This is a genomic window from Microbacterium sp. CFH 31415 (assembly GCF_022538185.1).
Taxonomy (GTDB): Bacteria; Actinomycetota; Actinomycetes; order Actinomycetales; family Microbacteriaceae; genus Microbacterium.
Genome location: NZ_JAKYXC010000006.1, coordinates 1 through 57,671 on the forward strand (window position 1 = coordinate 1; position 57,671 = coordinate 57,671).

General features: G+C 71.6%; 40 protein-coding genes and 2 pseudogenes (1 of these 42 running past the window's edge). 27 read left to right on the top strand and 15 right to left on the bottom strand.

Going from position 1 to position 57,671, the window contains the following annotated elements; translation table 11 throughout:
* Positions 1 to 244: 244 nt before the first annotated feature.
* Positions 245 to 1,108 (bottom strand): SDR family oxidoreductase, encoded by an 864-nt coding sequence (locus MK786_RS08105; RefSeq protein ID WP_241111726.1) that lies wholly within the window; start codon positions 1,106 to 1,108, stop codon positions 245 to 247.
* 225 nt (positions 1,109 to 1,333) lie between these two features.
* Between MK786_RS08105 and recQ the strand changes: the two genes are divergently transcribed.
* Together recQ and MK786_RS08115 are read left to right on the top strand one after the other, a co-directional pair.
* Positions 1,334 to 3,325 (top strand): DNA helicase RecQ, encoded by a 1,992-nt coding sequence (gene recQ, locus MK786_RS08110; protein WP_241111727.1) that lies wholly within the window; start codon positions 1,334 to 1,336, stop codon positions 3,323 to 3,325.
* 114 nt (positions 3,326 to 3,439) lie between these two features.
* Positions 3,440 to 5,110, top strand: a complete 1,671-nt coding sequence (locus MK786_RS08115) for a formate--tetrahydrofolate ligase (protein WP_241111728.1) — start codon at positions 3,440 to 3,442, stop codon at positions 5,108 to 5,110.
* A 21-nt stretch (positions 5,111 to 5,131) separates the two neighbouring features.
* Here MK786_RS08115 and MK786_RS08120 read toward each other — a convergent pair whose 3' ends face one another.
* From MK786_RS08120 to MK786_RS08130, 3 genes are all read right to left on the bottom strand, one after another.
* A complete protein-coding gene (locus MK786_RS08120) occupies positions 5,132 to 5,611 on the bottom strand; it encodes a GNAT family N-acetyltransferase (RefSeq protein ID WP_241111729.1) in 480 nt (159 codons plus the stop codon).
* Positions 5,612 to 5,655: 44 nt separating this feature from the next.
* Positions 5,656 to 6,921: a GNAT family N-acetyltransferase gene (locus MK786_RS08125; protein WP_241111730.1), complete on the bottom strand. Its 1,266-nt coding sequence runs from the start codon at positions 6,919 to 6,921 to the stop codon at positions 5,656 to 5,658.
* 129 nt (positions 6,922 to 7,050) lie between these two features.
* On the bottom strand, positions 7,051 to 7,527 hold the full coding sequence (locus MK786_RS08130; RefSeq protein ID WP_241111731.1) for a GNAT family N-acetyltransferase: 477 nt from the start codon (positions 7,525 to 7,527) through the stop codon (positions 7,051 to 7,053).
* 205 nt (positions 7,528 to 7,732) lie between these two features.
* On the opposite strand from MK786_RS08130, the gene MK786_RS08135 reads away from it, so the two are divergent.
* From MK786_RS08135 to MK786_RS08215, 17 genes are all read left to right on the top strand, one after another.
* Positions 7,733 to 9,838, top strand: coding sequence for an acyl-CoA dehydrogenase (locus MK786_RS08135; protein ID WP_241111732.1), 2,106 nt, complete (start codon positions 7,733 to 7,735; stop codon positions 9,836 to 9,838).
* A 106-nt stretch (positions 9,839 to 9,944) separates the two neighbouring features.
* Positions 9,945 to 10,517, top strand: a complete 573-nt coding sequence (locus MK786_RS08140) for a DNA-3-methyladenine glycosylase I (protein WP_308220032.1) — start codon at positions 9,945 to 9,947, stop codon at positions 10,515 to 10,517.
* A gap of 103 nt (positions 10,518 to 10,620) precedes the next feature.
* A complete protein-coding gene (locus MK786_RS08145) occupies positions 10,621 to 10,914 on the top strand; it encodes a hypothetical protein (RefSeq protein ID WP_241111733.1) in 294 nt (97 codons plus the stop codon).
* Entirely contained in the window at positions 10,911 to 12,530 is a 1,620-nt protein-coding gene (locus tag MK786_RS08150; protein ID WP_241111734.1) for a hypothetical protein, read from the top strand. The genes MK786_RS08145 and MK786_RS08150 overlap by 4 nt, the downstream gene beginning before the upstream one ends.
* A 6-nt stretch (positions 12,531 to 12,536) precedes the next feature.
* On the top strand, positions 12,537 to 12,995 hold the full coding sequence (locus tag MK786_RS08155) for a hypothetical protein (protein WP_241111957.1): 459 nt from the start codon (positions 12,537 to 12,539) through the stop codon (positions 12,993 to 12,995).
* Positions 12,992 to 13,630 (top strand): hypothetical protein, encoded by a 639-nt coding sequence (locus tag MK786_RS08160; protein ID WP_241111735.1) that lies wholly within the window; start codon positions 12,992 to 12,994, stop codon positions 13,628 to 13,630. Before MK786_RS08155 ends, MK786_RS08160 begins: the two co-directional genes overlap by 4 nt.
* Before the next feature lie 39 nt (positions 13,631 to 13,669).
* Entirely contained in the window at positions 13,670 to 15,910 is a 2,241-nt protein-coding gene (locus MK786_RS08165; protein WP_241111736.1) for an LLM class flavin-dependent oxidoreductase, read from the top strand.
* A gap of 107 nt (positions 15,911 to 16,017) precedes the next feature.
* On the top strand, positions 16,018 to 18,375 hold the full coding sequence (locus MK786_RS08170) for an excinuclease ABC subunit UvrA (RefSeq protein ID WP_241111737.1): 2,358 nt from the start codon (positions 16,018 to 16,020) through the stop codon (positions 18,373 to 18,375).
* A 176-nt stretch (positions 18,376 to 18,551) separates the two neighbouring features.
* Positions 18,552 to 24,626, top strand: coding sequence for an Ig-like domain-containing protein (locus MK786_RS08175; RefSeq protein ID WP_241111738.1), 6,075 nt, complete (start codon positions 18,552 to 18,554; stop codon positions 24,624 to 24,626).
* Positions 24,627 to 24,672: 46 nt separating this feature from the next.
* Positions 24,673 to 25,644: a MoxR family ATPase gene (locus tag MK786_RS08180; RefSeq protein WP_241111739.1), complete on the top strand. Its 972-nt coding sequence runs from the start codon at positions 24,673 to 24,675 to the stop codon at positions 25,642 to 25,644.
* The gene (locus tag MK786_RS08185; RefSeq protein WP_241111740.1) at positions 25,644 to 26,891 is read left to right on the top strand and encodes a DUF58 domain-containing protein; all 1,248 of its coding nucleotides are present in this window, start codon (positions 25,644 to 25,646) and stop codon (positions 26,889 to 26,891) included. The genes MK786_RS08180 and MK786_RS08185 overlap by 1 nt, the downstream gene beginning before the upstream one ends.
* The gene (locus tag MK786_RS08190) at positions 26,888 to 29,272 is read left to right on the top strand and encodes a transglutaminaseTgpA domain-containing protein (RefSeq protein WP_241111741.1); all 2,385 of its coding nucleotides are present in this window, start codon (positions 26,888 to 26,890) and stop codon (positions 29,270 to 29,272) included. The genes MK786_RS08185 and MK786_RS08190 overlap by 4 nt, the downstream gene beginning before the upstream one ends.
* Positions 29,269 to 30,435: an RDD family protein gene (locus tag MK786_RS08195; RefSeq protein ID WP_241111742.1), complete on the top strand. Its 1,167-nt coding sequence runs from the start codon at positions 29,269 to 29,271 to the stop codon at positions 30,433 to 30,435. The genes MK786_RS08190 and MK786_RS08195 overlap by 4 nt, the downstream gene beginning before the upstream one ends.
* On the top strand, positions 30,432 to 31,268 hold the full coding sequence (locus MK786_RS08200) for a PP2C family serine/threonine-protein phosphatase (RefSeq protein WP_241111743.1): 837 nt from the start codon (positions 30,432 to 30,434) through the stop codon (positions 31,266 to 31,268). Before MK786_RS08195 ends, MK786_RS08200 begins: the two co-directional genes overlap by 4 nt.
* Entirely contained in the window at positions 31,268 to 32,671 is a 1,404-nt protein-coding gene (locus tag MK786_RS08205) for an FHA domain-containing protein (RefSeq protein ID WP_241111744.1), read from the top strand. Before MK786_RS08200 ends, MK786_RS08205 begins: the two co-directional genes overlap by 1 nt.
* Entirely contained in the window at positions 32,668 to 34,389 is a 1,722-nt protein-coding gene (locus tag MK786_RS08210) for a serine/threonine-protein kinase (RefSeq protein ID WP_241111745.1), read from the top strand. Before MK786_RS08205 ends, MK786_RS08210 begins: the two co-directional genes overlap by 4 nt.
* The gene (locus tag MK786_RS08215) at positions 34,377 to 35,111 is read left to right on the top strand and encodes a hypothetical protein (RefSeq protein ID WP_241111746.1); all 735 of its coding nucleotides are present in this window, start codon (positions 34,377 to 34,379) and stop codon (positions 35,109 to 35,111) included. Before MK786_RS08210 ends, MK786_RS08215 begins: the two co-directional genes overlap by 13 nt.
* A gap of 11 nt (positions 35,112 to 35,122) precedes the next feature.
* On the opposite strand, the gene MK786_RS08220 is transcribed toward MK786_RS08215, so the two are convergent.
* The 3 genes and pseudogenes from MK786_RS08220 to MK786_RS08230 form a co-directional block, all read right to left on the bottom strand.
* The gene (locus tag MK786_RS08220; protein WP_241111958.1) at positions 35,123 to 35,599 is read right to left on the bottom strand and encodes a recombinase family protein; all 477 of its coding nucleotides are present in this window, start codon (positions 35,597 to 35,599) and stop codon (positions 35,123 to 35,125) included.
* Between the two features lie 86 nt (positions 35,600 to 35,685).
* Positions 35,686 to 37,557 carry a sodium:proton antiporter gene (locus tag MK786_RS08225; protein ID WP_308220036.1) on the bottom strand — a complete coding sequence of 624 codons (1,872 nt, stop codon included), beginning with the start codon at positions 37,555 to 37,557 and terminating at the stop codon, positions 35,686 to 35,688.
* Positions 37,472 to 38,484: pseudogene (locus MK786_RS08230) on the bottom strand (malate dehydrogenase). The gene MK786_RS08225 and the pseudogene MK786_RS08230 overlap by 86 nt, the downstream one beginning before the upstream one ends.
* Before the next feature lie 65 nt (positions 38,485 to 38,549).
* Here MK786_RS08230 and MK786_RS08235 point away from each other — a divergent pair.
* The 3 genes and pseudogenes from MK786_RS08235 to MK786_RS08245 all read left to right on the top strand — a co-directional run bounded on the left by MK786_RS08235 (position 38,550) and on the right by MK786_RS08245 (position 42,307).
* On the top strand, positions 38,550 to 39,422 hold the full coding sequence (locus MK786_RS08235) for a neutral zinc metallopeptidase (protein ID WP_241111748.1): 873 nt from the start codon (positions 38,550 to 38,552) through the stop codon (positions 39,420 to 39,422).
* Positions 39,419 to 40,384 (top strand): annotated as a pseudogene (gene pip, locus MK786_RS08240) (prolyl aminopeptidase); the annotation flags it as partial. The gene MK786_RS08235 and the pseudogene pip, both read left to right, overlap by 4 nt.
* 390 nt (positions 40,385 to 40,774) lie before the next feature.
* Entirely contained in the window at positions 40,775 to 42,307 is a 1,533-nt protein-coding gene (locus MK786_RS08245; protein WP_241111749.1) for a DEAD/DEAH box helicase, read from the top strand.
* 717 nt (positions 42,308 to 43,024) lie between these two features.
* On the opposite strand, the gene MK786_RS08250 is transcribed toward MK786_RS08245, so the two are convergent.
* The 7 genes from MK786_RS08250 to MK786_RS08280 all read right to left on the bottom strand — a co-directional run bounded on the left by MK786_RS08250 (position 43,025) and on the right by MK786_RS08280 (position 51,478).
* Positions 43,025 to 44,710: a GMC family oxidoreductase gene (locus MK786_RS08250; RefSeq protein WP_241111750.1), complete on the bottom strand. Its 1,686-nt coding sequence runs from the start codon at positions 44,708 to 44,710 to the stop codon at positions 43,025 to 43,027.
* Positions 44,707 to 46,503, bottom strand: a complete 1,797-nt coding sequence (locus MK786_RS08255) for an aldehyde dehydrogenase family protein (RefSeq protein WP_241111751.1) — start codon at positions 46,501 to 46,503, stop codon at positions 44,707 to 44,709. The genes MK786_RS08250 and MK786_RS08255 overlap by 4 nt, the downstream gene beginning before the upstream one ends.
* Before the next feature lie 58 nt (positions 46,504 to 46,561).
* Positions 46,562 to 47,986, bottom strand: a complete 1,425-nt coding sequence (locus MK786_RS08260; protein WP_241111752.1) for an MFS transporter — start codon at positions 47,984 to 47,986, stop codon at positions 46,562 to 46,564.
* A gap of 74 nt (positions 47,987 to 48,060) precedes the next feature.
* On the bottom strand, positions 48,061 to 49,326 hold the full coding sequence (locus MK786_RS08265) for a kynureninase (protein WP_241111753.1): 1,266 nt from the start codon (positions 49,324 to 49,326) through the stop codon (positions 48,061 to 48,063).
* Positions 49,313 to 50,290 (bottom strand): amidohydrolase family protein, encoded by a 978-nt coding sequence (locus tag MK786_RS08270; protein ID WP_241111754.1) that lies wholly within the window; start codon positions 50,288 to 50,290, stop codon positions 49,313 to 49,315. Before MK786_RS08270 ends, MK786_RS08265 begins: the two co-directional genes overlap by 14 nt.
* A gap of 1 nt (position 50,291) precedes the next feature.
* Entirely contained in the window at positions 50,292 to 51,152 is an 861-nt protein-coding gene (gene kynA, locus MK786_RS08275) for a tryptophan 2,3-dioxygenase (RefSeq protein ID WP_241111755.1), read from the bottom strand.
* A 65-nt stretch (positions 51,153 to 51,217) separates the two neighbouring features.
* Positions 51,218 to 51,478, bottom strand: a complete 261-nt coding sequence (locus MK786_RS08280) for a glutaredoxin family protein (protein ID WP_241111756.1) — start codon at positions 51,476 to 51,478, stop codon at positions 51,218 to 51,220.
* A 181-nt stretch (positions 51,479 to 51,659) separates the two neighbouring features.
* Between MK786_RS08280 and MK786_RS08285 the strand changes: the two genes are divergently transcribed.
* Both MK786_RS08285 and MK786_RS08290 read left to right on the top strand, forming a co-directional pair.
* On the top strand, positions 51,660 to 52,802 hold the full coding sequence (locus MK786_RS08285; RefSeq protein WP_241111959.1) for a glycosyltransferase family 2 protein: 1,143 nt from the start codon (positions 51,660 to 51,662) through the stop codon (positions 52,800 to 52,802).
* Positions 52,803 to 52,808: 6 nt separating this feature from the next.
* A complete protein-coding gene (locus MK786_RS08290; protein ID WP_241111757.1) occupies positions 52,809 to 54,026 on the top strand; it encodes an acyltransferase in 1,218 nt (405 codons plus the stop codon).
* 8 nt (positions 54,027 to 54,034) lie between these two features.
* Here the strand turns inward: MK786_RS08290 and MK786_RS08295 are convergent, their stop codons facing one another.
* A complete protein-coding gene (locus tag MK786_RS08295; protein ID WP_241111758.1) occupies positions 54,035 to 55,246 on the bottom strand; it encodes a glycosyltransferase family 87 protein in 1,212 nt (403 codons plus the stop codon).
* A 207-nt stretch (positions 55,247 to 55,453) separates the two neighbouring features.
* On the opposite strand from MK786_RS08295, the gene MK786_RS08300 reads away from it, so the two are divergent.
* The 3 genes in view from MK786_RS08300 to MK786_RS08310 are tightly spaced (at most 45 nt apart) and all read left to right on the top strand, a layout consistent with a single transcriptional unit that may run on beyond the window.
* Positions 55,454 to 56,566, top strand: a complete 1,113-nt coding sequence (locus MK786_RS08300) for a glycosyltransferase (RefSeq protein WP_241111759.1) — start codon at positions 55,454 to 55,456, stop codon at positions 56,564 to 56,566.
* Entirely contained in the window at positions 56,559 to 57,440 is an 882-nt protein-coding gene (locus MK786_RS16435) for a phosphatase PAP2 family protein (RefSeq protein ID WP_241111760.1), read from the top strand. The genes MK786_RS08300 and MK786_RS16435 overlap by 8 nt, the downstream gene beginning before the upstream one ends.
* Before the next feature lie 45 nt (positions 57,441 to 57,485).
* A protein-coding gene (locus MK786_RS08310; RefSeq protein ID WP_241111761.1) for a polysaccharide biosynthesis tyrosine autokinase crosses the window boundary here: on the top strand, positions 57,486 to 57,671 show its beginning. It continues 1,605 nt past the right edge of the window; 186 of the gene's 1,791 nt are visible here — the first part of the coding sequence; it begins with the start codon at positions 57,486 to 57,488; its stop codon lies off the right edge, out of view.

A 57,671-nucleotide genomic window follows, 5' to 3' on the forward strand; every position in this document is an offset into this window, starting at 1 on the left:
GGGGGGGCGGGGCCGGGGGCGCCCGTGCCGCAAGATCGGAGATCGTCCCCGACACGCCGGGGCGCGGCATCCCGCCCCCGGCGTGTCGGTCACGAACTCCGATGTTGCGACGGGGCGACGCCACCAGGTCGAGGTCAGGGGATCTGGCCGGCGCAGGGCATCTCGGGACACCGACCTGTACGCGCGAGCTGTCCTGTTCCGGGAGACGTCGAGCCAGCGGCGGGTCGCCGGGCGAGGCATCGGCTCAGCCGAGGGCGACGCCGCCGTCGGAGGTCAGCACCTGCCCGACCACCCACGCGCCCTCCGGGGTGGAGAGCCACGCGATCAGGCGCGCGGGGTCATCCGGGGTGCCGACGCGTCCGAACGGGGTGGTGCGGATCCACTCCTGGATCTCCTCGAGCGGGCGGTCCGTCGTCTCGGGGTCGAGGTAGCCGGTGTTGACCGGGCCGGGATCGATCGTGTTGAGGATGATGCCGAGGTCGAGCAGCTCCGCGGCGACCGTCTTCGTGATGCCCGCGAGCGCGGCCTTGCTGGTCGCGTAGGCGACCTCGCCGCGCATCGGGCCGTGGATCTGTCCCGAGGTCATCCAGAAGACGCGTCCGACGGGCTCGGCGAAGGGCTCGTCGCGTCCGGGACGCTCGCCCGGTCGCGTCTCGGGGGCGTCCGGCCGGTGGAGTCCCGCGAACGCCTGCGTCAGCAGCAGCGACGAACGTGCGTTGGCGGACCAGAACGCGTCGAGTCGCTCGGCCGTCATGTCGAGGATCGAACCGTCGCCGCCGCTCTGCGCGTGGTTGCACACCAGGATGTCGAGCGTGCCGGTGAGCGCGCGCGCCCGTTCGATGAGGGCGGGGATCGCGTCGGCGTCGCGCAGATCGGCCTCTGCATCGCCGAATGAAGCGCCGGGGGTGAGCGCCGCGCGCAGCTCGGCACGGACGGCGTCGAGGTCGTCGCCGCCCCAAGGGAGGGCGGTGTCGTGCGGCCGGAAGTGATGGATGAAGATGTTCGCGCCGAGGCCTGCGAGCCGTGACGCGACGGCGAAGCCGATCCCGCGGCGGCGAGAGACGCCGGTGACGAGGGCGGTCTTGCCGCGAAGAGGAAGAGAGAACATGCGATGCCTTTCGGATGCCTCGACCCGCGCGCCCGGCAGGGCGGCGTGCGATCGAGCCGGCGCGGTGGCGCCGGGGTGACGGGAGCGGAAGCGGGTCAACGGCATTGCATAGCGCCGAGGATATCGGGTGCCGGGGCTCCTCCCCGGTCAAGCGCGGCGCCGACGTCTCCCCAGCGGGTGGGAGCCCGGGCCGGGGCGTCGGCGCCCGCGGCTACCCTGGATCCGATGAGCATTCCGCAGGGCGACCCGTACGCCGACCTCGTGTGGGACCCCGACGAGCTCGCACCCCCGCCCGAGTTCGACGAGCCCCCCTACGTCGAGCCATCGCGCGGCTACGCCTCCGCGGCGCCGGCTACGGCCGGGCCCGCCCTCGAGCCCGCGTTCACCGCCGCCCCGCGCCGCGACTTCGTCGGCTCCGACCCGCGCGCGGTGCTGCACGAGGTCTACGGGTACGACGCCTTCCGCGGCGAGCAGGGCGCTATCGTCGAGCACGTCGTCTCCGGCGGCGACGCCGTCGTGCTCATGCCGACCGGCGGCGGCAAGAGCGTCTGCTACCAGGTGCCCGCCCTCGTGCGCCCGGGCACCGGGCTCGTCGTGAGCCCGCTCATCGCCCTCATGCACGACCAGGTCGACGCCCTCGTCGCGAACGGCGTGCGGGCCGCCTACCTCAACTCGACGCAGTCGCCGCCCGAGCGCGCGGCGGTCGAGCAGGCGTATCTCGCCGGCGACCTCGACCTGCTCTACGTCGCTCCCGAGCGGCTCAACACCGAAGCGACCCTGCGCTTCCTCGCGCGCGGTCGGCTCAGCGTCATCGCGATCGACGAAGCGCACTGCGTCTCGCAGTGGGGCCACGACTTCCGGCCCGACTACCTCGCGCTGGGCGACCTGGCCGAGCGGTTCCCCGGCGTTCCCCGCCTCGCGCTCACCGCCACCGCCACGCCTGCGACGCACCGCGAGCTCACCGAGCGACTGCGGCTGCCGAAGGCGCGGCACTTCGTCGCCAGCTTCGACCGCCCGAACATCCAGTACCGCATCGAGGCCAAGACCGATCCGCGCCGGCAGCTCGCCGCGTTCATCCGGGCTCAGCCCGAGGGGTCGGCGGGAATCGTCTACGCGCTCAGCCGCAAATCGGTCGAGCAGACGGCGGAGTTCCTGCGCACGCAGGGTGTCGACGCCCTGCCGTATCACGCGGGGCTCGACGCATCCGTCCGCGCCGCCAATCAGTCCCGCTTCCTGCGCGACGACGGCGTCGTCATGGTGGCGACGATCGCCTTCGGCATGGGCATCGACAAGCCCGATGTTCGGTTCGTCGCGCACATCGACCTGCCCAAGTCCGTCGAGGGCTACTACCAGGAGACCGGCCGCGCGGGCCGCGACGGCGACCCGTCCGTGGTGTGGATGGCGTACGGCCTCGGCGACGTCGTGCAGCAGCGCCGCATGATCGATCAGAGCCCCGGCGACCGCGCGTACAAGACCCGCCTGGGCCAGCATCTCGACGCGATGCTCGGGTTGTGCGAGACGATCGGATGCCGCCGCCAGAACCTCCTCGCCTACTTCGGGCAGGACTCTCAGCCGTGCGGCAACTGCGACACCTGCATCGAGGCGCCCGAGACGTGGGACGGTCTCGTGCCCGCCCAGAAGCTTCTGTCGACGATCGTCCGCCTGCAGCGGGAGCGTGGGCAGGCCTTCGGCGCGGGTCACCTCATCGACATCCTGCGCGGATCGTCGACCGAGCGCATCCGGCAGCAGGGCCACGACGCCCTGTCGACGTACGGCCTCGGCGCCGACCTCAGCGAGCAGGACTGGCGCAGCGTGATCCGGCAGCTGCTGGCCCGCGGCATCCTCGTATCCCGCGGCGAATACGGCACGCTGGCGCTCGGCGAACCTGCCGCCGGGGTGCTGCGCGCTGAGACGCCGGTGCCGCTCCGTCGTGACGTGCTCGGTCGCTCGACGACTCCGCGCGTGCGCAAGGTCGCGGCATCCGACACCCTCGCCGACGGCGATCGCGCGCTCTTCGAGGCCCTGCGCGAATGGCGAGCCGGCGTCGCGAAAGAACTGGGTGTGCCCGCGTACATCGTGTTCGGCGACGCGACCCTGCGTGCCCTTGCGGAGGTGCGCCCCGCGAGCCTCGCCGACCTCGACGGCGTGACGGGCATCGGCGCCAAGAAGCGCGAGGCGTACGGCGAGGCGGTGCTCGGAGTCATCGCGGCGGCCTGATCCCGGACCTCACCGCGGCGTCACGGGCCGTGAAACGGACTCGGGCTCCGCACCCTCGCACGGTCGCCCGCATAGGCTGACCTCGCGGACGACGGCGTCCGCCGAAGGGGCAGCATGAACCCGAGCAACATCGACATCGCCCAGGCCGCAGAGATGCTGCCGATCGATCGGATCGCAGCGGGGCTGGGCATTCCGGCGGACAGCCTCGAGCAGTACGGGCGCTACAAGGCGAAGGTCGCCCTGCCCTGGCTCGCGGGGCTGGCGGATCGCCCCGACGGCAAGCTCATCCTGATGACGGCGATGTCTCCCACGCCGGCGGGTGAGGGCAAGACGACGACCACCGTCGGCCTCGGCGACGCGCTCAGCCGGATCGGCCGACGCGCGATGATCTGCCTGCGCGAGCCCGCGCTCGGACCGGTCTTCGGCATGAAGGGCGGCGCCGCGGGCGGCGGCTACGCCCAGGTCGTTCCGATGGAAGACATCAACCTGCACTTCACGGGCGACTTCGCGGCGATCGCCTTCGCCACCAACCTGCTCGCCGCGCTCATCGACAACCACGTGCATCGGGGCAACGCGCTGGGAATCGACGTGCGGCGGATCACCTGGCGCCGGGTCCTCGACGTCAACGACCGCGCCCTGCGCGACATCGTCGTCGGTCTCGGTCCCGACAACGGCTACCCGCGGGAGTCGGGCTTCGACATCGTCGTGGCGAGCGAGGTGATGGCGATCTTCTGCCTCGCGCACGACCTCGCCGACCTGCGCGAGCGACTCGGTGACATCGTCGTCGCCTACACGCGCGATCACCGTCCGGTGCGCGCCCGCGATCTCGACGCCCACGGCGCGATGACGGCGATCCTGCGCGACGCGTTCGCGCCGAACCTCGTGCAGACCCTCGAGCACACCCCTGCGTTCGTGCACGGCGGGCCGTTCGCGAACATCGCGCACGGCTGCAACTCGCTCGTCGCGACGCGCGCCGCGCTCAAGCTGGCCGACTACGTCGTCACGGAAGCGGGCTTCGGCTCCGACCTCGGGGCCGAGAAGTTCGTCGACATCCTCTGCCGGTCCTCCGGACTGCGACCGTCCGCGGCCGTGATCGTGGCGACGGTCCGGGCGACCAAGTACCACGGCGGTGTGGAGGTCGCCGACCTGCCCGCCGAGAACCTCGCCGCGATCGAGAAGGGCTCGGCGAACCTGCTCCGGCACCTCGGCATCGTGCGCGACATCCTCGGGCTGCCGGCCGTCGTTGCGATCAACCATCGCGCGGAAGACACCGACGCCGAGATCGCGGCGCTCGTCGGCATCGTGGAGCGGGAGGGCGCGCGCGCCGTCGTCGCACGCCACTTCGCCGAGGGCAGCGCGGGCGCCGAGGCGCTCGCGCGCGAGGTCGTGCGGCTGTGCGACGAGCCGTCGGAGCTGCAGTTCGTCTACGCGGACGACGCCTCGCTCTGGACGAAGATGAAGACGATCGCCACCCGCGTGTACGGGGCGTCGGACATCACGGCCACCACCGCCGTCCGCGCGCGCATCCGGAGTCTGCAGGAGGAGGGGTACGGCGGCTACTCGATCTGCGTCGCGAAGACCCAGTACTCGTCCTCGACCGACTCCAAGCTGCGCGGCGCCCCCACCGGGCACGTGGTCGAGATCCGCGAGGTGCGGCTGGCTGCCGGCGCCCGGTTCGTCGTGATGGTCTGCGGCGCGGTCATGACCATGCCCGGGCTCCCGGTCGTGCCGGCCGCCGCATCGATCGACGTCGACGAGGACGGCAGGATCGTCGGCCTCTTCTGACCCGCGGGCCGTCGCTGGCGACTACAGCCCGTCGACCGACCGCGCGCCCAGCGTCCGCGACAGGTAGAAGGCACGTTCGCCGGTTTCGGGCTGCACCAGTTCGAAGTCGTGACGGCCGTAGAAGCGGAGCGCATCCACGTCGCCCTCGTCGACGTTCACCTCGAGCAGCTCGACGCCGCGCGCGGCGCACTCGCCCGCCACGAGGGCGATCATCTCGCTGCCGATTCCCCGCCCTCGCAGGGCGGCCGCGACATAGAGCTCGTCGAGGAGTGCGACGGGGCCGTCGAACCAGACGTTCGTGCGGAGCGTGACCAGCGCGACCCCGTCGGGACCATTGCCGCCGAGGACGGCGAAAGTCGCCGTCCCCGCGAGCAGCGTGCGCAGTCGCGGCGCGAGCGTTGCCGGTCCGGGACTCTCGGTGTCGAACTCGGTGTTGAAGTCATGCAGCAGCCGGGCGACGGTCTCGGCGTCGTCGACGGTCGCGAGTCGGGCGTCGGTCATTCCGCCACGGTACGGCGGGCGGAGCGTGAGGGCCAGGGTGCGCGTCAGGCAGGTGCGAACGACCGCACCCGCTCGACCCGCAGCACGTGGGGCAGCGCGGCGGTGTCGCGCGTGCCGTCGGCGCGCGGGAACTCGTAGACGTCGAGCATGAACTGCAGCGGGTAGTCGATCGACTGCGCGACGGTCTTCACCCAGGCGCCGTCGATGAAGAACCGCACACGCTCCGGGGTCCATTCGACGGCGTAGTCGTGCATCGCCGTGAGGTCGCCGTGGACGCGCACCTTCTCGAAGTCCTCGCGCAGCCGGCCGTCGTTCTGCGGCTTCACGCCGACGCCCACCCAGCCGCCGTCATCGTCGAGCTCGCCGCCGAAGATCTCGGCGATGCAGAGCTCTCCGCAGTCCTCGGGCTGTTCCTCGAACCCGATCGGCCAGAACGCCACCATCACGTCGGGGTGGCGGATCGCGGCGAGGCGCACCTCGATCACCCCGTGGCGCACGAGCCAGCCCCGGTGCTCGGGCTGCTCCTCGGTCACGATGAGCCCGGTCCGGAACCTGTGCTGCCCCGTGCCGCTGCCCACCGGCCCCGAGAACTGGCCGGTCTGCACGTGCGACACGCGCAGGTCGCCGTCGAGCGGGGGCGCCCACGGGACGGTGTCTTCGTCGATCCTCAGCTCGAGGCCGCCCCGTGCGATCGACCAGCGCGCGGCCGAGGCATTCCGAGACGACCACTGCGGCGTGTAGAAGGGCCACCATCGCCCGGTGTCGAGAGCGAGTCCGTCGAACCTCTCCTCGACGTCGGGCGCACGCCCGGCGAGATCGAGGGGAGACACGTCGAGCACCCACGTGTTGTACGTCAGCTCGCCGCCGCGCCACGGGATGGTGCCCGATCCGCGGGGCTCGAAGCCGGCACCGCGGCACAGCGCGTTCGAGGCGAGGTTGTCGGCGCCCGGGTAGGCGACCAGCAGTGTGCGCCTGCCGTCGGCGGCGACCAGGCGGGTGACCTGCCGCAGCGCCTCGCGTGCCACGCCGCGACCCTGCCACCGGGGCTCGACCGACCAGCCCGTCTCGAAGGCGGGCACCCCTTCGTGGTCGGTCTGCCAGTACCCGATGGCGCCCGCCGGGATGCCGTCGACGTCGATCCGCATCATGCGGGCCGCACCGGCGGCGTTGAGGCGCAGGTAGCGGGCGTGTCGCTCGCGCACCTGCTCGTCGGTCTCGGGCCCGCCGAGGTGCGCGGTCATCTCGGGCGTGTTCGCCCTCTCGAGCACGGCGAGGTCGCCCTCGCGCCACGGGCGCAGTTCGATGGTCATCACGCCCATTCTGCGGCCCGCCTCCGACGCCCTCCCCCGCCGAATCGCCCGGATGCCCGCCGAGTTGCCGATGGAGGCGCCCTTCCGTCTCGTGAACCCGCCGTCACTGGCAACTCGGCGCCGCCAGGACTACGGGCGGATGACCCAGACCGCGACCTCGACCGGAGCACCGCCGTCCTCGCCCGGGAACACACCCGTGCCCTCGAGCTCGAATCCGACCCGACGGCAGAGAGCGTGGGATGCCTTGTTCCCGACGTGCGCGTAGCCGACGATCGGACGCCCGTCCCCGGAAGCGACGGCCCGGCGCACCACCTCCGCGAGCACGGCGGATGCGACGCCCCGCCCCTGCCACGCCGGCTCGATGACGCAGCCCACCTCGTAGGCCGGCGCGCCCTCGTGCTCCTGCTCCCACCATCCCGCGTAGCCGAGGGTGACGCCGTCACCCTCGACGCGGAACATCGACTCCCCGTCGAGGTACTCCACGTGCCGCTGGGCGAGCGCCGCCTCCGACTCGGGCCCGCCGAGGAAGCGCGTGAGCTCGGCGGTGTTCGCCCGGCGCAGCACCTCGAGGTCGTCTGCGCGCCATGGCGCGAGCGTGATCTGCATGCCCACCTCCCCCGTCCGCGCGGCGTCCGCGCCGAGTCCGCGCGAGTCTGCGCCCATCCTGCCGCGCTGTGGGCTGGGCACAACGGGACCGCGCCTCGCCACGCGCCCCCGTTGTGGTACTCATCCAAGCCGTTTGGGTGCGCGTTGTGGGAGTCCTACCGTCGATGGTGACTTCCCCGTCCTCCGACACCGAGAGGTGACGCATATGGCCGACGCCGCCGTCCGCTCCCGCAAACCCGCCACCAACAAGCGCACGCCCGCCGGAGGTGCCCCCACCGCGCCGCACAGCGCGGCCGAGGCATCCGATCCCCGCATCGACATCGCCGCGGTCACCGACCTGCTCCTCGGCACGTGGGCCGAGACGCGTCGTGAAGCGCGCGAGATGATCAAGGACTCCGCCTTCTGGAAGATCGAGGGTCAGCCGATGGCTGAGCACCGCGAGCGCACCCTGACGCAGCTGCAGGCACTGGTCGAGCACGGCGGATCCCGCCGCGCCTTCCCGGCGGAGTACGGCGGGCTGGGCGACAACGGGGCCAACATCGCCGGGTTCATGGAGCTCGTCCTCGCCGACCCCAGCCTTCAGATCAAGTCGGGCGTGCAGTGGGGGCTCTTCGGCTCGGCCGTGTACCAGCTCGGCACCCAGAAGCACCACGACAAGTGGCTGCGCGACATCATCGACCTGTCGCTTCCGGGCGCCTTCGCGATGACCGAGACAGGACACGGATCGGATGTCGCCGCCATCGGCACCACGGCGACGTACGACCCCGAGACCGAGGAGTTCGTGATCCATACGCCGTTCCGCGGTGCGTGGAAGGACTACCTCGGCAACGCCGCGCTGCACGGCAAGGCCGCGACGGTCTTCGCCCAGCTCATCACGGGCGGCGTCAACTACGGCGTGCACTGCTTCTTCGTGCCGCTGCGCGACGACGCGGGAGACTTCCTGCCCGGAGTCGGCGGCGAGGACGACGGCGTCAAGGGCGGTCTCAACGGCATCGACAACGGCCGCCTCCACTTCGACCGGGTGCGCGTCCCGCGCGAGAACCTGCTGAACCGGTACGGCGACGTGGCGGCCGACGGCACCTACAGCTCCGATATCCCCTCGCCCGGCCGCCGCTTCTTCACGATGCTCGGCGCCCTCGTGCAGGGTCGCGTGTCGCTGGACGGCGCGGCCACGACCGGCTCTGCGCTGGCGCTGCACATCGCTCTCACGTACGCGAACCAGCGTCGCCAGTTCGACTCGGGCGCCGGCAGCAGCGAGGTCGTGCTGCTCGACTACGGCAAGCACCAGCGGCGCCTCCTGCCGCTGCTCGCCCAGAACTACGCGCAGTTCTTCGCCAACGACGAGCTGCTGCGCAAATTCGACGCGGTCTTCAGCGGACGCGAGGACACCCCTGACAACCGCGAGGACCTCGAGACCCTCGCCGCCGCGCTCAAGCCCCTCTCGACCTGGAACGCGCTCAGCACGATCCAGGAAGCGCGAGAGGCGTGCGGCGGCGCGGGCTTCCTCGCCGAGAACCGCATGGTCGGGCTGCACCAGGACCTCGACGTGTACGTCACGTTCGAGGGCGACAACAACGTGCTGCTCCAGCTCGTCGGCAAGCGTCTCCTCTCCGACTACGCGAAGCAGTTCAAGGGAGCGGATGCCGCGACCCTCGCGCGCTTCGCGGTCGGCCAGACCGCCGGCCGGGTGTTCCACGGCGCCGGCCTGCGCCAGCTCGGGCAGTCGGTCGCCGACCTGGGCTCGACGGCGCGCTCGGTGGAGTTCGGACTGCGCGAGGACCAGCAGCACGACCTGCTCGCCGGCCGTGTGCAGCAGATGGTGGCCGACATCGCCGGTGCGCTGCGCCCGGCGGCGAAGCTCTCGCCGGCCGAGGCGGCGGCGATCTTCAACCGCCACCAGGCCGAGCTGATCGAGGCGGCGCGTGCCCACGGCGAGCTGCTGCAGTGGGAGGCCTTCACCGACGGGGTGCACAAGGTCGAGGACGCCGGCACCCGCCAGGTGCTCACGTGGCTGCGCGACCTGTTCGCGCTGCACCTGATCGAGAAGCACCTGGCGTGGTACCTGATCAACGGGCGCCTGTCGGCCCAGCGGGCGGCCTCGGTGTCGCGATACATCGACCGGCTCGCCGCGCGCCTGCGCCCGCACGCTCAGGACCTCGTCGACGCCTACGGCTTCGCGCCGGAGCACGTGCGCGCTCCGATCGCGTCGGGTGCGGAGCTCGAGCGGCAGACCGAGGCGCGCGAGTACTACGCCGCGCTCGCCGCGTCGGGCGAGGCGCCCGTGTCGGAGAAGTCGCTGAAGACGAAGTGACGCGGGATGCCGGTGCGGAGCGACCCGCGCCGCGTCCGCCCGCCTCGGTGGCTGCGCCGGGCCTGCCCGCCTCGGCGACGTCGGCGAGCCCACCTAGGCTGAGCGCGTGAGCACCGACACCCGCACCGGTCCCGACGGCATCGACCGCTGCGGGTGGGTCGGCGACGACCCCGAGTACCGCCGATATCACGACGAGGAGTGGGGCGTCCCGCTGCACGGCGACCGTGCGCTCTTCGAGAAGATGAGCCTCGAGGGCTTCCAGGCCGGGCTGTCGTGGATCACGATCCTGCGCAAGCGTCCTCGGTTCCGCGAGGTGTTCGCCGGGTTCGCGCCCGCCGCGGTGGCCCAGTTCGACGACGAGGACGTCGAGCGGCTGATGGCCGACGCCGGCATCATCCGCAACCGGGCGAAGATCCTCGCGACGATCTCGAACGCCCGCCTCGTCACCGAGCTGGACGAGGGTGAGCTCGACGCCTTCATGTGGTCGTTCGCGCCGCCGTCGCGCCCCCGGCCCGCGAGCTTCGCCGAGGTGCCCGCCACGACGTCCGACTCCGACGCCCTCAGCAAGGCGCTGCGCACGCGCGGCTTCCGCTTCGTCGGCTCGACGACGATGTACGCGCTCATGCAGTCGGCCGGCATGGTCGACGATCACGTCGTCGGGTGCTGGCGCGCCGCGTGACGCGCGCGGCCCCGCCCGCGGCCCGCGGTGGGGGATTGTCCCCATCGTCTCCGCCCGGCGCAGACCATAGGCTCGACCTCGTCGCGCCGAGACGGGGGAGCCGATGACAGACGTCGAGCTGGATCTGACAGCGCTGCGCCTCGCGCGCGGCCGCGTCGCCGCCGCGCTCGAGACGTTTCGCAGCGCCGACCGCGTGGGCGACGACCTGGCCGAGCTGACCGGCGAGCACCGTCTGGCCGGCAAGGTCCGCGACTTCGCGGGCAACTGGGACTACAACCGCGGAAAGCTCGAGGAGCAGCTGGTGACCCTGCGCGACTGGCTCGAGGCGATCGACGACACGATGACCGAGCTCGACCAGTCGATGGGCGATTCCGTCGATCAGGGGACGACGCCGTGACTTCGGGGCTGGAGTGGGAGTTCGAGGACGTCTTCGCCGGACGCCCGACCGAGCTCGAGAGCCGGGCGCGCCGCCTGCAGACCACTGCCGAGGCCATCTCGCGCGCGGCCGACGCATTGCGCGACCTCGTCGACGACCAGCGCAGCCTCGCGACCGAGGCCCTCGAGGCGTCGGCGGAAGAAGCATCCGCCGGTCTTCGTCGCGCCCGGCGCCGCTACGGCGGCACGGCGACGGCGCTGACGACGTACGCCGTCGAGCTCGCGCCGATCCAGGCGAGCGCGCGCGCGGCCATCGCCGACGCCGACTTCCATCAGGCGCGCAGCCACCGCCTGCAGGGCAACGCCGACGATCTGCGCAACGACATCGTCCGCGCCGAGGCGGAGGGCTCGTCCACCGACGCCCTTTACGAGCAGCTCTGGTCCACGAGCGACGGAGCGGCCCACTCCGCCCAGCAGGTCGACGCCGCGCGGCGCACCCTCGATCAGGCGCGGCAGGACATCTGGGATGCCGCGGACCGCGCGATCGACGCGATCGAGACGGCCATCGAGCACGGCGCCGACTCGTTCGGCGATAACTGGAATCAGTTCTGGAGCGGTGTCGGCGACTTCTTCGAGATGGTGGGCGAGTGGGCATCGCAGGTGCTCTCGGTGGTGGTCGACGCGCTCATGGAGGTGCTCAGCGCCCTCGTCTCGGCGCTGGTGGTCGCCCTGCTGCTGGTGGTCGGTCTGCTCCTCGTCGGGCTGGTGTTCGTGGCCTTCGGCCTGGTGGGCCTGATCCTGCTGGGTGTCGTGCTGGCCGCCGCGCTGCTGACCCTCGCCATCGCCGAGATGCTGGGCAAGCCGCAACAGGTCTCCGGTTCGCAGCGCAGCACCGCGGCCACGGGGGATGCGGAGGCGGATGCCGCGGCCGACGCCCTGGAGGCGCGCGACTATCAGGGGCTCATGGCGGACCTCGCCGAGCAGGACTCGCAGGGCGGCGAAGACCTGACGCAGATCCGCGTCGTCGCCATCCGCGATGCCGAGGGCAACGTCATCTCGTGGCGGGTGCAGCTGCCGAGCACCCAGAACTGGGACCCGCTCAACACCGGGGGCGCCCTCAACGACGCCCGCACCGACGCGATGCTGTCGATGTTCCCGGGTGTGCCGACGCAGTACGAGCAGGCGGTGTGGGACGCGATGACCGAGGCCGGGGTCTTCGAGAGCGAGGCGCCGATCATGTTCACCGGCTGGTCGCTCGGCGGCATGATGGCGGGCGAGCTCGCCACCAGCCCGCGGGTCGCCGATCGCGTCGAGTCGGTGTTCACCGCCGGCTCCGCCATAGACAAGCACTACAGCGACATGCCGCCCGACGTGCGGGTCACTCAGATCAACAACGGCATCGATCCCGTCCACACGCTCGAGTTCCTCGGACTCGACCCCATCGACTACGTGCGGTTCGACAACGACTGGCAGACCTACCGCCCGCTCGCATGGCCGATGCACGACTCCGGAATGTATGGTGCTGAGGCGGAGCGGTACCTGCCCGAGCCGCGTCCCGGTGACGAGATCTTCTTCGCTGGTGAGGGCGCAGGCAGCTACGAAGACGTGTACGTCGCCGAATACACGAGAGGGTCCTGAGTGCCGATGAAGCGATTCCGCGCCGTGCTCGCCATCGCCGTCGCGATCGGCGCCCTTGCGCTCGCGGGCTGTGCGTCCGACTCCGACGTGGGCGGGCTCGAGTCCGGTCTCTCCGAGGTCGACGGAGTCAACGGCGCTCTGGCGTACACGACCCACTCGGGCGGACCGTGGAGCACCCAGGTCGTGGTGCTGCTGTTCGTCGACGACCCCTCCGATGAGACCGTCGTCGCAACGGCGAGGGCAGCGGCGCCCGTGCTGGCCGGAGACCCCGCCTCGTCGGGCCGAGAGGTGTCCGTCTACTTCATCGACGGCGACCGCGCGGACTACGAAGGCCGCTCCGCCGCCTTCGCCGACGCCGTCCCCGTGACGCCCGCGCTCGCCGAGGCGCTCGGCGTCTTGCAGCCCGGCAGCGAGGCGCTCCGCCTCTCACCCGACGACGTCCGCCGCCTCGCTGACGGGTCGTGACTGCGACCGACGAGTCGACGCGCGTCGCGCCGCGGCTCACGTTCCAGCTGCCCGGGCGCTGGCTCGCCGTCGACCCGCGCGATCGGGTCGCGGCATCCCTCCGCATCGACGAGGTCGTGCGCGAAGTGGTCGGAACGGCCGACGACGCCGCGATCGCGCGGCGACGGCTGCGCGACCAGCTGCGCACCGTCGTCGACAGAGCAGCGGATGCCTCGGCCCATGCGCTCTTCCTGTGCATCGAGATCGTGCCCGACCTGGCCACACCCGCATCGCTCACGGTGCACGCGCCGGTGGGGATGCGCATGACCCCGGCGGTGGGCACCTCGGCCGACGCCGTGCTCGCGGTGCTGCAGGAGAGCTTCCGCGTGCTGGAGGTCGACGGCGCCGACACCGGCCGGCGGCTCGACGGACCGCGCGCGAGCATGCTGCGGCTCGACCGCGTCCACGAGGAGCGCGTCGAGGAGGACGGCGTCGAGGCGGTGTCGACGCGACTCGAAGCCGAGTACTGGTTCGCCGTGCCCGGGTCGAAGCAGGTCGTGCTCGCGAGCTTCGCCACCCCGCTCGGCGAGATCCGCTCCGCCATGCTCAACCTGTTCGACTCGATCGCGCTCGCCGCGTCGTTCGGCACGGAATGATCCCGGCCGCCGAGGCGTTCGCAGACTCGGAGGACCCACATGGATTACGGACACGCACTCGAGTTCGGCGCATTCATCACACCCGCCGCGGCGAACCCCGATGTCCCCGTTCTGCTCTCGCAGGCGGCTGAGGCCTCGGGTCTCGACCTCGTCACCTTCCAGGACCATCCCTACCAGCCCGCGTTCCTCGACACGTGGACGCTCATGTCGTTCGTGGCGGCGCGCACCGACCGCATCCGCATCGCTCCCAACGTGCTCAACGTGCCGCTGCGCCCGCCCGCCGTCGTGGCGCGGTCGGCGGCGAGCCTCGACCTGCTGTCGGGTGGCCGGTTCGACCTGGCGCTCGGCGCCGGCGGTTTCTGGGACGCGATCGAGGCGATGGGCGGCGGACGACTCACGCCCGGCCAGGCGGTGACCGCGCTGGAGGAGGCGATCGATGTCATCCGCGCGCTGTGGGACACCAGCGAGCGGCGCGGCGCATTCACCGACGGGGAGTTCCACCGCGTCCACGGCGCGAAGCGCGGGCCGAGTCCCGCCCACCGCATCCCGATCTGGATCGGCGCGTACAAGCCGCGCATGCTCGCCCTCACCGGACGCAAAGGCGACGGCTGGCTCCCATCGCTCGGCTACATGAAGCCCGGTGACCTCGCGCGCGGAAACGCCGCGATCGACGCGGCGGCCGAGTCGGCGGACCGCGACCCCCGCGAGATCCGCCGCCTGCTCAACGTCGGGCAGCTCGCCGCCGACCCCGCCGAGTTCGCCGAGAGGCTCGCGCAGCTCGCCCTCGAGGACGGCATCGGCACGTTCATCCTCGCCGGCGACGACCCGCGCCTGCTGCAGACCTTCGGCCAGGAGGTCGCGCCCGCCGTCCGCGAGCTGGTCGCCCGCGAGCGGACCGCCCGCGGCACGGTGCAGGGGGAGGTGCGCTCGGCCGCCGTGCTCGCCGCACGCCGCGAGGGCATCGCCTACGACGACGTGCCCGAGGGGCTCACCGCGATCGAACCCGGCGACTTCGGCTACGGCGACGTACGGTCCACGTACATGCGCGGCGGGTCGCCGGGCATCGTGCTGCAGCCCGACTCGCCCGCCCAGGTCGCCGAGGCGATCGCTTTCGCCCGCCGTCACCCGGGGCTTCCGCTCGCGGTGCGCAGCGGCGGCCACGGGATCAGCGGGCGCAGCACCAACGACGGCGGCCTCGTCATCGACCTGCGCCGGCTCGACGCCATCGAGGTCCTCGACGAGGAGCGCCGTCTCGTGCGAATCGGGCCGGGTGCGCGCTGGATGCAGGTCGCGGCGGCCCTCGGCGAGCACGGCTGGGCGCTCACCTCGGGCGATTATGGCGGGGTCGGCGTCGGCGGCCTCGCGACTGCGGGCGGCATCGGCTTCCTTGCGCGCGAGCACGGCCTGACCATCGATCACCTGCGTGCGGTGGAAGTGGTGCTGGCCGACGGCTCGATCGTGCGCGCCGACGCCGACACGCACCCCGATCTCTTCTGGGCGGTGCGGGGCGCGGGCGGAAACGTCGGCATCGTCACAGCCTTCGAGTTCGAAGTCGACGAGGTCGGCGACATCGGGTGGGCGCAGCTGGCGTTCCAGGTCGACGACCTGGCGGAGTTCCTGGAGGGGTACGGAAGCATCGTCGAGGGCTCGCCGCGGGACCTCACCGCGTTCCTCCTCGCGGGAGGCCCGCGACCGGGTCAGCCCCAGGTGGTCCAGCTGTACGGCGTGGTCGACTCCGACGATCCCGACACGATCATCGCGCGGCTGCAGCCGTTCGCCGAGCTGGCGCCGCTCGTGCAGCAGTCCGTGCAGGTCGCGTCGTACGCCCAGGTGATGGCCAACGCGGATCTCGGCCCCCAGCACGGCGTGGGCGAGCCCCATTCCCGCTCGGGACTGATCGACCACATCACGCCCGAGTTCGCACAGACGGCGGCACGGATGCTGGCCTCCGGCGCAGTGCCGTTCTTCCAGCTCCGCGCGGTCGGCGGCGCGGTGGCCGACGTGGCCGAGCACGCCACGGCGTACGCCCACCGCTCGGCGAACTTCTCCGTCGTGGCGCTCGGCTCCGACGCCCAGCGACTCGATGTGCAGTGGCGGGCGCTCGCCGAGCACACCGCAGGCATGTACCTGAGCTTCGACTCGTCGGAGCGGCCCGAGCGCATCGCCGAGGCGTTCCCGCCGGCGACGCTCGAGCGGCTGCGCGCGGTGAAGGCCGCGTACGACCCGACGTGCGTGTTCCGCGACAACTTCGCGATCGAGCCGGCGGCCGACGCGGCCTGAGGCTGCTCGAGCCGCGACGGGCAGCCTGCGGATCGAGCAGGATCGAGGAAGCAGGGTGTCCGCGATCCTGGCCACAATGTAGGGTCGCCATCGATCGGAAGGACCCCATGGCCGAGGCATCCGTCCCCCACATCGCCGACTCGCACGAGGTCATCCGCGTCATCGGAGCTCGTGAGAACAACCTCAAGAACGTCGACGTCGAGATCCCGAAGCGCCGCCTGACGGTCTTCACCGGGGTCAGCGGCTCGGGCAAGTCGTCGCTGGTGTTCGGCACGATCGCCAACGAGTCGCAGCGCCTCATCAACGAGACCTACCCGACCTTCGTGCAGCAGTTCATGGCGCAGCTCAGCCGCCCCGAGGTCGACGGGCTCGAGAATGTGAGTCCGGCGATCATCGTCGACCAGGAGCGCATGGGCGCGAACGCGCGGTCCACCGTCGGCACCGCGACCGACGCGCACGCGATGCTGCGCCTGCTGTTCAGCCGCATCGGCCGGCCGCACGTCGGGTCGCCGCAGGCGTTCTCGTTCAACGTGCCCTCGGTGTCGGGGGCCGGCGCGGTCACGATCGCGGTCGGCAAGGACAAGGGCAAGAAGGAGCGCCGGTCGTTCGAGATCACGGGGGGCATGTGCCCGCGCTGCGAGGGACTGGGCGAGGTGAGCGACGTCGACCTCGACGAGCTCTACGACAAGACCAAGTCGCTCGCCGACGGCGCGATCACCATCCCCGGGTACAGCCCCGACGGCTGGATGGTGAAGGGGTTCAGCGAGTCGGGCCTCGTCGATCCGAACAAGCCGATCCAGGACTACACCGAGCAGGAGCGCGCCGACTTCCTCTACAAGGAGCCGACGAAGATCAAGATCCAGGGCATCAACATGACCTACGAGGGTCTGGTGCCGAAGATCACGAAGTCGATGCTCCAGAAGGACCGTGACTCGCTCCAGCCGCACATCCGCGCGTTCGTCGACCGCGCCGTGAAGTTCCTTCCGTGCCCGGAGTGCGGGGGCACGCGTCTCAACGAGGGCGCGCGCTCGTCGAAGATCAACGGGATCAGCATCGCGGATGCCGCGGCCATGCAGATCACCGATCTCGCGGCGTGGCTCGAGACCGTCGACACCCCCGATGTGGCGCCGCTGATGGTCAGCCTGCGCCAGCTCATCGGGTCGTTCATCGACATCGGGCTGGGCTATCTGTCGCTCGACCGCGCATCCGGCACCCTGTCGGGCGGCGAGGCGCAGCGCACCAAGATGATCCGCCACCTCGGCTCGGCGCTCACCGACATCTCGTATGTCTTCGACGAGCCCACGGCGGGACTGCATCCGCACGACATCCAGCGCATGAACGCGCTGCTGCTCCTGCTGCGCGACAAGGGCAACACCGTGCTCGTCGTCGAGCACAAGCCCGAGGTGATCGAGATCGCCGACCATGTGGTCGACCTCGGACCCGGCGCGGGAAAGGCGGGCGGCGAGATCCAGTACGAGGGCGACGTCCCGGGGCTGCGCGCCTCGGGGACGATCACCGGGCGGCACCTCGACGACCGCGCGCGGCTGAAAGAGGCGACGCGGACGCCGAGGGGGGCGCTCGAGATCCGCGGCGCCACGCAGCACAACCTCAAGAGTGTCGACGTCGACATCCCGCTCGGCATCCTGACTGTCGTGACCGGCGTCGCCGGGTCGGGCAAGTCATCGCTCATCCACGGCAACGTGCCCGCCTTCGACGACGTCGTGGTCGTCGACCAGTCGCCGATCAAGGGCAACCGGCGCTCCAGCCCCGCGACCTACACCGGCATCCTCGACACCGTGCGCAGCGCGTTCGCGAAGGCGAACGGCGTCAAGCCGGCTCTTTTCAGCGCCAACTCCGAAGGCGCGTGCCCGGCCTGCCGGGGGCTCGGCGTGATCATCACGAACCTCGGCTTCACGCAGACGGTCGAGACGCTGTGCGAGCTGTGCGAGGGCACCGGCTTCAGCGACGTCGTGCTGGAGTACACGCTCGACGGCAGGAACATCGCCGAAGTCCTCGCGATGTCGGCGTCCGAGGCCGCCGAGTTCCTCGCCAAGGGGCCGGCGCACACCATCCTCGTCCGCATGATCGACGTCGGACTCGGCTACCTCACGCTCGGCCAGGCGCTCAACACCCTGTCGGGCGGCGAACGGCAGCGACTCAAGCTCGCGATCTCGATGGCCAAGAAGGGCGCGATCTACGTGCTCGACGAGCCGACGACCGGCCTGCACCTCGCCGATGTCGACAACATGCTCGGGATGCTCGACCGCCTCGTCGACGCCGGCAACAGCGTCATCGTGATCGAGCACCACCAGGCTGTCATGGCGCACGCCGACTGGATCATCGACCTCGGCCCGGGCGCCGGACACGACGGCGGAGAGATCGTCTTCCGGGGTACGCCCGCCGATCTCGTGGCCTCGGGCACCGGCCTCACGGCGAAGCATCTCCGCGAGTACATCGCGCGCTGACCGCCCGGGGCGCGCCGTGGGTGATTGTCCCCATGGGCGCCGGCGGAGCTCTGGAATACGATCTCCCAGGCGAGCAGCCTCCCTCGGGGGTGTCCGGATTCCCGGGTTAGGCTGGTGCTTTCTGCCACTGCGCTCGCCCCGCATGCACCGACCGCCCGGAGGAGGCCGAGGGTCTGATGAAGTCGTTCGCGTGGCTCCGATCACGCCCACGCGCCGTCGCCTCGGCGAGCATCATCACGGCGGCAGCCGTCGCCATCACGACGATGGCGTTCGTCTACGAGGGCAATCCCACGACCGAGGTCGACCTCCACGACGGCGGCGTCTGGGTGACCAAGCAGTCCTCGCTCCTCGTCGGCCACTTCAACCACGAGTCGCAGGTGCTCGACGGCGGGCTCCGCACGGTCGGCACAGACTACGACATCCTCCAGTCCGGCACCAACGTGCTCGTCGTCGACGAGACCGAATCCAGCATCACGTCGGTCGATCCGGCGATGGTCGCGCTCAACGAGTCCGCCGACGTCCCCGGCGGCGCGAGGGTCGTGCTCGGCGGCACCGCCGTCGGCATCCTCGATCCGGCGTCTGGCGACCTGTGGGTCGTGCCGTCCGCGTCGGTCGGCTCGTTCGAGGTGCAGGCTGCCGAGCCCATCGCCAACGTCGGCAAGGGAGCGGATGTCGCAGCCGGCGTCGACGGCACCGTCTACGCCGTGTCGGCCGAGGACGCCGAGATCGTGACCGTCCGCACCGACGCCGAGGGAGCGCCCGCCGGCGATCCGTCCCGCGCGGGCGTCGAGGGCCTCCAGCCCGGTGCCCCCGTGTCGATCTCCGTCGTGGGCGACGTGCCGGCGGTGCTGGATGCCGAGAGCGGCACGCTCTTCGCGGCCGGCCGGACCACCGAGGTGGAAGGCGGCCGTTCGGCAGTGCTTCAGCAGGCGTCCGCGCCGAGCGACTCCGTCGTGCTCGCGACTGCGGGCGCCCTGGTGCGGGTGCCGCTGGACGGCTCCGAGCCCGTCGCGCAGCCCGTCGGCGCCGAGGGCGTGGCCGCCGCCCCGGTCTTCCTCGAGGGCTGCGCGTATGCCGCCTGGAACGGATCCGGCAGATTCATCCGCGACTGCGTGGGCGACGGCGACGACCTCGCCACCGACATCGAGGGCGTGAAGGCGTCGTCGGTGCTGCAGTTCCGCGTGAACCGCGACGTCGTCGTGCTCAACGACATCATCGGCGGTGCAGCCTGGATGGCCAGCGACAGCATGCAGCGGGTCGACAACTGGAACGAGATCACGCCGCCCGAGGGCGAGGCCGAAGAGGACGAGCAGACCACGGAGGAGACGGTCGAGACGACACTCCCCGAGCGTTCCGAGGTCAACACCCCGCCGGTCGCGACCGACGACTCCTTCGGCGTGCGCCCGGGCCGCACGACCCTGCTCCCGGTGCTCGACAACGACAGCGACCCCGACGGCGACGTGCTGATCGCGGCGGTCGCCGACGACGGCCCCACCTTCGGTGAGGTCACCACCGTCAACGACGGAGCGGCCCTGCAGATCGCCGTGCCCGACGACGCGTCGGGCAGCACGTCGTTCGTGTACGAGATCGACGACGGTCGCGGCGGAACCGACACGGCACGCGTCTCGCTCAGCGTGCACGACTGGAGCGTGAACTCGCCTCCGGTGCAGAAGCGCGTCACTAGCGTCGTGGTCGAGGCAGGAGGCGTCGTCTCGTACAACGTGCTCCCCGACTGGATCGACCCCGACGGCGACGACGTCTTCCTGCTCGGCGTGGCCCCCGCCGAGGGCGATGAGGCGGACTTCACCGCCGACGGGCGGATCACGTACCGCGCGGTGGGCGGCACGCAGGGCCGCAAGGACGTCGCCATCACGGTCTCGGACGGCACGGAGGAGGCCGCCGGCATCGTGCGCTTCGACGTCCGCCCGGTCGGGTCGACCGACCCCGTGACGAATGCCGACCGCGTCGTCGTGCAGGCCGGGCAGGTGGCGACGATCGCCCCGCTCGCCAACGACACGAGCTCGGGCCGCGAGCCGCTGCGCCTGGTGCGCGTCGACGAGGTCGCGGGCGCGCGCATCGTCCCCGACTTCGCGAACAAGACCTTCACGTTCGTGTCGGACGTGCCCGGCGACTACTACGTCCAGTACCTGGTCGCTGCGGGCTCGAAGAATGCCGAGGGACTCGTCCGCGTGCAGGTGCTCGCCGACACCGACACGACGTCACCGCCGGTCGCCGTACGCGATGTCGCCCTGCTGCCGAGCGGTGGCGAGGTGCTCGTGAACGCGCTCGCCAACGACACCGACCCGGCAGGCGGCATCCTCGTCGTCCAGTCGGTGACCGTCGAGCCCAACTCCGGCATCTCCGTCGCAGTGATCAACCACGAGACGATCCGCATCTCCGACCAGGCCGCCCTCGGATCGCAGGTGCGCATCACCTACCGGGTCTCGAACGGCGCGAAGTCCGCCGAGGGCGAGGTCATCGTCATCCCGATCCCCGCGCCGTCCAAGCTGCAGCCACCCGTCGCGAACGACGACCAGATCGTGGTGCGCGCGGGAGACGTCGTCAACATCCCGGTGCTCGACAACGACTACCACCCGAACGGCGACGCCATCCACGTCGCCCCCTACCTCGTGCCGCCCCTCGTCGAACCTGAGGACGGCGAGATGTTCGTGTCGCAGGACATGCTGCGCTTCCGGGCGTCCGACGAGCCGGGCACGGTCTACGCGACGTACGAGGTGATCGACAGCACCGGCCAGAAGGACGCCGGCTACGTCACGATCCAGGTCCTGCCGCTGAACGATGAGACGAACGCCGCTCCGCGGCCGCGCGACATCGTGGCGCGCGCCCTCGAGGGCAGCCAGGTGCGCATCGCGATCCCGCTCGACGGCATCGACGCCGACGGCGACTCGGTGCGGCTCGAAGGCATCGCCTCGCCGCCGTCGAAGGGACGCGTCGTCGAGATGGGCGCCGATCACCTCGTGTACGAGGCGTTCGACGATGCGGGCGGCGTGGATGCGTTCACGTACCGCGTGCGCGACCGGATCGGCGCCGAGGCGACGGGCTCGATCCGCGTCGGCATCGCTCCCGCCGAGACGTCGAACCAGGCGCCGTTCGCCGCGAAGGACGCCGTTGTCATGCGACCCGGCCGGATCGTCGCGGTGCCGGTCACGGCCAACGACTCCGACCCCGACGGTGACGCGTTCGCTCTGGTGCGCGACGGCCTCATCCTCCCGGACGTCGAGGGCCTGAAGGCGAAGGTGACCGGTGACCGCGTCATCGTCACGGCGCCGGACGAGGAGATCGAGACCTCGCTGCAGTACACGATCCGCGATGAGCGCGGGGCGACGTCGAAGGCGGTCCTGCAGATCACCGTCGACGAGGATGTGCCGCTCCTGCGGCCCATCGCGCGGGACGACTACGTGCAGGCCGCTGACGTCGACGGCGAGACGGTCGACCTCGAAGTCCTCGCGAACGACGAAGACCCCGACGGCACGGTCGACGAGCTCACGGTGACCGTGGGTGACGCGGGTGCCCGCGTGCTGGGCAACGGACGGGTGCGCGTCACCGTCGACGACAACGACCGGCTCGTGAAGTACACGATCACCGACCGCGACGGGTTCGAGGCATCCGCCTTCATCCATGTCCCGTCGATGAACTCGCTGCCGCCCACCCTCATCTCGACCCAAGAGGTCGAGGTCGACAGCGGCGAGACGATCGAGCTTCCGCTGAGCGAGTACGTGGAGGTCGCGGGCGGCGGATCCGTCGTCATCACCGAGGCGGCGAAGGTCAGCGCGGTCAACGCCGACGGCGCCAACCTCGTGAAGGACCAGCGCACTCTCGTGTACACCTCGAAGGACGGGTACTTCGGGCAGGATGCGCTGACGTTCGAGGTGACGACCGGGAGTGGCCCGGACGACCCGAAGGGCCGCAAGGCGACGCTGACGCTGCCGATCACGGTGCTCCCGCCCGACAACCAGCAGCCGGAGTTCGTCAACGGCTCGGTGGATGTGGCACCGGGAGAAGACCCCAAGAGCCTCGATCTGCGCGCCCTCACCACCGATCCCGACGTCGACGACCTCGACGGCATGCGGTACGAGATCGTGGGCGGCACTCCCGCCGGCATCACGGCGTCGGTGGCCGGTCAGGAGCTGCGCGTCAGCGCCGGTGCCGACACTCCGAAGGGCACGCTGGAGCGACTGACCATCCGCGTGAACGACGGCGAGACCGACCCCATCGAGGGCACGGTCACGGTGCGCGTCACCGCTTCGACCCGCGAGCTCGCGACCGCCAATGACGACATCGTCGACGAGGCGCACCAGGGCGACACGGTGACCGTCAACGTGCTCCGCAACGACGTCAACCCGTTCCGCGAGGGCCCGTTGACGGTCGTCGACGTGATCACCGAGACCGGCCGCGGCACCGCCGTCATCGATGGCGACGCGGTGCGCGTCACGCCGGACGAGACGTTCTTCGGCACGATGGTGGTCCGCTATCGCGTGGCGGATGTCACAAACGACCCCGACCGCGAGGTCGAGGCGCGCATCCGCCTGACCGTCCAGGGCAAGCCGGACGCGCCGGGGACCCCGGTGGTCTCGAGCGTGCAGGATCGCACGGTGGTGCTGTCGTGGACGCCGCCGGCCAACAACGGCGCCGAGATCACCTCCTACGAGGTCTCGTCGACCGCCGGCAACTACACGAAGGTGTGCGCGTCGACCACGTGCACCCTCGACGGGCTGACCAACAACGTCGAGTACAACTTCACCGTCATCGCGATCAACCGCGTCGGACCATCGGACCCGTCGGCGCCGTCCGAGACCGCGCGTCCGGACGCCCGGCCCGACACGCCGCAGCCGCCGACCCTCGCCTTCGGTGACCAGAGCCTCCAGGTCGCATGGGTCACGCCGACGACGCCGGGTTCGCCGGTGGAATCGTTCACCCTCGAGATCTCGCCTGCGCCGCCCTCGGGCGTCGTGCAGAAGACGGGCGTCACCGGCAACTCCCTCGTGTGGGAGGGGCTCGAGAACGGCGTGAACTACCAGGTGCGCGTACGCGCCCACAACAGGGCGCCTGAGCCGTCGAGCTGGAGCGCGTGGTCGGCGTCCGAGATCCCGGCGCGCGCGCCGGACGCGGCCGGCGCCCCGTCGGTCGAGCGTCTCGACCCGGTGGGCACGCAGGCGCAGATGCGCGTCTCGTGGGGCGCTCCCGCCAACAACGGCGACGCGATCGCCGAATACCGGCTCAACGTGCTGCGCGGCGGAGCGGTCGTGAACACGATCACCGGCATCCCGGGCGGCCAGACGTCGCAGGCGCTCGCCATCGACGCGTCGACCTCCGACTACACGTTCACCATCGCCGCGCGCAACAAGGCGGGCTGGGGCGCCGACAGTGCGCCGTCGGCGCCGCGCCGCGCCTTCACCCCGCCGGGAGCGCCGACGAACGTCCAGGCGTCGACTCCGAGCGGCAACAGCGCGGTCGTGGTGACGTACAACCCGGCCCCGGGCAACGGCGCGAATGCCAGCGAGATGCGCTACGAGTACTCGCTGAACGGCGGCGGCTGGCAGGCCAACTGGGACGGGCGCACGATCGGCGGGCTCAGCAATGGCCAGCAGTACACCGTGCGCGTGCGGGCGTACACCGCGCTCGACGGCGTGCGCTACGACGGCGCAGAGTCGGCGCCGTCCAACCAGGTGATCCCGTACGGCCCGGTGCGCAACCCGAGCGTCGACGCCTCCCGGAACGGCCGCGACATCACGTTCAGCTGGAACGCCCCGGCGCCCAACGGTCGCAACATCACCCAGATGCAGATCCGCATCGATGGCGGCAACTGGCAGAACGTCGCCAACAACGGCTCGCGCACGAACACGTACGCCTACAGCACCCGTCACACGATCGAGGCACGGGCGCAGGATGCCGCCGGCCAGTGGTCCGCCGTCGTCTCGGCGGCGGCGACCACGGTGGATCCGCCCGAGCCGCGCGCCTGGGTCACGAAGGGCGCGTCGGCGCAGGGTCAGCCGGGTTGCAGCAGCTCGCAGTGCGCCTACTTCGTCGTCAACACGCAGGACTTCCCCGCAGGCAACTACTCGGTGGGATGCAACGCGACCGGCCCGTACGGCGGCACGCCTTTCGTGCAGGGTGCCAGCCGCAACATCGGGGCGAACGACCGGGTCCAGCTCGGCTGCTACTTCGGCGACGACGGCGCGGAGGTCTGGGTCACCATCGGCGGCAAGGCCTACGAACGCCGCACGTGGTAGCCGGCCCGCCCCCCACGACGAGAACGACAACGGACAGGACATCACCATGACCATGACCCCCGAACAGGCCGCCTGGTTCCAGGGGACCTTCGCGCGGCTCGTCGACAACGTCGACCGAGCGCTGCTCGGCAAGCGCGAGGTCATCGGGCTCGTGCTGTCCGCGATGCTCGCCGAGGGCCACGTGCTGCTCGAGGACGCGCCGGGCACCGGCAAGACCAGCCTGGCCAAGGCGCTCGCCGCCACCGTGCAGGGCACGAGCAGCCGCATCCAGTTCACCCCCGACCTGCTGCCCTCCGACGTGACGGGCGTCACGATCTACGACCAGACGTCGCACCGCTTCGAGTTCCACAAGGGACCCGTGTTCGCGTCGATCGTGCTCGCCGATGAGATCAACCGCGCCTCGCCGAAGACGCAGTCGGCCCTCCTCGAAGTCATGGAGGAGTCGCGCGTCACGGTCGACGGCGTCACGCATGAGGCGGGTCGCCCGTTCCTCGTGATCGCCACGCAGAACCCGATCGAGCAGGCGGGCACCTACAAGCTGCCCGAGGCGCAGCTGGATCGGTTCCTCATCCGCACGTCGATCGGCTACCCCGACCTCGCCGCAGCCGAGCGCATTCTCGCCGGCGCGGCCGATCGCAATCCGTCGGCGCACCTGCCCGCGATCATCACCACGGGTGCGGTGGCCGACATGGCCGACCTCGCCGCCACGGTGCACGTCGAGGGCGCCGTGCTGCGATACGCCGCGCAGCTGTCGGAGGCGACCCGGACGGATGCCGCGACCCGGCTGGGCGTGTCGGTGCGTGGTTCGCTCTCGATGATCCGCATCGCCAAGGTGTGGGCCGCCTCCCAGGGCCGTCACTTCGTCACGCCCGACGACATCAAGGCCCTCGCGGGCCCGGTGTGGACGCACCGTCTCGTGCTCGACCCCGAGGCCGAGTTCGCCGGCACGACGGCCGAGACCGTGATCTCGCGTGTGCTCGAGGATGTCGCGGCACCGCAGGCGAGGTCCGCGGCCTGATGACGACGGAGGCACTCGGGTCGGCCGCTCCGGTGACGGAGCGCCGCGAGTGGTGGGAGACGACCGCCGAACACGTCGCGCGCTGGCTGCGCGGCGCGATCGCCGTCGTCCGACCTGCAGCCTGGGTGCTGATCGTCGTCGCCGCTGTGCTCTGGATCGCCGGGTCGACGCTCGGCTGGTGGGAGCTCACCGTGGCAGCCACGGTGCTGACCGTGCTTCTCGCGCTGTGCGCGCTCTTCCTCATCGGACGCACGGCCTACGACGTGACCCTCGACCTCACCCGGACCCGGGTCGTGGTCGGCGAGCGGGCGGTCGGCGCACTCACGCTGTCGAACTCGGGCACCCGCGCCATCCTGCCGTCACGCGTAGTGCTGCCGGTCGGCGCCGGCCGCGGTGAGTTCGAGGTGCATCGACTGGCGCCGGGTGCCTCCGCCGAAGAGCTGTTCGCGATCCCGACGACGAAGCGTGCCGTGGTCGAGGTGGGTCCGGTCAGCGTCGTGCGCGGCGATCCGCTTGGCCTCTTCGAGCGCGTGCATCGCAAGGACGAACCGGTCGACCTCTACGTGCACCCGCGCACCGTGCTGTTCGAGGGCCAGTCGCTCGGCTTCCTGCGCGACCTCGAAGGCCTGCCCGCGACCGACCTCTCGCGCGACGACGTGTCGTTCCACGCGCTGCGCGAGTACCAGCCGGGCGACGACCTCCGTCACGTCCACTGGAAGTCGACGGCACGCACCGGCACCGTCATGGTGCGCCAGTACGAGGAGACCCGGCGTTCGCACTTCGTGATCGGGCTCTCGACGCACCCCGGCGACTACCGCGATGACGACGAGTTCGAGCTCGCCGTCTCGGCCGCCGGCTCGCTGGGGCTGCGCGCGCTGCGCGACTCACAGCGTGTCGAGGTTCGCGTGCAGGAACGCGCGCTCCCCTCGGCGACGGGCAAGCAGTTCCTCGACTCACTGTCGGGCGTGGTGCATTCGCGTCCGCGCTCCGGGAGCGTCGTCGACCTCGCCGGTGTCGTCGCGGCGACCCTCCCGCTGGCGAGCGTCGTGGTGCTGGTGTGCGGCAGCGGGGTCGGCGCCAACACGCTGCGCGCAGCCTGCGCACGTCTGCCGTTCGGCGCCCGCACGCTCGCGGTGGTCGCCGAGACGGGCGCCGCCCCCGCGCTCCGCCGCATCGGCGACGCCGACGTCGTGACGGTCGGCTCGCTCGAGCAGCTGCCCGCCGCGCTGCGGAAGGTGCTCTCGTGAGCGGCCGGGCCGAGGTGAGCGTGCGTCGCTGGGTGCTCGACCTGAGCGCGGTCACCGCCCTCCTCGCAGTGCCCATCGCGGGCTTCTGGCCGACGTTCGGCGGGCCGGCCTTCCTCCCCGCGGCGATCGGCGGCGCCGTGCTCGGCATGGGTCTCGCCGCGCTCTGCGCCTGGCTGAGGTGGGGCGTCCTCCCGCTCGCCGGACTCACCGTCGTCGCGTACTTCCTCTTCGGCGGCGCCCTCGCCCTCCCGCACACCGCGGCGCTGGGTGTGATCCCGACGATCGACACGCTGGGCCGGCTCGCCCTCGGGGTCGTCACGTCGTGGAAGCAGCTGCTGACCACGGTGGCGCCGGTCGCGGCATCCGATGGCCACCTCATCGTTCCCTTCCTCCTCTCGCTCGTCGCCGCGGTGTTCACGGCCTCGCTGGCACTGCGCCTGCGCACCCCGGCCTGGGCGCTGATCCCCGCCGCGGCGTTCCTGGTAGCCCAGATCGCACTCGGCACGTCGCAGCCCGCGGTCCCCGTCGTTCAGGGCGTCGTCTTCGCGCTGGTCGCGGCGATCTGGCTCGCGCTGCGGCAGAGCTGGGAGCACGGCACGGGCGTAGTGCCCCTCGGCGACGGGGCGGCTCCCGTGCGCGGGGTGGCCGCTCGACGGCTCATTCTCGGCGGTGCCGTGGTCGCGATCGCCGCGCTCGTGGGCGTCGCCAGCAGCGCGTTCGCCGCGCCGCAGAGCCCGCGCTACGTGCTCCGCGACGTCGTGATCCCGCCGTTCGACGTGCACGCCTACCCGAGCCCGCTGCAGTCCTTCCGCGCCTACGTCCGCGACTTCCCCGACGAGCCGCTCTTCTCGGTGACCGGCATGCCCGAAGAGGCGCGCGTGCGCCTGGCGACGGTCGACGCATACGACGGCACGGTCTACAACGTGTCGGACGACGGCGCCGGCACGTCGAGCGCGTTCAGCCCGGTGCGGGGCAACATGTCGCCGCAGGCCGAGGGCACGCTCGCGACCGTGCGCATCGAGATCGCTGCGCTGGAGGGGGTGTGGATGCCGGAGGTCGGCGCCGTCCGCAGCATCGCCTTCGATGGCGACCGCGCGGAGGACCTGCGTCGCACGGCGTACTACAACGAGGGCACGTCGACCGCGGTCGTCACGCGCGAGCTCCGCGAGGGCGACGCCTACACACTGGAGAGCCTCGTGCCGTCGACGCCCAGCGACAACGCGCTCGAGGGCGATGACTTCGCACCCGTCGCGCTGCCGGATCAGGAGGGCGTGCCGCAGGCGTTCGTCGAGATCGCGTCCGAGGCCGTCGCCGAGGCCACCACGCCCATCGAGCAGGTGCGCGCACTGCAGACGATGCTGTCCGAGGGCGGCTTCTTCAGTCACGGACTCGAGGGCGAGGTGCTCTCGCGGGCCGGTCACGGTGCGGAGCGCATCTCGACGCTGCTCGGCTCCGACCAGATGGTCGGCGACGACGAGCAGTACGCCACGGCGATGGCGCTGCTCGCCCGCGAGATCGGCATACCCGCGCGTGTCGTGATGGGCTTCTACCCCGAAGAGGATGCCGCCGGCGAGCCGGTCTTCACCGCGACGGGCGACACCCTCCATGCGTGGGTCGAGGTGGCGTTCGAGGAGCACGGGTGGGTCACGTTCGACCCGACGCCGCCCGAGGACCAGGTTCCGAACGACCAGACCACCAAGCCCCGCGCCGACCCCAAGCCGCAGGTGCTGCAGCCTCCGCCCCCGCCGCAGGAGCCCGTCGACCTTCCCCCGACCGTGCCCGACGACCGCGAGTCCGAGGACGAGAGCACCTTCGACGCCGCCCTGCTCGCTCTCATCGTCGTGATCGGCATCGGAGTGCTCAGCGTGCTGGCGCTGCTCGCCGCGCCGTTCATCGTCATCGGCGCGCTCAAGGCCGCGCGTCGTCGTCGCCGCCGCGAGGCCGAGCGCGCCGCCGACCGCATCAGCGGAGGCTGGGACGAGCTCGTCGACCGCGCGAAGGACTACGGCACCCCCGTCACGCCCGGTGCCACCCGTGCGGAGGACGCCGGGGTCGTCGAGGCCGCGTTCACCGAGCCGCGCGTCACCACCCTCGCCCGGCGCGCCGATCTCGAGGTCTTCGGGCCCTCCGAGCCGACACCCGACGATGTCGCGGAGTTCTGGCGCCAGGTCGACGAGATCGTCGGCGGCATGGGGGCCGGCCGGTCTGTCTGGAACCGCCTCGGTGCGCGTCTGAGCCTGCGGTCGCTGCTCGCGGGCACCCGCTTCGCGCTGCCCGACCGACGGCCGCGTGCGCCGCGCCGGCCGCGTGCGCGCGCCGAGGGCCATGAGACGCCGTCCGATCGGGCGCCCGGGCCCGACGCCCCCCAGGAGAACGCATGACCGCCCGTCCGCCCCTCGCCCTCGTCGCCGCGCCGCCCGGCAGGCGGATCGCCGCCTACGTGATCGACGCCCTCGTCGCCACGGCGGTCGGCACCGCGGCCGCCGCTGTCGCCTTCGCCGTGGCCCTGAGCCTCGGCGCCGTCGGCGATGCCCGCACCCTCGCCCTCGCGGTCGGTGTCGCGACCGTCGCGGCATGGATGTCGCTGCTCGCGTGGTCGATCGTCTACACGGCGATGCAGGGCGCGCACGGCTCGGTCGGCCAGCGCGCCCTCGGCCTGCGGCTGCTCGACGCCGGTGCCCCCGTCGCGATCGGCTTCTGGCGCGCACTGTGGCGCAACGTGGTGTGGTCGGCGTCCTGCGCCATCGTCGTCGGCTGGTTCACGCCGCTGTTCGACGCGAGCCCCCGACGTCAGGGCTGGCACGACCGGGCCGCCGGCGCGCTCGTCATCGACGTGCGGGGAGCGGATGCCGCGGCCGCCACCGCAACAGCCGCTGCGCTGGCGACCTTCCCGGCCGTGTCGGCCGGGCGGCCGTGGTTCCTCGACGACATCGTCATCCCGCCCAAGCCGGCCCCGCCGGTCGCGCCTGCCCCCGAGGCGATGGCCCCGGCGCCCGTCGCTCCGGCGGCTGTCGCGGCACCGGCGCCCGTCGTGGCATCCGCGCCGGCGATGACGCTCACGGCCGTTCCCGGCACCGTGGCGGTGGCCGAGGCATCCGCTCCTCCCCCCGCGGTGATCCCGCAGGCGCCCGCCACCCGCCCGGTGACGCTGCCCTCCGCAGACCAGGCGCGCAGCCTGACCGTCCCGCCGCCCGCTCCGCCCGCGCCGATGTTCGACGATCCCGTGCTCGCTGTGCTCACGTGGGACGACGGCGTCCGCATGGCGGTGTACGGCCGCACCCGCTACGGTCGCAACCCCGCCGTCGAGCCGGGGATCGTGAGCGTCCCGGTGCGCGACGAGACGCTGTCGCTGTCCAAGACGCACTTCGAGATCGGCGGCGTCGCATCGGGGCCGTGGGTTGCCGACCATCACTCGACGAACGGCACCGTCCTGGTGCGCGACGGGGAGCGGCAGCCGCTCGTCCCGGGCCTGCGCATCGGACTGCGTGACGGAGACCTCCTCGAGCTCGGGGACCGCATCGCTTCGGTGGGAGTGCCGCGATGAGCTCGCCGGTGACCGTGGCCTTCGGATCGGCGACCGATCCGGGACTGCGCCGCGCGATCAACGAGGACTCCTACCTCGCCGTCGCGCCGCTGTTCCTCGTCGCCGACGGGATGGGCGGGCACCACGCGGGCGAGATCGCCAGCGCCACGGTGATCGACGAGTTCTCCGGGTTCGCCGGACGCGACAGCCTCGAGATCGACGAGGTGCGCGCAGCGCTGGCCCAGGCCCGGCGCCGCGTCGAGGCGCTGCCCGCCGGCGAGGGTGCCGGCGCCGGCACGACGCTCACCGGGGTCGTGATCGCCGACGTCGACGGCGAGGGGTACTGGCTCGCGATCAATCTCGGCGACTCGCGCACCTACCGTCTCAGCGAGGGCGTCTTCGAGCAGGTGAGCGTCGATCACTCGGTCGTGCAGGAGCTCATCGACGCCGGCCAGCTCGCTCCCGATGCGGCCTCGCGCGACACGCGCCGCAACGTGATCACGCGGGCGATCGGCGCGGGGAGCGACGGCGACGCCGACTACTGGCTGATCCCCGCCGAGCCCGGCGACCGCATCCTGGTGTGCTCGGACGGACTGTCCAGCGAGCTCGACAGCGCCGCCATCCATGCCGTCCTGGTGGCCGAGACGCAGCCTCAGCGCGCCGCCACCCGCCTGGTTCACGAGGCCATGCTCCACGGTGGACGCGATAACATCACGGCGCTGGTGGTGGACGCCACGGCTGTCCGCACCCGGGCGAACCGCCCCGGCGATCACACATCTCCGTCGGCGGCCGCCGCCGCGGACGAGGTCGACGGAGACACGCTGCCCCGCGTCGTCGCCACGGGAGGATTCTGATGTCGGTCCACTACTCGCCGGGAACGCACCCGGTCGCGGTCACCCCGCAGGGGTTCGCCGTGCTCGCCGACGACACCTCGCCCGCTCTCGCCGCACGCATCCACGCGCTCGTGGCCGACGGTCGCGGGCTCGGCGGCGTGCTTGAAGCACTGACGGGTGCGTACGGCACTTCGCTGTCGGCCGTGCCTCCGTTCGCGGTCGCGCTCGCCGAAGGGGGGTCCGTGCGGCTCGCCGTGCGCGGCTCGTTCGCGCTCGACGTCGACGGACGCGCCCCCGAGCGCGTGTCGGGCGAGGGCGTCACGACCTGGACGGAGCGCGTCATCGCCGAGGCATCCCGGGTCTCACTGGACGGGGGAGCGGATGCTGCGCCCCCCGAGCTGCCCGTCGCGGACGGCGTCGTGCTCGCCGGTGCCCTCGTGTGGGTGCCGTCCGGCGCAGGGGAGGCTGGTGTGGTGAAGGCGGAAGCCGCGCCCGCCGCGGAGTCGCCCGCGTCGTCGCCGGAGCCCGCGCCCGCCGCGGAGTCGCCCGCGTCGTCGCCGGAGCCCGCGCCCGCCGCGGAGCCGCAGGCGCCCGCACTCGACCCGGCAGCCGGGCCGGAGCCCGCGCCGGCGCCCGAGGCCGATCCGGACCCGGAGCCCGAACCGACCCCCGAGGTCGCGTCGACGCCGACCGCCCAGTCCGAGCGCGAGCCGGGCCCGCGCGGACGCTCGGCGCACGTTCCGGGTGCGCAGGGCGCAGCATCCGTCGCCCTTCCCTCTCCCGCGACGCCTCTCACGACCACGTCGGCCGGACTGATCGACTCGGCCGCCGTGCTGTCCCTCGCCGACGCCGACACGCTCCTGCCCGCCGAATCGACCCTGATCCCGCGCGACGAGGAGGCCGAGCACCTGTCCGGCGGGATCGCAGACGACCCTGCCGCCCTCGAGGCGACCGTCGTGCGCCCCGCCGAAACGCCCGTCGTGCTGGGCGATCACGACGGTGAGACCATCTCGCTCGCCGAGGCGAGGGCGCTGCGGGGTGGCGCCGACCCGGTCCCGCCGCTCGCCCCGCCGCGGCCGCCGGCGCCTGGGCGCATCCGTGTGTCGTCGGGACAGGTCGTGACGCTCGACCGCACGGTGGTCATCGGCCGGCGCCCGCGTTCGACGCGGGTGTCGGGCACCGACCTGCCGCACCTCGTCGCGGTCGACAGTCCGCAGCAGGACATCTCGCGCAGCCACGTCGAACTGCGCGTCGAGGGCGACAGCATCGTGGCCACCGACCTCAACACCACGAACGGCACGACCCTGCTGCGGCCGGGCGTCGACCCGATGCGCCTGCACCCCGGCGAGGCGACGGTCGTCGTGCCGGGTGACGTGATCGACCTCGGCGACGGCATCACGGTGGCGATCGAGGACATCGCGTGAGCTCCAGACGCGCGCCGATGGCGCCTCCCGACCTGCCGGGCTTCACGTACGTCGACCTGCTCGGATCGGGCGGGTTCGCCGACGTGTACCTTTACGAGCAGGCTCTTCCCAAGCGCCGCGTCGCCGTGAAGGTGCTGCTCACCGAGCGGATGTCGAGCGGCTCGGTCTCGGAGTTCACGGCTGAGGCGAACGTCATGGCGATGCTCTCGACGCACCCCGCCATCGTGACGATCTACCAGGCCGGCGTCGCGCGCGACGGGCGCCCGTACCTGGTGATGGAGTACTGCCCGAAGCCCAACCTGCAGGTGCGGTACCGCCGGGAGCCGTTCTCGATCGCCGAGTCGCTGCGGGTCGGCGTGCAGGTGGCCGCGGCCGTCGAGACGGCACACCGTGCCGGTGTGCTGCACCGCGACATCAAGCCGGCGAACATCCTCGTCACCGAGTACAACCGGCCGGCGCTCACCGACTTCGGCATCGCGTCGACCACGAGTGCCGCGGCCGAGTCCGCCGGGCTGTCGATACCGTGGTCGCCACCCGAGTCGTTCGCCGACGAGCCGCGCAGCGACCCCCGGTCCGACGTGTACGCCCTCGGCGCCACGGTGTACACGCTCCTGGCCGGTCGGTCGCCGTTCGAACTGCCCGGCCAGCGCAACACGGCCGCCGAGCTCATCCAGCGGATCGAGACCGCGCCGCTGCCCGCGCTCGGTCGCGCCGACGTGCCGTCATCGCTCGAACGCGCCCTCGAGCGTGCGATGTCGAAGTCGTCGGCCGACCGCTACGAGTCCGCGATCGCCTTCGCCCGTGCGCTCCAGAAGGTGCAGATCGAGCTCTCGCACTCGGTCACGCCGGTCGACATCCTCGACGACGGCATCACCGACGACATTGTCGAAGACGAGGACGAGGGCCTCACGCGGGTGCGGGGGGTCGTCAGCATCTCGCCGCAGACGACGCCCGCCGCGGGCCGCACCCGCCCGTCGGCGGACACGAGCCCCACGGCCGGCCCGCCCGCCGTTCAGCCGGTCTACGAGCCGGCCGACGCGCAGACCGTCATCCGCGCGACCGCCCCGCCAGCCGCGGCCGCTGAGACGCGCCGACGCTCGCCCGCCGAGATCGCGCCGGCGCTCGACCACACCGTCGTGCGCGCTCCGTCCGCAGCGCCCGGGACTTCCGGGCCCGCCGTGACCGGGCCCGCCGTGTCCGGCTCCGCCGCGCCCGCCGGTCCGGCCGTTCTGGCGGCTGCGGGCGCGCCGGCCTTTGAGCCCGTAGCCGACCCCGCAACCGCAGGCGACACCGCCTCGCGGGCGCGGTCGCGCCTCGGGCTGTGGATCGGGCTGGGCGCTGCGGCGGTCGTCATCGTCGCGGTCGTCGTCGGCGTCTCGCTCCCGGGCATCCTCGCCGGACCCGATCCGGTGCCGACGCCGGTGACCTCGTCCGATCCGCAGGATCCGGTGTCGGCGGTCGTGCCGCAGCCCGAAGACCTGTCGGGCGTCGCGACGGCCGACGGGGTGGCGTTCTCGTGGACCAATCCCGATCCCCGCGACGGCGACCGCTACCTCTTCGGCGTGGTGACCCGCCCCGATGAGGAGCCGGTGTTCGAGCCGGTCACCGGGACCGAGGTGACCGTGCCCGCCGACCCCTCGGGGACGACCTGCGTGGAGGTGCTGCTCGTGCGAGAGAACGGCCAGTCGTCGGATGCCGTCCGGGGGTGTGCCCCGTGACCGCGCGCACCGACGAGCTGACGGTCGAGTTCGCGGGGGAGGCCTTCACGGTCGGCCCCGACGCGGTCTTCACCGTGGGTCGCGAGGGCGACCTGGCGATCGACGACAACCTCTTCCTGCACCGGCACTTCCTGACGATCGAGAACGTCCAAGGGCTCTGGCTGCTTTCGAACGTCGGCAGCCGGCTCGCGGCGACCGTCACCGACTCCGGCGGCCGCGTGCAGGCGTGGCTCGCGCCGGGCGCACGGCTGCCGCTCGTGTTCGCCGCCACCGCGGTGATCTTCAGCGCCGGACCGACGACCTACGAGCTCACGATCAGCGTGGCCGAGCCCGCGTTCCGCGAGACGCAGCAGCTCGAGCACGACGACGGGCTGAGCACCATCGGCGACGTGCCGCTCACGCACAGCCAGCGCATGATGATCCTCGCGCTCGCCGAGCCCGTCCTGCGGCGCGAGGGCACCGGCATGAGCGAGCTGCCCACCTCGGCGCAGGCGGCCGAGCGGCTCGGCTGGACGCTGACCCGCTTCAACCGCAAGCTCGACAACGTCTGCGACAAGCTGGACCGCATCGGCGTGCCGGGGCTGCGCGGCGGCGTGCGCTCCTACGCCACGAACCGGCGCGTGAGGCTCGTCGAGCACGCGATCGCCGCCCGTCTGGTCACGCGCAGCGACCTGCCGCTGCTCGACGTGGAGCGCGAGTCCGCCGCTGCGGACGACGACTGAGCACGCGGCGGTCAGCGACCGGTGTCGTACAGGTGCCGGCCGCCGTGGCTGATGACCTTCACGACGACGCCGCGCCGGTGCAGCTCCGCGACGGTGCGCGTCTCCTCGTCGATGTCGCGCCCGAGCGCGTGGACGTTGCTCACCACGAGCACATCGCCGCGCGTGAGCGTGCCGAAGAGTCGCACGAGGCGCTCCTCCCACGACTCCATCGTTTCGGGCGCAGGGTGCCGGAAGCCCTCGATCGGCACCCCGAACCGCGTGAGATCGTTGCGCTGCTCGACCACCGACGGCATGTCGTCGCGGGCGATGACGAGGCCGACCAGGCGTGAGCCGGCGGGGCGCGCCTGCCACCAGTCGCGATCGCGCTGCAGCTCGGTGAAGCACTTCGGGCAGTCCGCCGCGGCGTGGGGCAGGTGCAGAGGAGCGGTCTGAGCGGATGCTTCGCCCTCGAGCGTCCCGGATCGCAGGGTGGTGGCATCCGTCGCCATCGCGTCTGCCGTGGGGCCCGCACCGTTCATCGCCATCGCTCCTTCGCCGGAACCCCATTCTCTCCCGAATGCGTCGCCGGTGTGACTCAGTCCTGATCGCCGAGCCGCAGTTCGAGGCTCAGCTGGTCGGCGTCGAGCTCGGCGAGTGCGTGCCGCAGTGCGGGTGTGCTGAACTCCCCGCCCGAGGAGAGCTCGTTCAGCCGCCGCCGCATGGCCTCGATGAGCACGAGCCGCAGCTCGAGGGCGTCGCGGGCGGCGGTGCTCGCGTCGTCGTCGGGTGGGTCGGCCAGGCGCGATCCGACCCGCTCGATGAGCTCGTCGGGGAACGGGTTCCCGTCACGGCGCCGGAGCTTCGGATCTGCCATCGCGGTGACGGCGGCGGTGCGCAGCTCGTCGTCGAGCTCGGACTGCTCGGCCCGTTCGAGGAGCGTGTCGGCGGGTGACGTGAGGTGCAGCACCCGCACCAGCCACGGCAGGGTGAATCCCTGCAGCATGAGACTTCCGACGGCCACGGCGAACGCGATGAAGACGAGCAGCTCGCGTTCCGGGGTGTCGCGGGGGAGCGTCTGCGCCGCCGCGAGCGTCACGACACCCCGCATCCCGGCCCACACGATGACCACGCCGTGCTTCCAGCCGAGCGGCGACGCCTGGTAGTAGTTGAGGTCCCGCATCGCCCGGGCGACCCGTGCCCGCATCGACGCGATGCGGCGCTGCGTGCGCGGGTGGTCGGGAGACAGCGCGTCACGGCGCAAGGCGCGGCGCCCACCGGACATCTGCGGGTCGGCTCCTGCGCCGCTCGCGAGCTCGTCGATGCGCTCGCCGATCTGCTCCAGCCGCGCCCGCTGCTTCCCGCGGGCGCGCCGGCTCTGCAGCCAGACCATGACGGAGACGTACGCGGCGCGCACGGCGAGGATGATCGCCAGCGCCCCGAGTGCGATGCCGATGCCCGTGCCGAGGCCGTCGTGATTCTCGACGTTCCCCTCCACGATCTGCTTGAGCTCGAGGCCCATCAGCAGGAACACCGCGCCTTCGAGCATCAGCTCGATCGTGCGCCAGTTGTGCTCGTCGGACATGCGCTGCTCGGGTGTGAACCAGCGCGCCGAGCCCTGACCGGTCACGATGCCGGCGACGACCGCGGCGACGAGGCCCGAACCGCCGAGCTCCTCGGTCGGAAGGTACGCCGCGAAGGGGATCACGAAGCCGATCGCGGTGTTCGCGGCGGAGTGTCCGATGAGCGAGCGCAGCCGCAGGTTGAGGTAGCCGACGATCGCCCCGATGACCACGGCGACGAGCACGCCCCACGCGAACGCGGGAATGAACCCGACGCCCACGCCGTCCTCGGCCGCAGCGCCGGCGGTCGCGGCCGCCGCGGCGGCCACCATCGTGCGCAGCAGCACGAGCGCGGTCGCGTCGTTGAGCAGGCTCTCGCCCTCGAGCATGGTCACCACGCGCCCGGAGACCCCCAGTCGTTTCACGATCGAGGTGGCCACGGCATCGGTCGGGCTGAGGATCGCGCCGAGCGCGACCGCCAGTGCGAGGTTGAGCCCCGGGATCACGAGCACGAAGAAGAACCCGAGCACGATCGAGCTCAGGAGCACGAGCAGGAATGACAGCCCGGCGATCGGACCGAAGTCGCGCCGGAACTCGATGGCCGGGAGGGCGACGGCCGCGGAGTACAGCAGCGGCGGCAGCACCCCGACGAGGATCCATTCCGGATCGATCTCGGGCACGTTCACGAAGGGAAGCAGACCCACCCCGACGCCGATGAGCACCAGCACGAGCGGACCCGCGATATTGAGCTTCGGCGCGATCGCGGTGGCGAGCGCGATTACGACGACCGCGAGGATGGCGAGGACGAGGACTTCCATGCGGCTACAGCGCTCCGAGCGCCTCGACCGCGTCGCGCTCTGCCACCAGCTCTTCCACCGACGCGTCGAACCGGGCACGCGACCGCGCATCGAGCGCGAGCCCTTCGACGACACGGTAGCCGTCTCCGTCGGAGGTGACGGGGAACGAGCACACGATCCCCGCGGGCACGCCGTACTCGCCGCGTGAGAAGACCGCCGCCGAGGTCGTGGCGCCGGCCGTGCCGAGCTGCTCGTCGTGCACGTGCTCGATGGCAGCGTGGGCGGCGGAGGCCACGGACGACGAGCCGCGCACTTCGATGATCTCCGCCCCGCGTCGTGCGACCCGCGGGATGAAGATTCGTCGAGCCAGGTTTCGGCGGCCGCGCGCCCGCCCAGCCGCCCCGCGAGGGCGTCGATGACCGGCACGCCGTCGACCGTGGCGTGTGTGACGTCCGGGTACTGCGTCGCCGAGTGGTTCCCCCAGATCGCGACGCCCCGCACAGCGTCGGGACGTGCGTCCAGCGCTTCAGCCAGCTGGCCCACCGCGCGGTTGTGGTCGAGGCGCGTGAGGGCGGTGAACCGGTCGGCGGGCACACCGGGCGTCGCCGCCGACGCGGCGATGAGCGCATTCGTGTTCGCGGGGTTGCCCACGACGACGGCGCGCACGTCGTCGGCCGCGACCTCGCCGATCGCGGCGCCCTGCGGGCCGAAGATGCCCGCGTTGGCCGCGAGCAGGTCGGCGCGCTCCATGCCCGGACCGCGTGGGCGGGCGCCGACGAGCAGGGCGATGCTGCAGCCGTCGAAGGCGATGCGGGGGTCGTCGCTCAGCTCGACGCCGTGCAGCAGCGGGAACGCGCCGTCCTGGAGCTCGAGCGCCGCGCCCTCGGCGGCGCGCATCCCCTGCGGGATCTCGAGCAGCTGCAGCCGAACCGGACGATCCGCGCCGAGCATGTCGCCTGCGGCGATACGGAACAGCAGGGCGTAGCCGATCTGCCCGCCGGCCCCTGTGATGGTCACGGTCGTGAATGCGCTGGCCATGCCCAGAGCCTATTGCCGTGTCAAGTCTCCTCGCCGGGGACCCATGCCCGGGGTACCGTGAGCCCATGACGTTCAACGACAACGCCAACGTCGGGGGGAGCACCGCGCGGCGTCGTGGCGGTGGAGCAGCGATCGCCGGTGGCGGTATCGCCGGCATCGGGGCGATCGCGGTGCTGCTGTTCCAGCTCTTCACCGGACAGGACATCTCGGGACTCGTCGGCGGCGGCGGTGGGGCAGTCGACAGTGGCGAGGCCACCCGCATCGAGCAGTGCCAGTCCGGCGCCGACGCCAACGCGCGCGACGACTGCCGCCTGGCGGCCGGGCAGGTCGTGCTCGACGAATTCTGGGCGGGCGAGGTGCAGGGTTACACACCGCCGCAGCTCTTCGTCGTCGACGGGGCCACCAACACCCAGTGCGGCACAGCGTCGAACCAGACCGGACCGTTCTACTGCCCGCCCGAGCAGGCCGTCTACGTCGACCCGACCTTCTTCGGACTGCTCCGTCAGCAGTTCGATGCGACTGCGGGGCCGCTCGCGCAGCTGTACGTGCTCGCCCACGAGTACGGCCATCACGTGCAGAACATCGCAGGCATCATGCAGGAGCACTCCGATCGCGGCACCGGCCCCGACAGCGACGGCGTGCGCCTCGAGCTGCAGGCCGACTGCTTCGCCGGTGCGTTCATCGGCGACATGACGGAGCAGGTGGACGAGGACGGCGTCGCGTACCTCAAGGAGCCCACACAGCAGCAGATCGCCGACGCGATCAACGCGGCGCAGACGGTGGGTGACGACCACATCCAGCAGCAGTCCGGCGGCGGGGTCAACCCCGAGACCTGGACCCACGGTTCGAGCGAGCAGCGTCAGCGCTGGTTCGAGACGGGCTACCGCAACGGCGTCGCATCCTGCGAGACTTTCGGCATCCCGGGGGGAAGCCTATGAACGAACACCTCGACGACGTCCTCTACCCGCCCATCGAGCCCTACGACACCGGCGAGCTCATCGTGGGCGACGGCAACCGGGTCTACTGGGAGCAGAGCGGAAATCCCGAGGGCAAGCCCGTCGTGTTCCTGCACGGCGGTCCCGGTGCCGGCACGTCGCCGTGGCATCGCCGGTTCTTCGACCCCGCGCGCTACCGGATCGTGCTCTTCGACCAGCGCGGCTGCGGGCGCTCCACCCCCCACGCGAGCGCCCCCACGGCCGACCTGCGCCACAACACCACATGGCACCTCGTGGCCGACATCGAATTGCTCCGACGCAACCTCGGCGTGGCGAAGTGGCAGGTGTTCGGCGGCTCGTGGGGCAGCGCGCTCGCGCTCGCGTACGCCCAGGCCCACCCCGACTCGGTGACCGAGCTCGTGCTCCGCGGCATCTTCACGCTGCGCCGCCATGAGCTGGAGTGGTTCTACGAGGGCGGTGCGTCGGCGCTCTTCCCCGACCTGTGGGAGGACTTCATCGCCCCGATCCCGGTGCTCGAGCGCTCGCGCATGATCGAGGCGTACCATCGCCGGCTGTTCGACCCCGACCCCGCGGTGCACACGCCGGCGGGGGTCGCGTGGTCGCGGTGGGAGGCTTCCACCCTCACCCTGCTGCCCGACGAGTCTCTGGTCGACGACATGACCGAGCCCGCCGCCGCGACGGCGTTCGCCCGCATCGAGAATCACTACTTCATGCACGGGGGCTGGTTCGAGGAGGGGCAGCTCATCGCGGAGGTCGACGCCATCCGCGACATCCCCGCCGTCATCGTCCAGGGTCGCTACGACGTGTGCACCCCGCCCATGACCGCGTGGGATCTGCACCGCGCGTGGCCGGAGGCCGAGTTCGTGATGGTTCCGGATGCTTCGCACTCGGCATCCGAGCCGGGCATCGCCAGCGCGCTCCGCGCCGCCACCGACCGGTTCGCCGGGATCGAGGACGGGGACATCTCCGCTGTCGGGCGCGACGCGACGGAGGGTGAGGACGCGGCCGAGAGTAAGGGCGCTACCGAGGGTGAGGACGCGGCTGAGGGCGAGGACGCGGCCGATGGCGGTGACCCGTCCGAGGTCGAGGGGTCCTCGCACGAGGACTCGGGTGAGGCGGTCGCTCAGGAACCCCGCCCGCATCCCTGGTAGGCTCGAACTCACTTGCAGCGCACTTCTGCGCTTCTTGCGTCGTAGAACGCTTCCCTCGCCGCCGTCTCCGGGCCCGCCCGCACAGACGCCGTCGGCTGAAAACTTTCGTACGGCGACCCGTGGGCGAGATACGCCACCGGCCACCGACCAGGGTGCGTATGCGCGCCCGGAGAATGATCCCCGATGACTGACGTCACCTTCGGCACGCTCGGCGTGCCCCAGCCCCTCGTCGCCGCGCTCGCGGCAGAGGGCAAGACCACCGCGTTCCCGATCCAGGTCGACACGCTCCCCGACACCCTCGCGGGCCGCGACGTGCTCGGCCGCGGCAAGACCGGCTCGGGCAAGACCCTCGCCTTCTCGATCCCGATGGTCGCCCGTCTCGGCGGCGCGCTCGCCGGCGGCTCGCGCCGGAAGGGCCGCCCGCTCGGCCTCGTGCTGGCGCCCACGCGTGAGCTCGCGACTCAGATCGACGCCGTGCTCGCCCCGCTCGCCAAGGCGTACGGCCTGACCACGACGACGATCTTCGGCGGCGTGAACCAGAACCGCCAGGTGCAGGCGCTCAACGCCGGCGTCGACATCATCGTCGCGTGCCCGGGCCGCCTCGAAGACCTCATGAAGCAGGGCTACGCCCACCTCGACGCGATCGAGATCACCGTCATCGACGAGGCCGACCACATGGCCGACCTCGGGTTCCTGCCGGTCGTGACGCGCATCCTGAACGCGACGCCCTCCAGCGGCCAGCGCCTCCTGTTCAGCGCCACGCTCGACAACGGCGTGGACAAGCTCGTCAACCGCTTCCTCCAGAACGAGGTGCTGCACTCGGTCGACGAGGCGCACTCGCCGGTCGCCGCGATGACCCACCACGTCTTCACGATGACCGATGCCGACGCCAAGAAGGACGTCGTCAAGACGCTCGCCTCGGGCACGGGCCGCCGCATCCTGTTCATGCGCACCAAGCACCACGCGAAGAAGCTCGCCAAGCAGCTGACCGCGCAGGGCATCCCCGCCGTCGACCTGCACGGCAACCTCTCGCAGCCGCAGCGCGACCGCAACCTCGCGGCGTTCTCGGCCGGCACCGCCAAGGTGCTCGTCGCCACCGACGTCGCCGCCCGCGGCGTGCACGTCGACGACGTCGAGCTGGTCATCCACGTCGATCCGCCGATGGAGCACAAGGCGTACCTGCACCGCTCGGGCCGCACGGCCCGCGCGGGGGCGGAGGGTGCCGTGGTCACGCTCGTGCTGCCCGGTCAGGAGAAGGACGTCGCGCAGCTTCTGCGCAAGGCCGCGATCTCGGTCGCGCCGGTGAAGGTCACGGCCGACTCGGCCGCGGTCGCCGAGCTGGTCGGCGAGGTCGCCCCATACGTCAAGCCCGAGCCGGTGCAGCAGCCGGTCCGCGGCGGTGGCAAGAGCCAGGGCGCCAATGCCCAGCGCAAGCGCGCCGCGCGCGAGCAGGGCGCCGGCGGCGGACAGCGCTCGAGCCGCGGTCAGGGCGGTCAGGGCGGTCGCAGCCAGGGCGGCCGCGCCCAGGGCACCGACCGCGTGCAGACCGGCCACCAGCGCTCCGACCAGAGCGCCGGGCACACCCGCTCGGCCCAGCCGCAGGGCAACCCGCGCACCACGGGTCGCCGCGCATCGAGCGCGGGCAACGGCGGCGGCAAGCTCATGGTCGGCTCAGTCGTCCGACAGAACGGCGGCAGCCGCCGCGGCGGTCGCTGACCCCAGGATCCACGAAGGGGAGGCCCCCGGTCGTCGCGACCGGTGCCTCCCCTTCGCCGTGCCCGCCCTGCGGCATCCGTCCCCGTTCTTCCCCTTCCTCGTTGCCCAGAACAGGAGTTCTGGCGGCGACAGGACGGTTCGGCGGAGATCGTCCTGTTTTCGCCAGATCACCTGATCTCGGGGTAGCGAGGGTGGGGTGAGGAAGGGGCGGTGAGTGCCGCTGTACCTTCTGCCGCGGCATCCGTCCCCCATTCCTTCGCCCAGAACAGGAGTTCTGGCGGCGACAGGACGATTCGGCGGAGATCGTCCTGTTTTCGCCAGATCACCTGATCCCGGTGAGAGCGAGGGTGGCAAGCCGAGGTGAACCCGCCGGCGAGGGTGGCGAGGGTGGCGAGGTGGCGGGGTGGCGAGGGTGGCGAGGTGGGCGAAGAGTGGCGAGGGTGGTGAGGAAGGACCGGCTGGTGAGTGCCGCTGTACCTTCTGCCGCGGCATCCGTCCCCCATTCCTTCGCCCAGAACAGGAGTTCTGGCGGCGACAGGACGGTGCAGCGGAGATCATCCTGTTCTCGCCAGATCTCCTGCTCCCGGTGAGAGCGGGAGGGCTGGCGAGGGTGGCAGGCCGAGGTGAACAGGCCGGCGAGGTCAGCGGCCCCGGAGGAGGTCAGCGGCGAGCGTCAGCGGCCCCGGAGGAGGTCAGCGGCGAGCGCCCGGGAGGAGGTCAGCAGCCCCGGAGGAGGTCAGCGGCGACCTCGCCGATCACGATCGCGGGGGCGTTCGTGTGGCCGCGGATGACGGTGGGCATGACGGATGCGTCGGCCACGCGCAGTCCCTCGACTCCGCGGACCCGCAGCTCCGGGTCGAGGACGGAGGCGGCATCCATCCCCATCCGCGCCGTCCCGACGGGGTGGTACAGCGTGTGGGAGTAGCGGCGCAGCGACAGCTCCGCCCGCTCGGCCGACGTCATGGACTCGCCGCCCTCGGGCTGGATCCAGCCGCCGGTGGTCACCGCGCGCAGCGCGTCGGTGCCGATGAGTCGCTCGCACTCCGACAGACCGGCGAGCATGGTCGCCTCGTCGATGCCGTCGGGGTCGGTGAGGTAGGCCGGATCGATGAGCGGCTTGGCCGTCGGATCGGCCGACGCGAGGCGGATCGTGCCGCGGCTCCGCGGCCGCAGCAGGATCGCGCCCACCGTGAGCCCCTCGCCGGGCGTGGGCACGAGGCCCTCGCCCACGTACGGCACCGGGGCGAAGATGATCTCGATGTCGGGGAGTGCGTCCGGCACGCCGGTGCGGTCGGCGACCTCCGTCCGCACGAAGCCGTGCGCCTCCGCGACGTTGGAGGTGAGCATCCCGCGTCGCGACGACACATAGCGCCCGAGCTCGGCGAGGCGCTCGGCGCCGAACAGCGTGCCGCCGCGCGCCTCGGGCGCGAGCCCGGCGACGAGGTGGTCCTGCAGGTTCGAGCCCACCCCCGGCGCATCGACGAGCACCGGGATGCCGTGCTCGGCCAGATGCTCCGCAGGCCCGATGCCGCTCAGCATCAGCAGCTGCGGGGTGTTGATCGCGCCCCCGGCCAGGGCGACCTCGCGCCGGGCTCGCACGTGGCGCGTGATGCCCTCGATGTCGACGTAGACGCCGGTCGCGACGAGCGCTCCCGTGGGGGCCGGTGCCTCGACCCCGGTGTCACCGACATGTGCGTGATCGGCGTCGTTCCGCCGTGCGAAGGTGACCCGGCGCACCAGGGCGTTCGTCACCACGCGCAGGTTGCGCCGCCGACGGGCGGGCCGCAGGTAGGCGTCGGCGGTCGACGCCCGGGTGCCGCGGCGCTGCGACACCATCGTCTGGCTGAAACCCTGCCCCTCCGGGAGGTTCGCGGGGGTGACGGGATGCCCCGCCTCGCGCGCCGCGTCGAGGAACGCCGCCGTGTGGGGGCGCGGATCCCGCTGGTGCTCGATCGACTGCGCACCGGTGCTCCCCTGGGTCTCATCGACCGGGTCCTGCGTGCGCTCGACGCGGCGGAAGTAGCGGACGAGTGAGTCCCACGACCAGGCGGGACCGGCCTGCTCGGCCCATTCGTCGTAGTCGGCCGCGAAGCCACGGACCCACATCATCGCGTTGAGCGACGACGATCCGCCGAGCGTCTTGCCGCGCGGCCAGTACACCGTGCGCCTCTCGAGCCGCTCCTGCGGGACGGTGTCGTAGTTCCAGTCGTACGGACCGCGGAAGAGCTTCGAGAACGCCGCCGGGACGTGGAGTTCGAGCGCCTTGTCGGGTCCGCCCGCTTCGAGCAGCAGCACCGAGACCGACGGGTCCTCGCTGAGCCGCGCGGCCAGAGCGGCGCCCGCCGAGCCGGCGCCCACGACGATGTAGTCGGCCGTCAGGCTGTGCCGGTCTCGCCGCGTCACGCCCGGAAGGCCTTGACGAGGGTGAGCGAGAGCTTCGCGTAGTCGCCGTCCATCCGGAACCGTGTGAAGCCCTCGCTCACGGCGGCGCCGGTACGCGATGTCACGAACCACGGCGGCTTCGGCAGCACCGAGAAGGCGCGACCGCGCGAGCGGCTCAGCGCCTTCGGCTGGAGCGACCGCGGGAACGGCCGGAACGGGCCGCGGGTCACTGCGCGCTCGATGCCGTCGAGCAGCAGCGCGTTGTGGACCACACCGATGCCGCTCTCGACGTTCTGCAGCGTCGCGCCGGGGAATCCGCCCCAGGGAAGGGTCGGGGTGAGGAAGCCGAAGGCTGTCCACGAGTTGATCGAGATCGTGCCGTAGCGCAGGTCGGCCATCGCGCGCTCGAACCCCTCGCCGAGCGCGGCCTGCGTCACGGGGTCGATGAGCACGTTCGCGCCGAGCGTTCCGGCGAGCTCGTCGTTGGCGTGCGCGACCGCCCGGTCGAGGAACTCCTGACCGTTTCCGGGAAGCGTCACGATGCCGAGCACCGGTGCGAAGTACTCGGTCGTCTCGACGGCGGTCGCGTCTTCGCGGGGACCGACCTCGACGATCGCGCGCGTGCCGTCGCCGCGCCAGGTGGCGGACGGATAGTCGGATGCCGCGGCCGCCAGCTTCTCATCGGATCGCGGGTACCAGACCGGTCGGGCGGGTGCGGCGTCGAACGCCGCGCGGAGCGCGTCGAGGAAGGCCTCGCGCTGGGGCCAGTCCGAGCTCAGGAGCACGAGCTGGCCGGCGATGCAGTTGTGCCCCGAGTTGTAGAGCCGCATGGTGGCGACGTGCTCGGCCTGGAACCGGAGGTCGGCGTCGCTCCACTCGCCGGGGACGATGATGATCGGCGAGACGCCGCCCAGCTCGGCCGTGATCGGCTTCTTGAGCTTGGGGCGTTCTTCGCGTCTGCGGCGGGCAGTGGCCGCCGCGCCAGCACCGGCGGAGGGGCCCCACACGATCGTGTCGAACGTCGGGGTGGCTCCGGTGATGTGCACGTGGGCGACGCCGCGGTGGTCGGCGAGGTATGCGCCGACGTCGCCGCCGCCGCGCACGATGCGCAGGAAGCCGGGCTCGATGAGCGGCGCGAGCGCGCGCTCGAACACCGGCACGACGGAGTCCTGGGTCGGGTTGACCTTGAGGATCGTGACGCGGTTGTGCGCCATCAGCTCGTAGATCACGTCGAGCACCGGGATGGACGTCACGTTGCCCGCGCCCAGCACGAGCCCGACCCCGCCGGGCTCGGTCGGTGTCAGCTGCGCCAGTCCGGCCGTGCGACGCGCCTGCGCCTCGGTGACGCCCGGTTCGAACCAGATCTCGCCGGTGTAGCCCGACAGCAGCATGCCGTCGACCGGGCTGAGCGGGAAGACGTGTGCGCGCAGCCGGCCGCCGGGCGCGGCATCCGTCCTCACCCCGCGAAGCGGGCTCTCGCCCTTGGCGAGCGCCGACAGCGTCGACCGGTACGCGTCGAGGGCCACCAGCGTGGCGTAGGGCCCGGAGAGCCATTCCTCGCCACGGAGCGGATGCCCCGGCTCGAGGCCCTTCGAGGTCGCGGCGACGTCGGCCCACTCCTCGGCGACCGTCGCCACCGAGTCGCGGACTCGGCCGAGCAGGCGGGCGCGCTGGTCGAGTGTGAGGTGACTCCACGTGCGGGCGCCGGTCTGCAGGTCGCCGATCGCGGCGTCCAGCGGGCCCGAGACATCCTCGGGGAGGGAGGGCGCCTTCGCGCGGGACGGGACGGTTGCTGCCGGGGCGGCCTTGGGCACGGGCGCTCTCCTTCGGGCGGGATGACTCAGTCTACGACGGCTCCGGTGAGACGGGATCTCACGACTGCTGTGACTCGATGTCGCTGCGACGGAGCGGGTAGCGGGCGAGGCTCCACAGGCTCAGCCCGATGAGGAGTGCGGGCGCGAGGCTGAAGCTGACGACGATTCCGGTCACCGCCGCGGCGGGCTGGGTGACCGTCTCGCCCGCCGTCGACGAGATGTACCCGGTGACCGCGAGGATGAGCGACAGCACCGTGGCGCCCAGCGCGAAGCCCACCGTCTCGCCTGCGGTCCAGACGCCGCTGAACGACCCCGCGCGCCCGGGCCCGGAGGTGCGTTCGTCGTGCGAGATGACGTCGGGCAGCATGGCCATCGGCAGCGACTGCATGCCCGCATAAGCGATTCCCGCGACGCCGACGGGCGCGTAGATCCACTCGCCCGGCGCCCACAGCACGCCGAGGATCGACAGTGCGGCGACGGCGAAGACGGTGCTCGCGATCGCGAACGCGCGCTCCTTGCCCATCCGGCGGGAGACGACGCCCCAGGCGGGAGCCGCGAACAGCGCGGGTGCGATGAGGGCGACGAACAGCAGCTCGACCGCGGCCTCCGACTCGAGCACCCACGTCGCGACGTACTGCGCGCCGGCGAGCATGAGCCCGGTCGCGAGCGCCTGCAGCACGAACGTCGCGAGCAGCGCTCGGAACGGCCCGCTGCGGCGCAGGGCACGGACGCCGTCGGCGTAGTGCTCTCGCAGGCTCGCCCGGGCGGCGGTGGCGAGCGTGCTCCCCGAGGCGACGGGCGCGGTCTCCGTCACGGGGCGGCGCGCGACCGTCGTGGCGACCAGCATCCCGAGCCCGATGACGACGCCGGCGACGACCCCCATCACGAGGTAGCCGATGACGGGGTCGTCGGCCACGCGGCGCAGTGCCGGACCGCCGGCGCCGAACAGCAGGATCGCGAGCGTCAGCACGACCACGCGCCACGTCAGCAGCCGCGTGCGCTCGTCGTAGCGCGGCGTGAGCTCGGCGGGGAGCGCGATGTAGGGCACCTGGAAGAGGCTGAAGGCAGTCGCCGTCAGGGTGAAGGCGAAGAAGACCCAGATCGCCGCGACCACAGGGCCGAGGGCGGGCGGGACGGCGAACGTGAGGGCGAAGAGCACCGGGATCGTGCCCGCGCCGAGCAGCATCAGCCGGCGGCGCGTGCCGTGGCGGGCGAGGTCGCGATCGGTGAGAGTGCCGATGACCGGGTCGATCACGACGTCCCACACCTTGGCGAGCGTGATGACGAGGCCCGCAGCGAGCGCGGCGACGCCGAGCGAGTCGGTGAGGTAGTACGTCAGCACGAGGCCGGGCAGGGTCGCGAACCCGCCGGTGCCGAGCGAGCCGGTGGCGTACCGGGCGATGGTTCCGTTCGAGAGGCGGGCGCGTGCGGTGGCGGAATCGGATGCCGCGGCCGCGCCGCCGCCGGCGGCGTCGGTGCTCATCGCGCCAGTGTAGGGGCGGAGGCAGGCGCGGAGCTGCGGCTGTGGACAGCCGCTGCATCGGGCTTCGGAAGCCCTCAGCCCAGCGCGGTCAGGGCGTCGCGCACGGCGCGCAGCCCGGCGAGCGTCTCGGCGAAGCTCGTCGACAGCGGCGAGAGCCCGATCCGCAGCCCGTCGGGGTCGCGGTAGTCGGGGATGACGTCCTGGGTCCACAGCCGCGCGGTCACCGCACGCATGGCGGGGTGCGACAACGTGATGTGCCCGCCTCGGAGCGCAGCATCCCGCGGAGAGGCGACGGTCACGCCGAGCGGCGCCAGCAGCGCGTCGGAGACCTTCACCGCGAAGTCGGTCAGCGCGATGGACTTCGCTCGCACGGCGTCGATCCCCGCCTCTTCGATCAGCCCGAGGGTGTCCTGCATCGCGATCATCCCGACGATCGGCGGGGTGCCTGACAGGAACCGCCGCATGCCCTCGGCCGGACGGTAGTCGGGGCCCATCGCGAACACGTCGGCCGTGCCCATCCAGCCCTGGATCGGCTGCGCCAGTGCATCCTGGTGCCGCGCGGCGACGTAGGCGAAGGCGGGCGAGCCCGGACCGCCGTTGAGGTACTTGTACGTGCAGCCGACGGCCAGGTCGAAGCCCCAGGCGTCCGCGTGCACGGGCACCGATCCTGCGGAGTGGCAGAGGTCCCACACCACGAGCGCGCCGGCGTCGTGGACGATGCGGGTGAAGGCCGCGGCATCCGCCAGATATCCCGACCGGTAGGCGACATGGCTGAGCAGCACGACCGCCGTCGAGGGCCCAACCGCCGCGCGGAGAGCCTCTCCCGTCACACCGGTCGAGAGGTCGACGTCGATCCACCGCACGCGCCCGCCGCGCTCCCGCACGATGCCGTCGACGAGGTAGCGGTCGGTCGGGAAGTTGTCGCGGTCGACGACGATCTCGACCCGGGCGGGATCCGCCGCGTGCTGAGCATCGAACGCCGCGCGCACGAGCTTGTAGAGCAGGACGGTCGTCGAGTCGCCGACGACGGTCTGCCCCGGCGCCGCGCCGATCACCGCGCGCCCGATCGTGTCTCCGATCCGGAACGGCAGCTCCATCCACGATTCGTCCCAGCCGCGGATGAGCCGCCCGCCCCACTCGTCGCGGGCGAAGGCGGCCAGTCGCTCGACGCTCGCACGCGGCGGCCGGCCGAGCGAGTTGCCGTCGAAGTACACGAGCGACGACTCGGCACCGACGAACGCATCGCGGTGGTGCCGCAGCGGGTCGGCGGTGTCGAGAGCGGATGCCTCGACCTCGAGGTCCGCGACCGTCGCGGCGGGGGTCGGGTCAGTGGTCGTCATGGATGAGCTCCTCGGACGGGACGACGGCCGCGCGACCCAGCCACGCGGCGACCTCGTCGAGCGTGGTGGGCGGCGGGCCGGGAACGAAGGTCGAGACGCCGGCGGGCGCCGTCGCCGGCCACGGGTCGCACAGGGCGGCGACGAGCCGGTCGCCGCGCACACCGGCGCGGTCGAGCGCGCGCAGCTCGTCGACCAGCACGCCGACCCGGCGGTCGCCGTTGCCGAGGTCGGTGCCGTAGAGCACCGTGCCGCCGGCGGCGACGAAGGCCTCGAGGTTGGCGAGGGCGCTCGCCTCGGCACCGGGGTCTCCCGCGTGGATGTCGAGCGACGAGATCCACGTCTGCCCCGCGGCGACGGCGCGCCCGATCACGTCGTCGTCGAGCGCCTCGGTGAAGGGCGTGTGCGCGAGGGCGTCGACGCCGGCGTCGAGCGCGAGCAGCGTCATCCCGCTCCCCTCCACGTGAGCGACGACGGGCAGGCCGTGCCCGCGTGCAGCGGCGACGATCGCCTCGAGCGTCGTCGCGTCGAAGACCGGCCCCGCCGCGGAGTTGAGGGCGACCTTGATGAGGGATGCCCCGAACGACGCCTGCTCGTCGACGGCCGTCGCAGCGCCGCCTGCCACGCCGGGATGCGCCGACGGGCCGGTGACCGTCCGCACGATCGCGTCGGGTGCCCACCCGCGTCCGGTCGGGTAGCCGCCGGGCGCGGTGAGGAACGCCCCGGCGTACGCGACCCGCGGCATTCCCGCGCCGGCGCGGCGGGCGAAGCCGATGGGGTCGCCGCCGAGGTCGACGACGCCGGCGATTCCACCGGCGGGGAGGGCGTGCTCATCGATGAGATGCACGTGGACGTGGTGGTCGATCAGGGGCGGCAGCGAGACGCCGGGCTCGCCCGTGATGGCCCGGCGGCACGGTACGGCCGCAGGACCGAGGAGCTCTCGCAGCGCGAACGGGTCGACGTGCACGTCAGCGGCCGATCTCAGTGCGCACCGCGAAGAGCTCGGGGAAGAAGGTCAGCTGCAGAGCCCGCTGCAGGAACGGCACGCCGCTCGACCCGCCGGTGCCGGTCTTGAAGCCGATGATCCGCTCGACGGTCTTCAGATGGCGGAACCGCCAGAGCTGGAAGTTGTCCTCCAGATCGACGAGTTCTTCGCACGTCTCGTACGCCGCCCAGTGCTGCTGCGGGTCGGCGTAGATGTCGGCAAACATCGGGACGAGCTCGGGCGCGAAGGTCCACGCCTGCGTGACGTCGCGACCGAGCACCTCGGCGGGGATCGGGTAGCCCGACCGCGCGAGCATCCCGAGGAATTCGTCATAGAGGCTCGGCGCGAGCAGCGCGCGCTCGACGAGTTCGTGGGCGGCGGGGTCGGCGTCGAACACGCGCAGCATGGCGGCGTTCTTGTTGCCGAGGGTGAACTCGACCGCACGGTACTGCGCCGACTGGAACCCCGAGGCGTTGCCGAGCACGCCGCGGAACTGCGCGTACTCGGCGGGGGTCAGCGTCGCGAGGACCGACCACTGCTCGGTCAGCGTCTTCTGGATGTGCTTCACACGGGCGATGCACTTGAGCGCCGGTGCGAGGTTGTCCTCGCGCAGCAGACGGCAGGCGGCGCCGAGTTCGTGGAGCACCAGCTTGAGCCACAGCTCTGTGGTCTGGTGCTGGATGATGAACAGCAGCTCATCATGGTGCTCGGGATCGCTCAGCGGCCGCTGGGCCGCCAGCAGCGTGCCGAGATCGAGGTAGCCCCCGTAGCTCATGCGATCGGCGAAGTCAGTGACGACCGTGCCCTCGATCGCCCGGGTATTGCGTTCGACGCCTTCGCTCACCCGCTCAGCCTAACGAGGCAGAACGGTCCTTCGTCAGGGCTGTGAGCGGCGCGAACGGCGCGGCGTCAGATGAGCTCGAGCTCGCGGAGCTTGGCCTCGACGTCGTCGTTCGACGGCTCGACGTGGTGCGAGGCATCCGGGTACACCACGACCGGGATGTTCGTGCGACCCGAGATCTCGCGCGCGACGTCGGCGGCAGCGGGGTCGGCGACGAGGTCCACGTACGTGTACTGGATCCCCAGCGAGTCGAGCTGGCGCTTGGTGCGGACGCAGTCGCGGCACCAGTCGGCGCCGAACATCGTGATGGTGGAGGGGGCAGACGTCATGACGTCTATTCTCCCGTATCGATCCTGGGCGAGGGCCGGCTGCCGGGCTGGGAGGTCGCGCTCGCACTCAGGATTTGCTTCGCGCAGACCAAGGTTCCGAGTACAGTTCCCGCGGTGCGGGGGGTTATGTCACCATGGTCCCCTGGGGTTGCAGGACATCAAGGGGAGAACGGGGACTCTCATCGACGTCTCGATCATCGTGCCGACGTACAACGAGGCTCCGAACGTCGCGGAGCTCGTTCGCCGTGTCTCCGCTGCGGTCCAGGGTCGTGAGGCCGAGATCATCTTCGTCGACGACAGCACCGACGACACTCCCGACGTGGTCCGGGCGGTTGCGGCATCCGCTTCCCTGCCGGTGCGCCTGATCCACCGCGATGAGAAGGTGGGCGGCCTCGGCGGCGCCGTGGTCGAGGGGTTCCGCGCCGCGCAGTCCGACACGTGCCTGGTGATGGACGGCGACCTTCAGCATCCTCCCGAGAAGATCCCCGAGCTGCTCGATCGTGCCGCGCGCGGCGACGTCGATGTGGTCGTCGCGTCGCGCTACGCCGGGGGCGGCACCTCGACCGGTCTCGCAGACCGCACCCGCGTGCTGGTCTCGAAGGCGTCGACCGCCGTCACCAAGGCGATGTTCCCCGTCAAGCTGCGCGACGTCACCGATCCGATGACCGGCTTCTTCGTCGTCGACCGTCGCGCGATCGAACTCGAGACCCTCCGGCCGCGGGGGTTCAAGATCCTGCTCGAAATCCTCGCGCGCAAGAGCTTCCGCATCGCCGAGGTCGACTTCGACTTCGCCGACCGGCACGCCGGCGAGTCGAAGGCATCGTTCCTGCAGGGCTTGCACTTCATCACGCAGCTCGCCGCCCTCCGATTCGGCAAGATGTCGCTGTTCGCCGTCGTGGGAGGCCTGGGCGCCGTCGTCAACCTGCTGATCGTGTGGGCGCTCACGAGCATGGGCGTCAACTACGTCATCGCCGCCGTGATCGGCGCCGAGGTGACCATCATCGGCAACTTCCTGCTGATCGAGCGGTTCGTCTTCCACGACATGCGCCACGCGGCCTCGAGCGTATGGTGGCGGTTCGCGAAGTCGTTCGGGTTCAACAACGCCGAGGCACTCATCCGCATCCCCATCATGGCGCTCATGGTCGAGACGTGGCACATCTCCAGCGTCATCGCGACGGGGATCACCCTGGTCGTGGCGTTCTTCGTCCGCTTCGTCTTCCACTCCCTGGTCGTCTACGCGCCCAAGAAGGGCGCCAAGCCCTCCGCTGCACGCGCGGTACTGGAGGAGATCGACGAGCAGGCGATGCAGCCGGGCGAGATATAGCCGGCGATGACCGAGACACGGACGGCGCAGGCGCTCCCGGCCCCCGCCGAGCCCACGGGCGGGATCCGGCCCGAGATCCAGGCGCTCCGCGCCGTCGCGGTCATCCTGGTGCTGCTCTTCCACCTGTGGGAGACGAGGGTGCCGAGCGGCTACATCGGCGTCGACGTCTTCTTCGTGATCTCGGGGTTCCTCATCACGGCGCAACTCCTGCGCGAGATCGAGCGCACCGGCTCGATCCGGCTCCTCGACTTCTGGGCGCGTCGCATTCGACGTCTGCTGCCGGCGGCGTTCGTCGTGATCCTGGTGACGATGGTCGCCCTGATGGTCGTCGTCCCCCGCACGGAGTGGGGACCCAGTCTCATCGAGTCCGCGGCCAGCGCCCTGTACGTCGAGAACTGGGCTTCGCTCGCGCGGCACCTCGGCTTCCTGCCGTGGGTGGACTACCCGCTGCCGGTCGAGCACTTCTGGACTCTCTCGGTCGAGGAGCAGTTCTACCTGCTGTGGCCGCTCCTGCTCCTTCTGGGGGTCGCCGTCGCGGCCGGGCGCCGCATGAGCGCCCGCGCGCGCGTGCAGATCATCGTGGCGCTCATCATCGTCGCGATGCTGCTGTCGTTCGCGTACTCGCTCTGGCTTTCGGCGCAGCATCCGCTCCACGCCGCCCGCAGCACGCCCTCCGTCGTGTGGGAGTTCGCCGCGGGCGGTCTGCTGGCACTTGCACCGCGCCTGTCGCAGCTGTCGCTGTCGGAGCGGGCTAAGACCGCGGTGCACTGCGTCGCCTCGTGGTCGGGTCTCATCCTCATCGTCGGCTCTGCCCTCACCCCCGAGCTGTTCCTCCACCCCGCGCCGGGCGCGGTGCTGCCCGTCCTCGGGGCGGTGCTCGTCATCTGGGGCGAGAGCAACCGCAGCTGGCTGAGCCCGACCCGCTACGGATCGCTCGCACCGGTGCAGTTCGTCGGCGACGTGTCATACGGCATCTACCTCTGGCATCAGCCCATCTACGTGCTCGTGCTGCTGAGCACCGGCGAGAACGTCCGCTCGGTGGGCGCACTCGCGGTGGTCGCGGCTTCGATACTGCTCGGGTGGCTGTCGAAGCGGTTCATCGAGGACCCGTTCCGCACGTCGAAGTTCTGGAAGCCGTTGCCGCGCACGTACGGCTTCGCCGCGGGAGGGATGCTTGTCATCTCGGCGATCGCCGGGGTCGGCATCCTTCTCTCTGCCTCATAGACGTGCCGTCACTCGGCGAGCACCCGCTCCTCCGACTGCCGCGCGAGCGGCTCCCGCTCGCGACCGGCGTCGGCCCGTGCCGCGAGGGTGACCGACACGCCCAGGGCAAGGAGCGATGAGAACACCACCGCGATGTACTGCGGGGTGCTCTCGCCGAACTGGTTGTCGAGCGGAGGGAGCCGGAAGACGATCACCCACCACACCGCCAGCACGCCGACGGCGATGAGCGACTCGAGGCGCCGCGTGCCCTTCATGGCGTGCGCGATCCACACCCAGAGCAGCGGAAGCGCGAGCACGAAGTACCAGAGGTGGCAGACGGGGATCAGCAGCACCACCGCAAGGGCGATGTTGAACATCGACAGGGCGTCGTCTCCGGGCCGGCGGAGGGCGACCACGATCAGCGCGATGACGGCAGCCGCCAGAAGCCACGACACGGCCGTCGCCACCACCGGGGCGACGAAGAGGGGCGCGAGCGCCGCCGACTGTGTGAACAGATGCCTTCCGGCGCCCCACACGGAGTAGGCCACGAGATCCTGCTCACTGAGGACGAGGGTGCGGTCGATCCACTCGCCGAAGATGCCCGGGCCGTGCACGATGAGCGCGATCAGGAGGAACGCGACGCCTGTTCCGAGGGTGGCGCCGATCAGCCGCGCCCGGTGCTGCACACCGCGACGGAACATCCACAGGCCGAGGCCGACCGGCCAGCTCTTGATGATCGCACCGAAGGCGAGCGAGACACCGCTGGCGATCTGACGGTTGCGTGAGGCGAAGAAGACCGCGAGCGAGGCGACCAGCGGCAGGAACGTGTCGGTCTGCCCGAGCCAGAGGTCCAGCGAGAGCAACGCGCTGTACAGCGCGCTGACGATCGCGATGCCGGCGAGCACGGGCCGCTGCCACCACGACAGCACACGCCAGAACGTCGCGGTGATCGCCGCGACGGCTCCCCACAGAGACAGGATGGATGCCGCGGTCCACGGCCCGACGGCGGCGTCGAAGTCCTCGAAGGGCAGCAGGACCCACGCCACCAGTGGCGGGTACACATACCCGAACTCGGTGTACGGGCTGCGGCCTTCGCGGATGTGCTCGGCCGCTGCGACGAAGGTGCGCAGATCGGTGCCGATGTCGCTTCCGACGGCATCCTGGAAGCGCTGCACGCTGATGTAGGCGCCGATCAGGACCACGGCGATCCACATCACGACGGACAGGACGGTCTTCGTCATCGATGACATCGGCGGCTCCCCAAAGCCGTTGGCGTCTGGGCCGGTCCGGCAAGGGTCGTGCCCAGTCCGGTCGACGAACCGGTGGCCAGATACTAGCCGACGCGGTGCGTCCCGCGCTCCAGGCCGATATCCTTGCCACGACCGGACGTGGGGCGCCGGTCGCCGGGGCATCATCCCTCGGTCGATCCCGGCGTGAAGGGGTAGCACGTGACCGTCGCTCTCGCGCACGACTATGTGACGCAGCGCGGGGGTGCCGAGCGCGTAGCGCTCGCGATGGCCAGGGCATTCCCGGGATCGCCGCTGCATACGGCGCTCTACGACCCCGCCGGCACCTTTCCGGAGTTCGAGCGCGTCGACGTGCGCACGATGCCGATCAATCGGTGGGGCATCCTGCGCCGCCACCACCGGCTGGCGCTCCCCTTCCTCGCGAGGGCGGTGTCGGGCTACCCCGTCGACGCCGACGTGCTGCTGGCGAGCTCGAGTGGCTGGGCGCACGGCATCCCGGTCACGGGTCGCAAGGTCGTCTACTGCCACGCTCCTGCCCGCTGGCTGTACCAGTCGGAACGGTACGCGGGCGAAGGCGACGGCGGCGCCCGCGCTCGCGCGGTCCGCTCCGCGATCAGCGTTCTGGGGCCCGGATTGCGGGAGTGGGATGCCGCCGCCGCGAAGAGCGCCGACCGCTACCTGGTGAACTCGACCGTCGTGCAGCGTGCGGTCCGCAATGCGTACGGTATCGAGGCGGAGGTCCTCGCGCCGCCGCCGGGACGCATCCTCGGCTCAGCCGCCACCGAGCCGGTGGCCGGGGTGTCGCAGCCGTTCGTCCTGTGCGTCGCACGCCTGCTGCCGTACAAGAACGTCGATCGCGTGATCGAGGCGGTGGGATCGGTCGGTGGCCTGGAGCTCGTGGTCGTCGGCGACGGCCCCGAGCGAGGGCGGCTGAGCGAGCTCGCCCGGCGGGTCGGCGGCGCACATCTGGTGGGTCGGGTGTCCGACGCGCAGCTGCAGTGGCTCTATGGCCACGCAATGGGGCTGGTGGCGGCATCCTACGAAGACTTCGGCCTCTCGCCCCTTGAAGCGGGCTCTGCCGGCAAACCCACCGCGGCGCTCCGCGACGGCGGGTACCTCGACACGGTGGTCGAAGGTCGCAACGGCGTTTTCTTCGACACCGCGGATGCCTCTTCCATCGCCGCCGCGATCGAGGAGATGCTCCGGCGGGACTGGTCGCCCGACGCGATCCGCGCGCACGTCGAGGGGTTCTCAGAGGAACGGTTCGCCGATCGCCTGCGCGCCGTCGTCGCGGAAGAGGCCGCGCGTGTCTGAACCGACGCGGGAAGAGCCGATGCGCGAGGACCGGGGGCACCGGACCCGGAACCTGTGGCTGGTGAGCCTCGCCTACGGTGGCGCCTTCCTGCTCCTCTACTTCACTGCGGTGCTGACCGCCTTCGGGCAGCTCGTCGATGCCGGTTCGCTCAGTCTGTTCGGCTGGATGCGGAGCGAGGCGTGGCTGGCGTTCTACGACGGACGCGACATCGTGATGTACTGCGTCGTCGGAGCCGCGGTCGTCGCCGCACTCTCCGACGTGCTCGAGCATCGTTGGAAGGCGCCGCTGTACTCGGCCGCCCTCGTCGGGGTGGTCGCCGTGATCTCGCTCCTCATGAAGGAGTTCGCACCGCGTCCCGATCTGGGCGACTGGGCGTACGCCCACAACACCTTTCCGAGTGGTCACACCGCGATCACTCTGGCCGCTGCCGTGGCGATCATCTGGTGCTACCCGCGCTGGATGTCGCCGGTGCTCGTTCTCGTGCTCGGCGGGGTGGTCGCCTTCGTCGCGCTGGGGTCGCTCTTCTCGATGGCCCACCGCGCCAGCGACAGCATCGGAGGCGCCCTTCTGGCGGGAGCCGTCTCGTGCGCGCTGGCAGCGCTTTCACGGGCGACGCAGCCCGTATCCTCACGCCTGCGCAGGGGATCGGTGATCGCAGGCGGGGTGATGGTGGGCGTCGGCCTGCTGTACCTGGCCGGTGCGCTCGGCTTCTTCGGGGGCGGCGATCACGCCCTGACGCTCACGATGGCAATCCTGCTGTGTACGCTGGGTGTCATCGTCTCGGTCCTCGCCATCCATCGGCCCTTCCTCGTTCAGGCCCGGACGAGGGCTCGACCTGGAGGGGACCGGGCTCCGCGAACGCCTGTAACCTAGACGACTGCCGCTGCTCGCGGCACCATGCCCGTGGGGAGAGTGGACTTGACGCTCCGACAGATTCTCGATGTGCTCTGGAAGCGCAAATGGATCATCGGCGCGGTCATGCTGGCCGCACTTGTGACGGCAGCTGTCTACCTCCAGGTGCGCACGGAGACCTTCGTCAGCACCGGCGTCATCCGGCTCAACGACGTGATCTCACAGGGGGCCGTCACCGGTGAGGTCGGCGGC

Bases quoted from the DNA above. Each gene is read 5' to 3' on its own strand.
- MK786_RS08105 (WP_241111726.1), bottom strand. From the start codon at position 1,108: ATGTTCTCTCTTCCTCTTCGCGGCAAGACCGCCCTCGTCACCGGCGTC.
- recQ (WP_241111727.1), top strand. From the start codon at position 1,334: ATGAGCATTCCGCAGGGCGACCCGTACGCCGACCTCGTGTGGGACCCC.
- MK786_RS08115 (WP_241111728.1), top strand. From the start codon at position 3,440: ATGAACCCGAGCAACATCGACATCGCCCAGGCCGCAGAGATGCTGCCG.
- MK786_RS08120 (WP_241111729.1), bottom strand. From the start codon at position 5,611: ATGACCGACGCCCGACTCGCGACCGTCGACGACGCCGAGACCGTCGCC.
- MK786_RS08125 (WP_241111730.1), bottom strand. From the start codon at position 6,921: ATGACCATCGAACTGCGCCCGTGGCGCGAGGGCGACCTCGCCGTGCTC.
- MK786_RS08130 (WP_241111731.1), bottom strand. From the start codon at position 7,527: ATGCAGATCACGCTCGCGCCATGGCGCGCAGACGACCTCGAGGTGCTG.
- MK786_RS08135 (WP_241111732.1), top strand. From the start codon at position 7,733: ATGGCCGACGCCGCCGTCCGCTCCCGCAAACCCGCCACCAACAAGCGC.
- MK786_RS08145 (WP_241111733.1), top strand. From the start codon at position 10,621: ATGACAGACGTCGAGCTGGATCTGACAGCGCTGCGCCTCGCGCGCGGC.
- MK786_RS08155 (WP_241111957.1), top strand. From the start codon at position 12,537: ATGAAGCGATTCCGCGCCGTGCTCGCCATCGCCGTCGCGATCGGCGCC.
- MK786_RS08165 (WP_241111736.1), top strand. From the start codon at position 13,670: ATGGATTACGGACACGCACTCGAGTTCGGCGCATTCATCACACCCGCC.
- MK786_RS08170 (WP_241111737.1), top strand. From the start codon at position 16,018: ATGGCCGAGGCATCCGTCCCCCACATCGCCGACTCGCACGAGGTCATC.
- MK786_RS08175 (WP_241111738.1), top strand. From the start codon at position 18,552: ATGAAGTCGTTCGCGTGGCTCCGATCACGCCCACGCGCCGTCGCCTCG.
- MK786_RS08180 (WP_241111739.1), top strand. From the start codon at position 24,673: ATGACCATGACCCCCGAACAGGCCGCCTGGTTCCAGGGGACCTTCGCG.
- MK786_RS08185 (WP_241111740.1), top strand. From the start codon at position 25,644: ATGACGACGGAGGCACTCGGGTCGGCCGCTCCGGTGACGGAGCGCCGC.
- MK786_RS08195 (WP_241111742.1), top strand. From the start codon at position 29,269: ATGACCGCCCGTCCGCCCCTCGCCCTCGTCGCCGCGCCGCCCGGCAGG.
- MK786_RS08200 (WP_241111743.1), top strand. From the start codon at position 30,432: ATGAGCTCGCCGGTGACCGTGGCCTTCGGATCGGCGACCGATCCGGGA.
- MK786_RS08205 (WP_241111744.1), top strand. From the start codon at position 31,268: ATGTCGGTCCACTACTCGCCGGGAACGCACCCGGTCGCGGTCACCCCG.
- MK786_RS08220 (WP_241111958.1), bottom strand. From the start codon at position 35,599: ATGGCGACGGATGCCACCACCCTGCGATCCGGGACGCTCGAGGGCGAA.
- MK786_RS08225 (WP_308220036.1), bottom strand. From the start codon at position 37,557: ATGCGCGGTCGCGTGCCCGGTTCGACGCGTCGGTGGAAGAGCTGGTGG.
- MK786_RS08235 (WP_241111748.1), top strand. From the start codon at position 38,550: ATGACGTTCAACGACAACGCCAACGTCGGGGGGAGCACCGCGCGGCGT.
- MK786_RS08245 (WP_241111749.1), top strand. From the start codon at position 40,775: ATGACTGACGTCACCTTCGGCACGCTCGGCGTGCCCCAGCCCCTCGTC.
- MK786_RS08260 (WP_241111752.1), bottom strand. From the start codon at position 47,986: ATGAGCACCGACGCCGCCGGCGGCGGCGCGGCCGCGGCATCCGATTCC.
- MK786_RS08265 (WP_241111753.1), bottom strand. From the start codon at position 49,326: ATGACGACCACTGACCCGACCCCCGCCGCGACGGTCGCGGACCTCGAG.
- MK786_RS08280 (WP_241111756.1), bottom strand. From the start codon at position 51,478: ATGACGTCTGCCCCCTCCACCATCACGATGTTCGGCGCCGACTGGTGC.
- MK786_RS08290 (WP_241111757.1), top strand. From the start codon at position 52,809: ATGACCGAGACACGGACGGCGCAGGCGCTCCCGGCCCCCGCCGAGCCC.
- MK786_RS08295 (WP_241111758.1), bottom strand. From the start codon at position 55,246: ATGACGAAGACCGTCCTGTCCGTCGTGATGTGGATCGCCGTGGTCCTG.